The organism is Marinobacter antarcticus (genome assembly GCF_011049865.1).
GTDB classification, from domain to species: domain Bacteria; phylum Pseudomonadota; class Gammaproteobacteria; order Pseudomonadales; family Oleiphilaceae; genus Marinobacter; species Marinobacter antarcticus_A.
In genome coordinates this window covers 1-46,753 of record NZ_DRGY01000081.1, presented here as the reverse complement: position 1 = coordinate 46,753, position 46,753 = coordinate 1, and the positions used below count along the sequence as shown (strand labels likewise).

The following is a 46,753-nucleotide window of genomic DNA, read 5'->3' as shown; positions in this document are numbered from 1 at the left end:
GATCAGCCCATCATTACCGGCCGAACCTACCACGCCACGAACACACCGCCTTACGCGCTGCCGGAACACAAAACAAGAACCACCCTGAAAACCCAGACCCACAAGGGCGAGGGCAGTAACGAACTGCGCTTTGAAGACGAAGCCGACAAAGAACAGGTCTACGTTCACGCCCAGAAAGACCTGGACATACTCACCGAACACAACCGCACCGAAGTCATCAGCAACGACAGCCATCTGACCGTTGAGAATGACCGTTTCAGCCATGTAAAAGGCGCCAAGCATCAAACCACCGACGGCGAAAAACGTGAACAGACCGGCAAAGATCACAGTTTCAACGTAACCGGCACCCTGCACCTGAAAGCCGGCGCCGCCTGGCTCAGCGACTCCGGCACCGAGTTGCACATCAAGGCCGGCCAGAAAGCCGTCATCGAAGCGGGTGCCGAAATCACCCTGAAAGCCGGCGGCAGCTTCGTGAAGATTGATCCCAGCGGTGTTTCCTTGGGTGGGGCCTCTATCAAAATGAACGCCGGTGGTGGCGCTGGCAAGGGGCGCGGTCAGAAGGTTCAGTTGCCGAGGATGCCGGGATTGGTGGAGAAGAACGGTGGGGCCGTGGCGCCGGTTAAGTTGGCGGATGTTGGGCATAGAGAAAATGCTGGACCAAAGCCGATTGTGGCCCACCGGCTTATACAGGCACGAAAAAACAGGACAGCTGTTGTCGAACAGTGTCAAGAACAGCCCGACGGCACTTGCCCATTGAGCGACTGTCCCTGCGGGCGAACGGCAATGTCATAGAGGAAGCGTTATGAACCATGATCCGGATCTGCAGCAACAGCAAAATCAACAGACTTACCTGCTTCTGGAAAAAAGTAATGTTGTCGACGTACGCCAAACTCTCTACCAGCATGAAAATGCTCCTCAGTGGGTTCCACTTTTTGCTGGCACTCAATGGGCAGTCTATATGGGTGAGAGCCCTACATTGATTCAGGCACACCCTAAGTCGTCAATTTTCAAATGGGCGATCGGTGCCATGGCCAACTCGGACAGTTTGCGCGGACTGATTGTTGAGTCTCCTGGTGAATTGGACGTTGTCGCTGACTGGTCACGACAGCGGCTGACCGTTAATTTTGATGAGAGCAGAACGGGCCTGTTGCGCTTTTACGACCCCTTGGTTTGGGAGGCTCTGGCGCCTCAATGTCTGGATAACCCAGCGGCGGTGACCCGTGTGCACTATTGGCAAGAACATGCCGGGAATGGTGGTTGGGCGTTTAGTGACAATCCTGAATTCGTGATACCGGGCAATCCTGCCAAGCTTGATAAAGCACGGGCTAACGCCATCAGACGTGTTCGTGCATAAATCAGAAAAATCGAAAGACGACAGCAAGGATGACAGGGATGTCTGAGCATCAATCAAACTCAAACAATACGAGCAATGGCCTGGCCTGTGAAGGCGAAAAGCTGATTATCGAGGTGATGGGGACAGCGAACCCGGATCCGCATACATTTCGAATTTACGATAGAACCGATCAAATTCAACAGGAATGGCTCGAGAACAAGGCTGAGACCGAAAGCTTGGACGCACAGCAGCTTCATTGCTGGCCCTGGGACGGGAAAGATAAGAAAAATGTCTGGTTGGAGATTGCATCTGAGGAGGGTGCGCCTGTTCGTGTGCCTCTATTTAATGATGTCGAAGCAACACCACGCCAGTCAGAGTTGCAGTGGAATCGCATTTGGCCTGTTGTGCCACTCACTCTACTCCGCGACCAAAACCCTGCCCCTGGGCTCCCGGTATATCACCCTGTTCCGGTCCGGTCTGGCTTCGTTTATATCTTCCGTGAAGGAACTCTGTGGCGCGAGTTGGAAGTAACAAATACGGATTCTGGGCAGCTAGCCTTTAGCGATGTGCGCCTGACAGACTATCGAAATGCGCCCGGCCAACCACTCAATGCGGATCATCGCCCTCCCGTGGGTTCTCAACTTGAATCGGTCTGGTTGCCTGTTCGCGGCATGGCACAACCTGTAATCGATGCATTCGAACTGGCCTTTTCTGAGGTTCAGTGGTCGGCTGATCGCGTGATTTATCTGGAGCAAAACGCCAGTGCCCGATCACAGCGCTGTGCGAAACCTGGGAATCCGGATCGCGCTCAGATACCGGATGCGGCAGGTCAGTGGGCACGTGTTAGTGATTTGCCTGAAATGCGGACACGAGAATCCTATCTGGAGCAGCACCTGCCCAAACCCTGGAAAAGCATTCACGACCTGAGTGGGTCCTACTCCAACAACTTGTTTGGGCAAGCGGTGGAGGAGCAGGAGGCATTTGCAACAGGCAGCAACTCCGCAAAATCTGCTTATGAAACCGCCAACTATCGGGACGCTTCGTTGCGAGGTGCACCTTCATTGCGTGTGGCAGCCCTTGAGGTTGCGAGAACGCAAGCGTGTGATGGCCTTGATGACCAAGCAATGTGGCAACCTCTCGGGAGAGCCTCAGATGCGCTGGCATCGATTCGTGAGCGCGGCTGGCATGCATTGGTGCTCGACGACCCGCTATTTCAAATTCGCCACCGCTTGGCTCAGGCGATGGATGCACAACGCTATCTCTCCACGCTGACAGAGACTGTCGGCGAACAACCCAATACTGACAGTGCCCAGCTGATTTACCGTGTCATGGGCCCGGCATATCTGGGCGGCAAGGAAAATCCGCTCCACAAGCACCTCGAGGAAATTGAAACAGATCTGTTCAGCAAGTTACACCTCACACTTCGCACCGCCCAGCGGCAGTTGGCAATCGAAGAGCTGGCAGTGGGGCAGCAACATTTTGTCGAGATTATCGAGCGCCCTGAAAAGCAATGGGCACTGGCTGATCTGTTTAGCTTGCAAGGCGCCGATTACATCGAAGGATTTGCCCTTGCTCAACAGTTTGTTCAGGTTCTGGCGATGAATCCACGAACCGCAGACAAGTTGCGAATTAACGAAGCTAACGTTGAAAAAGCCTACACCGACCGCGCTCACAAATTACTGGTTGATATCCTTTCTGATGGTAGCAGTCAGCCCTTGCATGCCATGCTCTTCCCGGCGGGTGACGGCGACGAAATGACGGATAAGGGAGAAACAGATGAGAATTGTGGTGACGGTCGCTGCCGTCCGCGGGACATTGAGGCCATCGCCAAAAATACTCCGGACACAGAAAGCCTTCAGACGCTATCTGCCGTAGCTCTTGCGGGTATCGCAAGACACGAATCACTGAACCTGACAACACAACTCAAACGTTGGGCTGCGGCGGTCAGTACCATATTTGATGGCATTCAGAAATCATCTCAGGCTGCGCTGACCACGCTAAAATCTCACACATATCAAATCAACGCGCGCTTGTATGGGCCATTGCTACGAATGGCAAAAGCGCGTGACCCGAAGTTACTGGGGACTGTCAAATTAGTGTCTCGTTCGTCGGTACCGGCCGACTGGGTTATCCTTGGCGTCACTGACCCGAAGGGCGGCCTGACCTTCGGGCTCACTGAAGCAGAACGACAGGAACACATAAATCAACATGGACGCCGACGTTTTTACGGCGAATTCTATCAGCCGGACAGCAATACGCCGCTGGGCAGCACCAACCGCTCAAGGATGCCTAATCTGGGGGCCGCCGCTGAAGCGCGTGATGTGCATGTTTTTGCAGCTCCGGCTTCGGCGGAGGTCACTGGTGCGCATCGTAAACTGCGGCAATATAAACGATGGGATGAGATTGCAGACAACATTCGGCTGCCTTATTTTATTGTGGTGATTGAAGCTTTTAATATTTGGAATGAAACGCGACTGCTTGATAAAGTTTTGGCTAACCAAGGCCGGTCAAGAGCTGCCGTAGGGGCTATTAGCACGGGGTTTGATTTGCTTCTCGCTTCAACATTGTCAGCTGAAAGGTTGCTTCTTGATGTTGGAAAATGGAGAGGATTAACTTCAGGTTTAAATGCCACGCATTTTTCGATAAATCGCAACTTGGTGGCTCGCTTTTCTCCAAATCTAGCGAAAGCGTTGCCGCGTGTTGTGAGTTATCGCTTACTCGGCGGCATAGTGTCGGGCGGTCTTACCGCAATCGTGTCGCTGATGGACATGGTGCACGAGATTGATACCGGCGACGGGGATGCAGCGCTTGCGCACGGTGCGTCGGCGGTAAGTGGTGGCATGATGTTGATGGGCGGCTTGATGTTTTCCAGTGCCGCCTCGACCAGTGCGTCTTTAATTCTTCTTGGCATGGGGCCAGCAGCTTGGCTAGCGATAGGGATTGCGCTGGCAATCGGTGGTGGAATTGCGGCGGTTATGCTTAATGATCCACCGTTGGTCGACTGGCTTAAACGTGGTCCCTTTGGTACCGAACAAGACGACATGTACGGCCATTTAGCCAATGACCCGGCTGAAGCCTACTATCGTCTCGTCGGCCTGCTTTCCCAGCCACGAATTCTAATGGAGAAGGTTCGTAATCTGCCGGTCAAATTACTGCAAAACGGTGTTGAACTGGATGCCCAACAGGAGAGGCGCTTGAGTCAAGTGAATTACAAAGTCCGCATTGAAAACAACGTCTCATCGTTTCTGGACGAAAGTAACCTGGTCAGCCATCTCAGGCTGGTCACCGAAAATAAGACGATAAGCAACAAGCCAAGCTCCAATGGCTTCCCGGTGACGCGCCGCCGTGTGCAAAAAACGTCGCCAGATGTGTTGTTAGAACAGCCGCTGGCCAACGGAAGAGCTTATTATATTGCCTTGCCAAAAGATCAAATCAGTAACAGTCTTTTCAAGACCACGATCACGGGTAGCTCAGTGGCCGTCCGAGCCCAGTGGCATTCGCGTTGGAGCGACGATGAAAGGCGCTATTTTCCAGCGCCGGAATTGGACGAAGCGCTGTCTTACTCTCCAGACGATTATAGTCAGCCGGATTTCGGTGAGGAAAATCAGCCATTTTGGGCCGACGAGCAAACACACCGGATGAAGGAAGAGGCTTAATGACAGCCGCTATGGATAGCCAGCAGCCATACGCAGACACCGCGTATCGTAGCAACCGCAAGCAGCCGGACTTGTCGGAGCCCAATCAACAAAGCGCGCTTTTTCAGAAGGGTTGGACCATGGGCCCGCCGCTTTCCAGAGAGCGCTTAAGCTATGTCTATCCCACGGTCTTTGTGGATATCTGGACACCAGAGGGGCTGCGAGACAATAAGGCTGAGGAGAAAAGAAAAGGCGTTACGGAGCTGGAGGAACGCCATACTTATCATGGCCGACTGGATGAAGAAGTGATTCGTTACGCGACCCTCCCAAAAACCAGCTGGGTTCTATTATGGATGCGCCATGGGGGGCGTGCGATATTTCTGATGCTGTTTCCTGCGTTTATCTTGGGGTGGGGCCTCGTGTGGAGCCAAGAGCCTCCTAGTGTTACTTTAAAGGAAATGTTCTGGGACGGTATGTTTCAAGTTTTTGCTTACATGTTTTTCCCGTTGCTTTTTTGCTGGGGATTCGGTGCTTTCCTTGAAAAGAAGTTTCCTCAAGTTATCTACAAAGAACCCAAAGGCCCCCTATGGGAACTTAGCCGCCGAACGGGCCAGGTCACTGTGTTCCATCATCCCGAAAAATCAGACAAGCCCGGTCAGATCGACGCCCAAGCGCCTTTCCACGAATGGAACGGCTACATGCTTAGCCTGCCGGATCATCAGGGTAATGTCTGGTATCGCTTGGTGTTGGTTCACAAAACCCAGGAATGGGCGCTGCCGTTAAATCAACTTGTTGCCGCGACCACCCTTCGCGAAGACGTGCTGGCCTATTGGGATCTGATTCGCCAATACATGGATGTGACCAAGCCACTACCAGACATCCCTTTGTTTGAAGCTTATCGTTATCTCGACCCCACAACGGCCGAACACGATGAAAAGAAAGGTCGCAATGCGCAGTACTGGCGCAATATGGACGATGAAAGTTACAAAACGTTTCAACAGGACAACATGACCAAACTGCACAAACACAAATGGAGCTAAATTACGTGCGCAGCATTTGATCGCAGACATCAATACGGCTGGGATCGTCTTTCTTGCCGAAGTGCCTTACTCTCATCCGCCCGCTTGATACGGCACTGCGCAAGCTGCGCAGGGAATGCCGGATACAGTTCGTCCACAAACACCGAAGAGCCCCTCCATCGTGATTCTCGGCGACCCGGATCAGCCCATCATTACCGGCCGAACCTACCACGCCACCAACACACCGCCTTACGCGCTGCCGGAACACAAAACAAGAACCACCCTGAAAACCCAGACCCACAAGGGCGAGGGCAGTAACGAACTGCGTTTTGAAGATGAGGCGGACAAAGAACAGGTCTACGTTCACGCGCAAAAAGACCTGGACCTGTTCACCGAACACAACCGCACCGAAGTCATCAGGAACGACAGCCACCTGACCGTTGAGAATGACCGTTTCAGCCATGTAAAAGGCGCAAAGCATCAAACCACCGACGGCGAAAAACGTGAACGGACCGGCAAAGATCACAGTTTCAACGTAACCGGCACCCTGCACCTGAAAGCCGGCACCGCCTGGCTCAGCGATTCCGGCACTGAGTTGCACATCAAGGCCGGCCAGAAAGCCGTCATCGAAGCGGGTGCCGAAATCACCCTGAATGCCGGCGGCAGCTTCGTGAAGATTGATCCCAGCGGTGTTTCCTTGGGTGGGGCCTCTATCAAAATGAACGCCGGTGGTGGCGCTGGCAAGGGGGGCGGCCAGAAGGTTCAGTTGCCGAGGATGCCGGGATTGGTGGAGAAGAACGGTGGGGCCGTGGCGCCCGTGGAGCTGGCAACTGTTGGGCAAAGGCCACTTGCCGAGCGAGTTGATCGCAACACGCTCCTGACGGCTGCCGCCGAGCGCGCGCCGGCGACTAAAATATGCCAGAAAAAACAGGACGGAAGCTGCAATGTCGACAATTGCCCCTGCGTTGCCTGATCGCGCCTGCCTGAACACATTTCAGGAGGCCACTCGCGAATGGCAGCTTCAGCCTGGCCAGCGTTGCCTTTTAATTGTGGATGCGGCCCAGTGCGACGAATACGAAGTTACCAAAGCTTTGTACTCGGAATGCGACGATCCGAACTGGTGCTGGCTGTTTGAGGATAGCCCTCTGGAAACCTTTGCAGATGCCGGCCCGATCATTGTTGATACCGTGGTTGGTAGCCAGTTCTGTCAGCATGCCCTGTCACAATGGGCTGACAAGGGGCTGTTGTTTGTGTTTACCGAAAGTGCTGTTGAAAAAGCCGTTGCCGGTTTGCGCGGCATGCTGTCTGTCGATCTGGAAACCGCTGGCCCCTGTCTGATCAGAGCTTATGACACTCGGTTTCTTCAGGTGCTATCAGCCTGTCAACCCGATCAAATGGCAGAATTGGCGGGTGTCGACAGCACTTGGATTTGGTCTGTCGATCTCCTGAGTCACGTGCAATGGTCAGGATTTCAGGCAACAGGCGTGGCTAAACAGATCAACACTCACAAAGGTCGTGATTTCGAGCGTTTGTTAGGTTGGGCATTTGGCTGGCCTTCTTGTTTGCCTTATGTAGACAGGGACCAATGGGCAGATGCCACGACACTCACTCGCTTTATCGTAAATCAATGGCGCTCAGGGACGGCCTGCGACAGTCGGTCCGTGGAGCTTGAAGCACAGTGGCAAGCGTTTCGAACGGGCGAAAGCGACGCAGTAGCAGAGCCCGGAAACGCTTCAAAATAGCGCCGTAGCGAGAATTATCATGAAAAGGATTTCATAGCATGTCAGCGGTTAAAGCACCTTCCTGCGCTCCCTCTAAAACGTTCTGGCTGGAACTGACGGGGCAGCAGTCACTTGCCGGCCATGAATACGTTCTGAGCGAAATCGGCGAAGACGGCCGTGAGGTCGTCACGCCCTTCGAGATTTGCGAAAAGCACCAAGGCCGTAAGGGGCCGATTTTTGCGGGCCACGTTGAGCAACCAAAAAAACGCTCCCTGGTTCTTCAGTTAAAAGGGGATGAGACAATAAACGTCCCTATTATTGACGAAGAATCTATTGGCCCCCATGTGCTGAAAGCGCCTCAGCGAAACTATCAGGACAATCTCATGGTGTCGGTTCACCCGACTCTGTTCTGTGACTCGGGAGAACTGACGCATCCGCGCCCCATGAGTGGCTATGAAGAAGTCATTGGCGCACCGCTCCGAACCGGCTGGATCTATGTGTTTTTCAGGGGTCGGCTCTGGCGAGAGCTCGCAGTTGTGACAAGTGAGAGCGCGGCGCCTGTTCTACGAGACACGGCTGTCGCACAAGCCCGCACGGCATCCGTCGAGGCTTGCAATGATCGCACAGCAACGGGACCTGAGTTAGACGTTATCCACATACCTGCTCGCCTGAACGGTACGGATGTTTATAGCAGTGTTTACCTCGCGTTCAGCGAAACGCAGTGGTCGTGGGAATACATCAGCGCGCTTGAGCTGAATACTGACTACGTGACAGCACGCTGCCGCTCAGCCAAGGCGATCCGGGCATTTCTTGGGGGTCAGCCGAGCCTGCGTGGCGGCTGGAAACATCTTGATGAAATGCCAGCTATGCGCGCCAGAGACAGTGCGATAGAAAGTGATGCCGCGCTCCCTGGCCACTGGCTACACGATGTCGACGGTGCAAAATCGCAGCAGGCGCAAGACGCGCTTGTTGCGCAGCGCGATGCGATTGAAGCAGATGAACGTGTCGTTGACGCTGACTACTTCATTGAGACACCGTCGCTTTATCCGCGTTGGCGCCAGCTCCATTTGCAAGGCGAGGCATTGCCGGCGATCAATGCAGGCACAGATGTTTTAAACACACTCCGGGGCCGGCACCTGGTCACGTTACACCTCAGAGATTCTCTGCAGGCCGCACGCCATCTGGCTCAGCAAATGAACGCGGCATTGGCGCTCATGCTGGCGCTGGTCGATAACGTGAAAAAACGCCCGTTTGGTGTCACCGCAGAACTGTTCCATAACAACTTCCGCCGTGAAACCTTACCCAATGGTTCAGCGAATCCTCTCTACATTGACGGTGGCTGGTTTGATAACCGGATCGACGACAGTGAAGACGGGCGACTCCAACGCACACTGTACGATGTAGAACGCGCCGTTCTCCGGGACTTCCTGAAAGAGGCCCAGGCCGCCCTGGTGCGCCTGCTGAAAGACGACCGCCCGGAAAACCTGACGGCCACCTTGCGGGATCTGTTTGCGCTGGAATCGGGCAACGCGGTCGCCGGATACCTCCAGGCCGGGCCGCTGCTGCAGGTGCTCTCGCTGCCCGCGCATCGCGCTGATCCATTAGTACTGCCGCAGGACACGGATGCAAACGATGATGACGAAGCGGCCGCAATGGCATTGGCGATTGCCAAAGGCGAGCATCCCCTGGGTGCAATGCTATTGCCGTTCCAAAACAGCTCAGATGCGCGCCAGATTGGCGATGCGACTCTGCCCAATCTGAAGTCCATGGCTGTAGCACTGGAAGACCGCAGCCAGACCATGCGCACTCTCGAGCCCAACATCCTGCGCGCGATCGCGGATCACCAGGGCAGCCAGAAAGCACCGGACGCCACTGCCCTGATGGGCGCCACCCGGATTGGCGCCCATGCCTTTTCCAGCGTGGCTGGTGAACTCTCCCAGTGGTGGCTCACCACCGTTCAGGCCGAACTAACAAAACGCGGCAAAGCGGTCACCGCCGACATCAACCGCATCAAAGGCGCCTTCGAAGGCTTCGCCCAGACCGCCGTTCCCGGAAAGACCACCGTTCAGTTCGAGGAGGCCAGCGACTCGCGGGTTTACATTGTGCTCGACGTGCTGGATCAGCAGGGCAATACGCTGACGTCGGGAGCGGCAATTGCGTCCGGGCTGAGGGTGGCTGATGCTGATGCGTTTAATGGGGTGGTGAAACACCAGACGGTCAAAAACCTGATGCATCAGGCGACGGTCAGACCGGGTGGGTTGCCGACTATGTTGGTGGTTTTTGACTTTTGGAACTTCACGAATGCCTCAAGCGCATTCCAGCTCAGAGATCCACGCAGTGTTTTAGGTGCGTTGAGTGCCTTTGCCGACTTGGGCATTAGTTCTGCGCATCTGGCATCATTGTTGCCCAAGCAGCCTGAATGGCTTGCTAAGGGACAGAAGAAGGCTGACTGGTTTTCGCGTCTGGCTAAGGGAGTCGGCTCGAAAAATGACGTTGGAAGGGCAGTTGTCAGAAATCAGTTGCAGGCTTTTGGTTGGGTCGCTGGAATGTTCACCACGGCGCTAATGGTCAACGATTCAGTTGTCTCCTTTGCCAATGGTCGTTTTGGTGCCGGATCAGCGCAGATTATTAAGGCGGGCGGTGTAGCTGCCATGACTAACGCCGACATTATTGCGGCCCGTATTTTTACTCCTGCCAGCGAACGTGCGCTCCAGCGCACATCGGTTCAGGCTGCACAATCGGCGTTGGCTCGCCTGATCCCTGCCGCTGCTCACTGGACAGGCACCGTGGCGTCAGGCTGGGTCACCGCCATTGGGTTTGCAATTTACGTCATCGGTGAAGCGGCCTATTACCGAATGATGGACGATGCGGTCAGCGAGTGGCTACGGGCAGGTCCATTCTCTGGCGATCAGGACGAACAAACAGCGAAGCTTAACTCCGAATCGGAAGCCTACATTGCATTGATTAAAGCGATGACGCCAGTGTCGTTCAAGCGTATCTCAGACAATGACATGATGAAGTGGCTCGATAGTCGCGGTCTAAAGAGCTGGAAGGATGAAGCCGAGAGCGTTCTCACATTCGCCAGCCCAGCGCTGGCGATCACAGGTGAGCCTTCGGTAACTAAACTGGAGCTTTCCTGGCGGCAGGCGCGTTATCGCGTGTTCGGACGGAACCCCGCAGGGGAGTTGCGAAAAGAGTTTATCGCTGCAAAGTCGGGAACCCTGCTTAGGGGAATTCAAGAAAATTTCGACGACAAGCGTCATGCTATCGACTTCATGATCGGCCGGTCACAGTTAGCGGAGATGATGCCCCAGGGTTTTAATGAGCTCGTGGAAACCCGCTACAAAGTCAAAAGTCTTTCTCTGACTTTCACCGTCGATGTCTGGAAGCGCGACACGCAAAGCTATGAGTCACAGAAAGTCGAACATAAAATGGAGGACCTGGACGTTGAGTGGTAACGCTAGTCAGTCAGAAACAATTAGCGAATATTCGAGCTCGGCTTATCGCTCGACGGATATCCCGCGTCAGAAGCCTCTGGAAGATCCGGGGGGCGCTATTAAAGCGCTGGAGGGTGGTGACCTTATTGAGCGGTTGTCATGGGCGGCTTACTCGGGGTTGAACATCAGCCTGAGCCCGAGCTCCGCAGAAACATTTAAGGAGCGCGCAGTTGGTGAAGGCCCCAGAAAACTGGCGGGTCCATCTTGGACGCATCGCGTCAGCCCTAAAGATCTAATAAAAACCCGTTGGCAACTGCTGCTTATGGTCGCTGGTGCATTTGCAGATTATTTTACTTTCGGCTTTTTTATGGCTTGTGGTTTTGGAACTTTTCTTGTGGGCGTGTTTAAAGAGGGCTTTTTTATGGCGCTGCAGTATGGAACATGGCCAATGGCAGCGATCGCAGCGCTCCACTTATTTTTTCGCTACCCGTTCACCTGGCTCCTAGAACGCAACCTAGACTTTATTATCAAAGACCTAGGCTGCGGTTTCTTCCGCCCCACCGGCATGGTCAAATTCCGTACCTGGCGCGAAGAAACCTTCGAGGCCCCGTTTATCGAGTTCGACCCGTACATTTCCTACCACGTCCAGCCAAAAGGGCCGGTCAGTTACAAGCTACAGCTTCGTCACCGGTACAGCGGGTGGCAAACGGCGGTTGCCGAGGTGCACAGCACACTAAAAGTGGAACTTTACGCCCACTGGGATGAACTGCAGCGCTATATGGACGTGACCCAGCCCCTGCCGGATATCCCAGCTCTCGAACCCTACCGCCATCTGGACCCGACAACAGCCGAGTTCGACGCCGCCGGAAAACGCGAGCGCCCCTCTGACTAATGGGCGACGTTGGATTTGGAGTGGTGGGAGAAAGAGGGCTACCCCGCCCACATGGAAAAAATTCGTAACTTCCCGTGGAGTTCATTGGAAGACCAAATGCAGTACAGCGTGCCGAATCTGAATGAAGCGACGATGGCTTGATCCAAAAATCGTCGGATGAGAAAGAAAACCAGAACTGCCCGGAATTTCCGCGTTGCAGGCCGCCAATTCACCACCAAGGAAATCCCCAGTGTCCACACGGATGTTACTCATTCTGGTACTTCTGACCCCCACCATCACCCAGGCCGGCGTATACCGCTGGGTCGATGAGCAAGGCAATACCCACTTCGGCGACCAGCCACCGGAAAAAGTGGCCCATCAGGAGATTAGTGTAACCGTAGCCCCCGCACACAGCGATACATCTGTTGATGAGCGTCGTCAGAATATAGAGAGTTTTCTGGAGCAGAGGCAGCAGCAGCGAGAGAAAGAACAGGCGGCAAATATGAAAGCGGCGAAGCAGGCTGCCAAGCATGAAGCACAGTGCCGTAAGCTTCGTGCTCGTCTCAAGCATATGGAGAGTATTTCTACGTTCTATAATCTGAACGATCAGGGCGAGCGGGTGTTTGTCAGTGAGTCAGAAAATGATCAGATCCGGCAACGTTTCCAGGGAAAAGTGCAAAAAACCTGTAATGGCTGACACCCAAAGCCAGTCTTAAAGTAAACGGACGGTAGGAAGCCCCCGGCTCCACCACCTATCCCCACCACGGCCGAGTTCGACGCGGCAGGCAAACGCGAACGCCCCGCCTGCTCCATTTTGGCGCGGCATAAAAAAGCAGCGGAGAGAATCCGCTGCTTTTCGTTTGCGCCACGGGCAATGCACTACTCGGTTATACGCGAGTCAATGTGACGTCAATGTTGCCGCGGGTGGCGTTGGAGTACGGGCACACTTTGTGGGCCTCGTTGATCAGCGTATCGGCTTGAGAGTCGTCCATCCCGGGCAATGAGATTTTCAATTCCACCTCAATGCCAAACCCGCCGGGAATCTGGCCGATACCGACTTCACCTTCGATCGATGCATCGTCGGGAATGGGCAGTTTGTCACGGCCTGCCACAAACTTCATCGCTCCGATAAAGCACGCAGAGTAGCCAGCGGCGAAAAGTTGCTCCGGGTTGGTGCCCTTGCCGCCCGCGCCGCCCATTGCCGTTGGCGTGGTCAGCTCAACGTCCAGCACGCCGTCAGAGGAAATAGCGCGCCCATCACGTCCGCCCGTTGCTTCAGCCGAGGCACGGTACAGAATTTCTTTAACAGCCATAATATAAACTCCTCAGGTTCGGTTTATTTGCTAGCAGCCGAACTGCCGGCACTCAGCGCGCTAAACATCTACGCACCGTTAGTAATAACTTAACGCACAAAATGTTAGCGCGCAATATAAATAGGTGTAATGCAGTAACGGCTCCATTGAAAATTTTGGCTAGATCGACGCTTTCAGGTTTTCGCGCAGCTTTAGTAGTTGACGTTTCAGCTCTATCAGGTCAGGCCAGGACTGACCGCTGGAATTGATGATGCAGCCGGGAACAGTCTGGGCCTGATCCTGCAGTTCTCGCCCTTTGTCAGTAAGATGAAGCTCAACCACCCGCTCATCGTCTGTGCTGCGTTTTCGCGTCAACAGCCCGTCGGCCTCAAGCCGTTTAAGCAGAGGCGAGAGTGAGCCCGGGTCCGTCAGCAGGCGTTTGCTTATGTGGCTAACGGTGATGCCATCTTCCTCCCAGAGCACCAACATGGCCAGGTACTGGGGATAGGTCAGGTTCAGTGCTTTCAGCAGTGGTTTGTAGGTTTTCGTCATCATCAAAGAGGTGGAATGAAGGGCAAAGCAGAGCTGGTTGTCGAGCAGAAGCTCGGAGCAAGATGAGTCTTTAGTCATGGCAATAAAAACCGTCGCGCTAAGTATCTGCGCACAAGTCTACGGCGATAGGCGGGTGTATTTCTAGCGAATTGCGCAGGCAGGGTCAGATTTCACGGGTTAAGGCAAGTGAGCGGGCCTCCCTCCCGGCACAAGTCGTTCTGTAATGCGGTAGTATCTTGCCAGACGTTACACTGTGAAGCCTGCACACTTGAGACGTACGGATTTTCTATGGAAGACGAACAACATTTGAATGATCAACACGCGCCCAAACCCGGCACGAGTCTGGCCGATCTTTCCACACCTATTTATGGTCTCTTTACTCTCGGTGTGCTTTACACTCTTTACCTTGCGCATGAAATCATTTTGCCCATGGTGCTGGCACTACTGACAAGCTTGCTGCTCGGCCCGTTAGCTTCGCGCATGTGCACCGGGTTGCGTATTCCCAGAGTGATCAGTTCACTTATTCTGGTATTGCTGGTGCTAGCCGCTATCGCCGGGGTTTCCCTGGCCGTTGCTACGCCGGCGCTGGAATGGGCAGGGAAGGCGCCCGAGGGTATTTCCCGTTTGCTGGTTGGGGAAAGTGAGCTGAAGCGCCAGATCAGTAAGGTTACTGAGTCGGCTCAGAAGGTAGAAGATTCGGTGAATAAATTCTCGGAGAGCGGCGGTAAAAAAACGGCACCCGAGCCAACAACCGTCGTTCTGCAAACTGAATCCTGGCGTGCGCAGCTTATGAGCAAAGCCCGTGACGGCATTGCGGGCCTTGCACTCGCCATGGCGCTCACATACTTTTTGCTCGTGAGCGGCGACAGGTTGGTGCTTAACTTTGTTCGACAGTTACCCAGAAGTCACCGTAGAACGGTGTTGCGTATTACCCGGGATTCTCAGCATCAGATAGCCCAGTACCTTGGGGTTCTGGGTATCAGCAATACCTCTGTTGGTGTGGCGACCGGGCTCATGGCCTGGGCTGTTGGGCTGCCAGACCCGGCAGTGTGGGGCCTGGTGGCCGGGCTCGCACGCTTCATACCCTATCTTGGCGTTATTCTTACCATTGTGTTGCTTGCCATTGTCTCAGCGGTAAGTCTCGATACGCTGTGGATGATGGCCATCGCGCCGGCCGGTTACCTGGCGCTCACCACCATGGTGGGCTTCTTCATAGAGCCGTGGATACACGGTTTCCGCATGGCGATTAATCCGGTGGTTATTTTTGTTTCCATCTTTTTCTGGGGGTGGCTCTGGGGCCCGGTGGGTGTTTTGCTGGCGGTGCCGCTGATGACCATTATCCAGGTTGTGCTGAAACAGATTCCCAAACTGCGACCGATATACAAAGTGATTGCCCGTTAGCTCGGTGCCTGCGCGGTAATGGATTCGCGTAATACTCCCTGACACCTGTGGGAATGTTACCTAAGCTAAGGGTGACATCACATTTCAGCAGGAACGGAGGGTTGTAAATTTATGATTCCGAATACGATGAAGGCCATGGTCCTCACGGGCTATGGCGATCTGGACAAGCTTGAATATAAAGAGATGCCCACGCCGTCGCCCGCGCAGGGTGAGGTTCTGGTCCAGGTAACCGCTACCGCCAAGAACAATACCGACCGTAAAGCCAGGGAAGGGCTGTACCCCACCAAAAAGGGCGAAACCACCTCGTTTCAGATGGGTGGCAAGCCCACGCTGATTTTTCCCCGTATTCAGGGCGCTGATATTGCCGGCCGTGTTGTGGCGGTAGGTGATGGTGTTGATAGCCGGCGTATTGGCGAGCGCGGCCTGCTGGATTTCAACATCTACGGGACTAACCGCCGCGATATCAACCTGACTCCGGACTATTTCGGCCATGGCGCAGATGGCGGCTATGCGGAATACGTCGCCGTTCCGTCAGATCAGTTCCACGCGGTAGCAAATGAGACACTGACAGATGCCGAGCTTGCCGCAATGGGCATGTGCTCTTACCAGACCGCCATGCACATGCTCACGTCCGCGCACGTCAAAGCCGAAGAACGGGTTCTGGTGACGGGTGCCAGCGGCGGTGTTGGTACGGCTCTTATCCAGCTCTGCCGGATTTTGGGCGCTATCCCTTATGCCTTGAGTACGTCGGATAAAACTGCCGCGCTCAAGGAGTTGGGGGCGGAGTCCGTTATTGATCGATCCGACATGGATAGCTTCGTAGACCGCGTAAAGGCGGCAACCGGTGGCAAACCCTTTGATGCGGTTATGGATTTGGTGGGCGGCGATATGACAGATCGCTTCATCGACGCCATGATTTTTGACATGGACGCCCGTGAAACCTGTCCACGTTTGAGTATTGCCGGTGCCAGTGGTGGAAACATCAGTGAGATTCTCTGGACAAGAATTTATCTTTACCAGGTGCAGATCTTCGGGGTTTCCCATGGCACCCGGGAGGAGGCAGAGCAGCTTGTTGAGTGGATTCGTAATGGGCAGCTCAAGCCGGTGCTTCATGGCGCTTTTCGGCTTTCCGAATTGCATCAGGCGGAGCACTATTTTATGAATCGTGACAGCCATTATCTCGGCAAAATTGTCATTGTTCCGGATTCGCGTTGGGAAGAGCACGGCAAACAATGGTCACGGGAGAGCAAGGCATGAAGCAGGAACTGACGATTCAGCTTGTCGACACCCACGCAGGAGGCGACGTCAGCCGCATAGTGACCGGGGGGATCAACCCCTTACCGGGGAGCAGCGTGCGCGCCCAAATGGAGTATTTGCGGGATGACGCCGACGGTCTCAGAACGCTGCTGCTTGAGGAACCTTACGGTATTCCTGAGATGTCCGTGGATTTGCTGGTGCCGCCATCCGATCCCCGTGCGGTGGCCGGGTACATCATCATGGAGGTGATGGGTTATCCGATATACTCCGGTTCTAACACGATCTGTACGGCGACGGCGGTGCTTGAAGCCGGAATAGTGCCCAAGAAAGAGGGCAAACAGAGCTTTCTTCTGGAATCTCCGGCAGGCCTGGTACGCATTGAAGCGCGGGTTGAAAACGGAGTGGTTGAGGCGATCACCTGCGAAGGCCTGCCAAGCTACATCCATACTCATCGCGCCAGCATTGAAGTGCCATCGCTCGGCACGGTCACATACAGCGTGGCTTACAGTGGCGGGTTCTATGCGTTGGTGGATGCGGAATCTCTGGGCTTCAGCCTGACGCTCGACGAGGAGCGCAAACTTGCGAGCGCGGCGCAATCCATTGTTGAGGCAATTCAGGCAGAAAAGAGCTTTTCCCACTATGCTTTAGGTGACGTAGGGCCTCTGCCGTTTTTGCACTTTATGGGCCCTGTTGATCCTGTGGCTGAGGGTTATTATCGCTCCCGCTCGGCCACCTATGTTCATCCCGGTGTCATTTGCCGGAGCACCACGGGCACAGGCACATCGGCGCGGCTGGCTTTGATGCAATATGAAGGTCTTGTTGGCGCCGGCGACAAGCTTGAAACCGTGTCGCTTCGGAAGACAAGTTTCGTTGGCGAAATTTCTGCCATAGAGCAAGAGGGCGAGTATCAGGTGGTGAAAAACAACATAACCGGAAAAGCTTACGTGATCGCTCGGTCCGATATTGTTTTGAATTGCGAGGACTCGTTGGTGGACTGCGACGGACTGCGCCATATTTTGAGCAATAGCGCCCTGCCTTCCGGGTAGTGGTGCTCGGCATTTTGAGCCGGTGTTCGAGGAGTCGTTCGGTTGGCCGTTCGCCTAAAGTTTACCTTTACGTAAAGTGAAGGCTGTGCTAAATCTTCATCCATGCATTCAATGATAAAAATTGCAGGAGTTGATAATGGGTCTTCAGAATTACGCCGACGTCTATAGCAACTTCGATCCTGCCGCTCTGGAAGCGGAGATTCTGGATGGAAGTCTGGATGGTGGGCTGAACGTCTGTCATGAAATTTGTGATAAGTGGGCGACGGATCCAAAACGAGTCGCACTTTATTACGAAAGAGATGACGGTGGCGATGGTGTGCTCACCTTTGCTGAACTGAAAGACAAGTCCGCTCGTTTTGCGAATTATCTGACCTCTCAAGGAATCGGCAAAGGTGATCGGGTTGCGGCCATGTTGCCAAGGGGCCCCGAGTTGCTGGTGGTTATTGCGGGCACATTGCGCGCGGGCGCGGTTTACCAACCCCTGTTCACGGCATTTGGTTCCGGCGCCATTGAATACCGCCTTGAGCGTGCGGGCACAAAGCTGGTGGTTACCGATCCGACAAACTACCCCAAGCTTACAGAGGTGAAGAACTGTTCGCCGGTGCTGTGCATAGATGCCAGCCGTATTAACGCAGAGAAAGCCGGCGCGAATGTTCCGGATTTTCAGCACGTTCTCGCGGACCAGAAGCCTGATTTTGCGCCAGTCATGATCACGGGCAACGACCCCTTCTTGCAGATGTTCACATCCGGAACCGTGGGCAAATCCAAAGGCGTGGCTGTGCCGGCCCGTGCGTTGATGGCCTTCTATGTATACATGAAGTACGCCATTGATCTGCGGGATGATGATGTGTTCTGGAACGTTGCGGATCCGGGCTGGGCCTATGGCCTTTATTACGCCGTTGTCGGGCCGTTGTTGATGGGGCACGCTACCCACTTCAATCCGGGCGCGTTTACCCCCGAATCCACCTACGACATGATCCGCAAGTACAAGATTACGAACCTCGCCGCCGCGCCTACCGCCTATCGCTTGCTGAAAGCCAATGATCATGTTCTTCCCGAAGGTGAGAACCTCGGGCTGCGAGTTGCCAGCAGTGCCGGCGAGCCCTTGAATCCGGAAGTGGTGAACTGGATCAAGAATCGCCACTACTGTCCGGTTACGGATCACTATGGCCAGACCGAGACGGGTATGACCTGTTGTAACTTTCTGGCGCTTGAGCACCCGCAACGCCCGGGTTCAATGGGCTATTCTTCCCCGGGCCATAGAGTGGTTGCCCTGAACGAAAAAAATGAAGAAGTGGGCGAGGGCGAAGTGGGGCAAATTTCTGTGGACGTCAAGGCGTCACCGTTGTTTCACTTTGACGGCTACACCTGGGGCGAAAAAGACCCGTTTGTAAATGGCTATTATCTCACCGGTGACATGGCACTCTGTCACGGTGACGGCAGTTTCTCATTCAGCGGTCGTGACGATGACATCATTACTACGGCCGGTTACCGGGTTGGTCCTGCCGATGTGGAGAGCACGTTGCTGGAGCATGCAGCGGTTGCCGAGTCGGGCGTGGTTGCGAAGCCCGACGAGAAGCGTGGTTCTATCATAAAGGCCTACGTGGTGATCAAAGGAGATCAGCAGCCTGCGGATGATCAGTCACTACGAGATGAGCTGCAGGATCTGGTTCGCCGGCGCCTGTCGACTCATGCGTATCCCCGTGAAATTGAATTTGTGCACGAACTGCCGAAAACCCCAAGCGGCAAAATTCAGCGCTTCGTGCTGCGTGATCGAGCCCAGGGCGAGCCTGTTTCATGATGGTGACGTTTGAGGAACTCGACAGCTTTCTCCACGAGCAGTTTCCCCAGGGGGCGGCCTATGGCAGCCTGAGAAAACTTGGGGATGGCTGGGCGGAGATGAGTCTGGATGTTGACAACGGTCACCTCAGGCCAGGTGGAACTGTGTCCGGCCCCGTTATGATGGGCCTGGCCGACTTGGCGCTCTACGCCGCATTGCTCAGTCGAATTGGGTTGGTGCCGCTGGCGGTAACCACGAACCTGAACATTAACTTTCTGCGCAAGCCTGCAGCCCATACGCCACTCTGGGCGAGGGCGACTATGATTAAAGTGGGGCGCTCCATGGGAGTGGGGGAGGTGTTTGTCTATTCTGAAGGTGACGAGGAGCCCGTTGCTCATTCCACGATGACGTATTCGATACCACCGAAAAAACGAGAATTAGATTGACGTCTACGTAAACGTCAATCTAATCTGTAGGCAAGTAACATGCACAACAAAAACAAAAGGTAGATTGGCCCATGAGTGACCAGTACGTGCTGGAGACCCAGAACCTTGTCAAAGAGTTCAAAGGCTTTGTAGCGGTCGACGACGTGAATCTGAAGATTCAGAAAGGCCATATACACGCTCTGATCGGCCCAAATGGTGCAGGTAAGACAACCGTGTTCAATCTGCTCACCAAATTCCTCATTCCAACCCGCGGACAGATTCTCTTGAAGGGCGAAGACATAACGCCCCTGAAATCGGCTGCCATCGCCCGCAAAGGCATGGTTCGCTCGTTTCAGATTTCCGCAGTATTTCCGCACATGACCGCGCTGGAAAACATTCGTGTGGCGTTGCAAAGCTTCGAGGGCAACTCTTTCAGCTTCTGGAAATCCGGTGCGTCTTTGAACCGGCTGAACGCGCGCTCCATGGAGCTTCTGGAGTCTGTGGGCCTGACCGAGTTTGCCAACACCACAACCGTTGAGTTGGCATACGGCCGCAAACGGGCGCTTGAGTTGGCAACCACGTTGGCTATGGAGCCGGAAATACTGTTGCTCGACGAACCAACCCAGGGCATGGGCACCGAAGACGTTGATCGCGTTGTGGAGCTGGTGCGCAAAGCGGCTCAAGGCCGGACCGTTCTGATGGTTGAGCACAATCTTGGCGTGGTTTCCAAGCTGTGTGATCGCATAACCGTGTTGGCCCAGGGAGCAGTGCTCACAGAAGGCGACTATGAAACCGTTTCCGCCGATCCTCGCGTGCGCGAGGTCTATATGGGAGCTGGGTCTAGCGGCGAGCGGGGAACCGACGCCGAAGTGGAGGCTGCCCAATGAGTGCAAACGGCACAAAGGATTACGAGCAGTTGCGTATTTCCGGGCTGCATGCATTTTATGGTGAGTCCCATATCTTGCACGGCATTGAAATGGTCGTTAACCGGGGTGAGCTGGTCACACTGCTCGGCCGAAATGGCGCCGGGCGAAGTACCACCCTCAAGGCAATTATGAACATGGTGGGGCGGCGTACCGGCTCCATCATGATCAACGGGGAGGAGACCATGTCTTGCGCCCCGCACAACATTGCGAGGCTGGGTGTTGGATATTGCCCCGAGCATCGGGGCATTTTTTCGTCACTCAGCGTTCAGGAAAACCTCGTGTTGCCGCCTGTGGTGCGCAGCGGGGGTATGAGCCTGGAAGAAATCTACACGATGTTCCCCAATCTGTATGAGCGCCGCTTTTTTCAGGGCACCAAGCTCTCAGGGGGAGAGCAGCAAATGCTTGCTCTGGCGCGCATTCTTCGCACCGGCGCCAACATGCTTTTGCTGGATGAAATCACCGAGGGCCTGGCTCCCGTCATTGTGGAGAAGCTTGGCGAGGTTCTTTTGGCTCTCAAAAAGAAAGGCCTGACCATTATTCTGGTCGAGCAGAATTTCCACTTTGCGGCGCCATTGGCTGATCGCCATTATGTGGTTGAGCATGGCCGGATTGTGGAAGAAGTCAGCGCCAGCGAACTGCACGCAAAGCAGTCAGTGCTGAATGGTTATTTGGGTGTCTGAGCCCGGATATGTACGTGTGAAAAGAAAAAAATAGCAACAAAAACCGAACCAACGCAAAACAGTCGCGGAGATTATAATAATGACAATGATGAAAAAGCTTCTGACCTCAGCCGTTGCATCCGCCTTGATGGTGGGTGGTGCCCAAGCGGAAATCAGCGACAATGTCGTTAAAATTGGCTATCTGGCGGACATGTCCGGCACCTATCGTGATCTGGCCGGCCCTAACGGCCTAACGGCCCTGGAAATGGCCGTCAAGGATTTTGGCGGCAAGGTTGACGGCGCAAAAATTGAAATCGTAACCGCCGACGATCGTAACAGCCCGGACGTAGCCTCAAGCACCGTGCGTCGCTGGGTAGAAAACGACAAGGTCGATATGGTGGCGGGCCTTGTTGCCTCCTCTGTAACCATCGCCGCAACCAAGGTTTTGGAAGAGGCCGATAAGCTGGGTCTGGTTAACGGTTCTGCGGCGTCCAGTATCACCAACGAGTACTGCACTCCGAACCACATTCACTATGCTTATGACACCTACGCATTATCTATCGGCACACCCACTGCGATCGTTAAGGAAGGCGGCAAGACCTGGTATATCCTGACTGCCGACTATGCCTTTGGCCACGCAATGGAAAAGGACGTGACCCGTGTTGTGGAGGCCAATGGCGGTGAAATCATAGGCAGCATTCGCCATCCGTTCCCGACACCGGACTTCTCCTCGTTCATTTTGCAGGCACAGGCTTCTGGTGCTGACGTTATCGCCTTGGCAAACGCGGGTGCAGATACCACTAACGCGATTACCACAGCCGCTGAATTTGGTGTAACCCAGTCTGGCCAGACCATTGCGGGCCTCGTGGTTTTCCTGAGTGATGTGCACGCGCTGGGAACCGAAGTTGCCCAGGGCCTTCAGCTGACTACAGGCTGGTACTGGGATATGAACGACGAGACCCGTGCCTGGTCTGACCGTTTCATGGAAGAAACCGGCGCAAGGCCAACCATGGTTCATGCCGGTATCTACTCCAGCACACTGCAGTATCTGAACGCCATTAAAGCAACAGGCTCAGATGATGCGCAAACCGTGCGTAAGCAGATGATGGATACGCCTATCAACGACATGTTCGCCAAGAATGGCCGCATTCGTGAAGATGGCCGTATGGTGCACGACATGTATCTGGCGGAGGTGAAAACGCCTGAAGAGTCCACGGGTGAGTGGGATCTGTACAAAATCATCAGCACCATACCAGCTGATGAAGCTTTCCGTCCGCTCGCCGAAAGCGACTGCAAGCTGGTCACTGGCAAATAAGACGTAGGTAAACGAGCTCTCCGGCGCTGTCCGGAGAGCTCAAAAACGACAAAAATTTAAAAACGGATCCAACGTCTGTGCTGCTTTTGGAGTTAGCAACATGTCCATGATATTCGGCGTGCCCATGGCGGTGCTTTACGGCCAGCTTTTGATCGGGGTTATCAACGGTGCGTTTTACGCGCTGCTGAGCCTGGGGCTGGCGGTTATTTTCGGCCTTCTTAAAATTATCAATTTTGCCCACGGTGCCATGTACATGCTGGGTGCCATGGCAACGGTTATCCTGTTTGATAATCTTGGTGTGAACTACTGGGTGGCCCTTTTTCTGGCACCGGTACTGGTTGGCATCGTCGGGGTGCTTGTTGAATATTTTCTTCTTCGCCGCATTGCCGGGCAGGATCATATTTACAGCCTGCTTCTGACCTTCGGTGTTGCGCTGATTATGCAGGGTATTCTTACCAATATTTACGGTGTGTCTGGCCTTCGTTATTCCATACCGGATGTCTTCAAAGGCGGCGTAAACCTTGGGTTCATGTTCCTGCCTTTTTATCGGGCCTGGGTTATTGTGGCCGCGCTTCTTCTGTGTTTCGTTACCTGGTTCATGATTGAGAAAACCAAGCTGGGTGCATACTTGCGAGCCGGTACAGAAGACTCCCAATTGATGCAGGGCTTTGGTATCAACGTGCCTTTGCTGGTCAGCCTCACCTACGGCTTCGGGGTTATGCTGGCCGCGTTTGCGGGTGTGCTGGCCGCGCCCATCTATTCGGTAACCCCGGTCATGGGCTCGCACATTCTTATTGTTGTTTTTGCCGTTGTGGTTATCGGGGGGCTGGGCTCCATCGGTGGCGCCATTATCACCGGTATTCTCATGGGCGTTGTTGAGGGCCTTACCAAAACCTTCTACCCACCCGCATCGTCTGCTGTGATCTTTCTGGTCATGGTGATCGTGCTGATGATCCGACCCAATGGTCTGTTCGGCAAGGAGGCATAATCATGAGTCAGATCGATATTCAGTCGGACATCCAGCAAACGATTCTCAAACAGCAGAAAATCGACAGTCGCAGGAAGTGGATTCTGAACGGCGTATTGCTGGTGCTGTTGTTGCTGGCACCGTTTGTCATGTATCCCGTATTTTTGATGAAAATCCTGTGTTTCGCGCTGTTTGCAGTGGCCTTTAACCTGCTGTTCGGGTTTACCGGCCTGTTGTCTTTCGGCCATGCGGCTTTTTTGGCAACAGGTGGATACACCACAGGTTATTTGCTCAGTAATTTTAGCGGACTCACAACGGAGATGGGTGTAATCGCGGGCACACTGATGGCGACTGTGCTTGGGCTGGGCTTCGCTCTGCTTTCCATTCGCCGGCAAGGTATCTACTTTGCCATGGTGACCCTCGCCCTGGCTCAGTTGGTCTTTTTCTTCTTCGTTCAGGCATCCTTTACCGGCGGTGAAGATGGTATGCATGGCGTACCCAGAGGCGAGCTGTTCGGGTTGATCAACCTTGAGGATAACCTGAACTTGTATTACGTCGTGCTGACGGTCTTCCTCGGTTGTTACCTGTTGGTTCAACGTATTGTCAGCAGTCCCTACGGTCATGTGTTGAAGGCCATCAAACAGAACGAGCCTCGCGCGATCTCTTTGGGCTACAAGGTAGATCGGTACAAGATACTGGCGTTCGTGATGTCTGCTGCTCTTGCAGGCCTGGCGGGGTCAATGAAATCGGTCGTGTTTGAATTGGCGTCTCTGAACGATGCGCACTGGCACATGTCGGGTGAAGTTATCCTGATGACGCTTATAGGGGGCATGGGTACGTTGCTCGGCCCGGTGTTAGGCGCCACCCTGGTAGTAAACATAGAGTACCAACTGGGTCAGGGACCACTCCGAGACTGGGTAGATCCCATTCTGGGGGGTATTTTTGTTATTACGGTGCTCGCGTTTCGTAGCGGCATTGTGGGCGAGGTTCAGAAGTTCGTGCGCAAGAATATGGGTTAGCGAACAGAAGTGCCAGCCAACCTGGCTAGCAAAGAAAAAGGGCCACGTTTGCCGTGGCCCTTTTTTATACCGACTGCTTTTAAAATTACATGGACTGCGCTTCGAGCATTTTCTGGGTGCTCATAGCAGCCGATTTCGCCTCATCGTAGTCATCCGTATCCAGCCCGCTGTTTACTTTGGCAACCGCCTTTTTCAACTGTCCCTTCATCATGTCATCTTTGGTGTCGGGAATGGCGCCTTTGCCCATGTCGCCACATGGGTTCAATTCGTTACTGTCAAAGCCGTCGCCATCTGGTCCGACAAGGCAATTCAGTGCGTGATGCAAATGCGTTTGCACACCTTTAACATTGTCTGCTTTGGCTGCAAGGCCTGCGTGGACTGCGGCTGTCTTCACTTCAGACGGTGCGTCTGCGGCCAGGGCAGAAGAAGAGATAATTAGTGCCAGAGCTGTTCCAGACACTGTAGAGATGAGCCGTACAACAAAACCGGGGCGAAAGGTAAAGCCAGAATGAACGTTCATTTACGCTTCTCCTTGACGTGATAAACCTGAAATCGCCGGTCAGCATTTTTACTACCCGGACCCTAAGCGTAGCAGTATTTTTCAAGTTCGCTGTTCACTCCGAATATGAGCATGCTTATAATGCTCCAGCTCATGAAAACCTGATGAGCCTTTAATGCGTCGTATTTTCAGGAACCAGAACACTATGCGCGATACAACGAAACGCTTACCCGACAGCCAATCCGGTGTGGTCAGTGGCCGATTCCTGCTGCTAACAGTGGTGCCGCTGATTATCATTCTTATCGCCGCCGTTGTGTATCTTCTGGGCGGTCGTTATGTGGAAACCGAGAATGCCTATGTACGTGCGGATGTGGTGTCTGTGGTTCCTGAGGTCTCCGGCACCGTTGTGAATGTTGCCGTTAAAGAAAACCAGAAAGTGAAAGCTGGCGATCCGCTTTTTGAGATAGACCCTGAGCGCTATCGGATTGCCCTTGATACCGCCCGATCTGAGCGGGCAGAGGTGAAAACCCAGATTGAAACGATGAAAGCCAGTTACCGAGAGAAGCAACAAGAGCTGTCGGCAGCCAAGAGCAATCAGGCATTTGCCGCGCGTGAATACGAACGACAAGGTGAACTGGCAAAAAAACGCGCCGTGTCCGACTCAATACTGGATAGCTACCGCCACAAAATGGAGCTTGCCGAGGAGCAGGTTCAGCAGGTTCGCACGGGCCTTGAGCGCATCAAAGCAGGCCTTGGTGGCGATCCCGATATTGCTGTGGAGAAACATCCGCTGTACCGGAAAGCGCAGTCAGCTCTGGATGCAGCGCAGATGAACCGTGAAGACACTCGGGTGGCAGCGCGCTTTGACGGGATTGCCTCCCAAATACCGGTGGAAGGGCAATATGCCAGCCCGAGCCGCGCCGCCATGAGCCTGGTATCCGTTAAGAATGTTTGGGTAGACGCCAACTTGAAAGAGACCCAACTGACCCATATTCAGCCGGGCCAGAACGTCGAAATTAAAGTGGATGCCTACCCTGACGATGTCTGGGAAGGTCACGTGGGCAGTATTGCCGGCGCAGCTGGCTCCGAGTTTTCGATTTTGCCCGCCCAAAACGCGACGGGCAACTGGGTGAAGGTTGTACAACGTATTCCTGTGCGGATCGAACTGGAAAATACGATCGACGGGCCGAGTTTGCTCTCGGGTATGAGCGTTGCCGTCTCGATTGATATTGGTCATCAGAATCGCGGCCCTGCTTTTATACAACCTCTTACGTCCTGGCTCCAGGGCGTTTTTTTCACGACTTCAGAACCCGCCGGGGATTCTGAGTGAGTGAACAGGCCACCGGCACCGGTGTTGCTCATCGAGGGCTGATTACCGTTTCAATCATGCTTGCGACAATCATGCAGGCAGTCGATACCACCATTGCCAATGTGGCCTTGCCTAATATGCAAGGCAGTATGTCAGCCACCTCGGAGCAGATTGCCTGGGTACTGACGTCCTATATTGTGGCCGCAGCGATCATGACACCCATGACCGGCTTTCTGGCGGCTCGAATGGGTCGAAAAAAACTGTTTGTAACGGCGGTAGTTGGGTTTACCTTAACGTCGATGCTTTGCGGCATTGCGACGTCTCTGGAAGGGATAGTGTTGTTCCGCCTGTTACAAGGCGTGTTTGGCGCGGGGCTAGTGCCATTGTCCCAGTCGGTTCTGCTGGACACGTATCCGAAAGAAAAGCATGGCTCTGCCATGGCCATGTGGGGTGTGGGCGTTATGGTTGGCCCGATCCTTGGTCCCACCCTGGGCGGCTACCTGACGGAGTATTACAACTGGCGGTGGGTGTTTCTGATCAACCTGCCGTTCGGCGTCCTCGCGCTGATTGGCATTCTTATGTTTGTGGAAGAAACCGAGAAGGTGTCGCGGCGTTTTGACCTGTTTGGCTTTGGGCTGCTTGCCTTGGCTATCGGTTCCTTGCAGTTAATGCTGGATCGGGGACAAGGCCTGGACTGGTTTTCTTCAACGGAAATCATTATTGAATCGTTGGTCGCTGGGGTGTGTCTGTATATGTTTGTGGCACACATGATGACCGCAAAGGCGCCCTTTCTGGAGCCGGGTTTATTCAAGGACCGCAACTTGGCTTTAGGTTTGGTGTTTATTTTTATTGTTGGCGTGGTGCTGCTGGCGACTCTCGCGCTGTTGCCGCCCTTTCTTCAGAGTTTGATGGGCTTTTCGGTGATCACTACCGGTGAGGTTTTGGCCCCCAGAGGCATAGGTAGCATGGTTGCCATGCTTGTTGTCGGGCGTCTGGTGAACGTGGTGGACGTTCGTTTTCTGATCGGTACCGGCTTTATGTTGGTGTCACTGTCGCTGTTCCAGATGGCGGAGTTTAATCTGAATATCAGCCCTTGGGCTCTGGTTCAGACTGGCCTGATTCAGGGCGCCGGTCTTGGCCTTGTGTTCGTGCCCCTGAGCACCATTACCTTCTCCACAATCGCGGTCCGTTACCGCACCGATGGCACGTCTATGTTCAGCCTGATGAGAAATATAGGCAGCAGCATTGGCATCTCAGTGATGGTCGCCCTCGCGGCGCGCAGCACCCAGATCAATCATGCGGTTATGGGGGAGCAGCTCACGCCTTTCCGTGAACCCGTGCAGAGGATGCTGGAGCAGGGAGGTTTGGGTTCAACGGATCAGGCACTAGCCATTCTCAATGGTGAGCTTAGCCGGCAAGCGGCTGCCATAGGTTACCTCAACGATTTTCAACTTATGGCGTGGATGACGCTGTTAGCGGTGCCTTTGCTGCTTCTGTTCCGGAAACAGCACGGGCCAACTCATTCCCCTGATTAATCCTACGCCTTGTTGTACCGACTCAATGACCGGAAGGCCTGCTCGGTTTTCTAGCCCACAAACATCTTCTTCGCAAGCGGCAGTCCCTTGAAGCCACTCACGGCCACGGTGGTCAGCAGGCCGCCGAGCATGGCCCCTACAATGCCGCAGGTCATGATGTCCTGGCCGGTGAGATACAGGCCGGGAATGCGGGTTTTGGGCTTCAGCCAGTCCAGCTCGAAGCGGTCCGGTGTGTGATCCAGACCGTAGATTTCTCCTTTGCTGTAGCGGCAGAAGTAGTTCGTGGAAAGTGGGGTGGATAATTCGTAGTAATCCACCTTCCCTTCCAGGTGCGGGAACTTCTCGTACAGCTTTTTCAGTAGGCGTTGGGCGTATTCCTCTTTTTTGGCCTCGTATTCGTCACCGCGTTTCCCCCAGGTTTTGTCAGCCCATTCCTCGTACCACTCAAACGGGCCGGGTGCCACTATCTCAATGGTGGCGCGGCCAGGGTAGCGCTCGGAAAAACTGGGATCCTTGGCGGAAGGGAATGAAATATAGGTCAGCGGAATGTCGCTGGCCTCAGGATCGTCCATGAAGTCCTGAATCTGTTTTTCGTAGTTCGGGCCGGGGTAAATCCAGTAGTTGGTTTTCGGCAGGCCCAGATTCTCGGCGGTATCCAGCAAGCCGATGTACAGGCAGTTGCTGGCCATGGAACGTTTTACGGTCGTCAGCTTGCCCTGATAATAGTCCCAGTGGGGCGCCTCTTTGGGCAGCAAGGTGTTGAACGTATTGAACACGCCTGCGTTGCTGATAACCAGCGGCGAACGGATCTCCGCGCCGTCTGCCATGCGCACGCCCACGGCCTTGCCCTTCTCGATCAGAATGCCGGTCACGTCGGCGTAGGTGAACACGTCACCGCCACCTTGCTGAACCACCGGGATGATGGTTTTTGCCATTTCGGAAGCGCCGCCGATAGGGTAGTAGCCACCGTGAAGGTAATGGCGCGCGATCAGTGAGTGAATGATAAAGCTGGATTCCGCCGGCGGCAGGCCGTTATCGCCCCATTGGCCGGTTAGCACGGCGATCAGTTCCTGGTTGCTGGTAATGCTCTCCAGCACCTCGCGGGTAGGCTTGTTGAGAAACGCCGGAGCCCGGCGTTTGGCGAGCATGCTCAGCGGTCCGGCGGCCAGATCTGGCAGTACTTTACCCAGAACAAGCGCCGGCATGGCCTTGGATACCTTTCGCAGATAACCCAGGTAGGTGTCGATGGCCTTTTCTTCTTCCGGGAACACTCTGACCAGTTCAGCACGGAATTCATCGGGGCCTGCAACCAGGTCCACGTGTTCATCACCCAGGAAAATGCGGTCGTAATGCGCATCCAGTGGCGCCCATTTCAACTGACCGTCAGTGATGTGGTCGAACAGCCGTTTGCCGAGGGTGTGGTCTGCACCCATATCGCCTATGTAGTGCACGCCCACATCCCACTCGTAGCCGTTACGGTCGTAGCTGTGGGTGAATCCACCGGCGGTATAGTGCTGTTCAAGCACCAGAACCTTTTTGCCCAGCTTGCTCATGCAGGCAGCGGTAGTCAGGCCGCCAATGCCGGAGCCGATGACAATGGCATCGTAGGGGCCGTCAAGACGGTTTTCGCGATAACGTCGGCCAACGCGAAGGGTGCTGGGTTTGGGGCTGTTCATGGGGTTAAATCCTGTTGGGACTGCTGTTGGTGGTCAGACCGGGCGCCGTCTAAAAACAAGCTCAGTACGCCTTCGGTCAACATGGGATCGGCCTTTGCACCCGGCAAGTGGCCATCAATTGTGAGCTGCGACAGCCCGTGCACCAGAGACCAGGCAGCGGCTGTTGTTAGCGAAACGGACGAGGGTTTCAGGTAGCCAAGCTGGCGGGCGCGGGCCACGGTGTTTTCCAGTACCTTAAATGCACTCTTGCCGGCAGCATCCAGTCGTGGATGCACTCCCATGGGCAGAACGCGGCCGCCGAACATCAGGCGGTAAAGATTGGGTTCTTCCTGTGCAAAATTTACGTATACCAGCCCTATCTCGATCAGCGCTTTGCGCGGGGTTTGTTGGTCTGCGGCGCGCAGGCGGTCAGTCAGTGCCTCAAACCCACCGATGGCCAGCTCAGCCAGCAAAGTGTCGCGATCTGAAAAATGCCGATATAGCGCAGGTGCGCTGACGCCGAGCTGCTTGGCGAGGGCGCGCAGACTTATGGCGGCATCCCCTTGGGCCCTGAGCGTTTCGAGGGCCAGACCCTGGGCTTGCAACGGTAAGTCGCCGTGATGGTAAGCCGGTTTTGTCATCGGGTTTTCGTGCTCGCTAAATGTTATCGGTGGTAACAATGTTAACTGTGATAACATCACGAATCGAAGTTTCAGTCAAATGGATTTTTCAAAGGCCAAAAAAAGCCCCGGGCTCAGTTAAGGAGAACCGGGGCTGTTCAGGCGCAGTTTTCTACGCCCGCTCAACGCATACTGAATGTGGTTAGAAGGTGTAATCAAATCCGATCCAGGCGACGCGGCCTAGCCTACCGTCGGTATTCACCGGCTGACCTTCAAGTGTGCTGCCAAAGTCTTTCTCGTCGGTGATGTTTTCGAGGCGTACCCTGGCTGATGCTTTCTTGGTAATTCGCCAGCCAGCCCCGATGTCCAGGCGCTGATAGGCTCTTTCCCTGGCGTCCTTGGTACCATCAGCGTTTTCACGCTCGAACGGGGTCCCGTACATCCCGGCAGCCCAGAGTGATAGCAGATCGTTCAGCTTCCAATCGATTTGTACAGTGACCTGGTCGGAAGCGACATTCACGCCGTTATTGCCATAGAAAATATTGCCGTTTGCGTCAGTGCCATCGTCGCGTGTGGCTTTGAGGCCGAACAAGTGGGTGTAACTGCCTTCAATGAAAATGGTGTCTGTCAGTGCCGATCTCACTGCGGCTTCAAGACCTGATTGTTCCACATCAACGTTTTGAATTGCTCCACCGTTGCGCCTGGGCACATTGTCCTGAGTAATCGTGTAAAGGCTGACATCGAGTGTTGCAGACTTCCACGACTGATTAACGCCGATTTCGTACGTCATTGATTCAAGAATTTCATCCTGGGCACCGTTTGGATTCAGGGCGTCGGTTCCGAAATTGCCGTAGATGCTATAAAAACGCGAGAACCCGGAGGCAACACTCGCCCTGAGGCGAGTTGCTGGCGCGATCGAGTGGGCAATGCCCGCCTCCCAACTGAACACGCTGTCTTTTGTCAGGTTGTCTGGTTGCTCTGCGCCGTCAAGGACAATGTCGTTATTAAACCATGTATTTCGCAGGCCAACGCTGAAGACGGTGTTGTCCATAAGTGTTAAGGCATTTCTCCATTTGAGGGCGTAGTCGTCAAAGGTGTTGTCCCAGCGATTGTCTCGGAGATTGTTCGTTTTGGCATACTCTGCGCCTACGCTCCCGCTGTAGGTAAGGTTCTTTGAAAGATCTTTTTTAAAGAAAATATCAGAGAAGAATGTGTCGATGATGATAGAGCGATCGCGATCGCGTGCAGGCCAGATGCTTGAACTATCAGACCGGAGATATCCAACCTTGACGCTGGCCTGATCATTCAGGTTATGTGATAACGTTCCTGCCAAAAAAAGACTTTCTGAAGAAACGTCGTTAGGTCGATCCTTTCTGAAGATGTCTGTTGAGGAGTCGCTATAAATGCCCGTGAACTCCAGCCGCGTTTTGTCGCTCAGGTTAATCCCCAGTTTCCCTGCCGTACTGCCCACTTTTTGTTGATCCAGATTGTCGGGGGGCTTTCTGCCATCGAAATCTCCGTATAGATAGCTTCCAGACAGGTACACGTCGTAGGCGTCTGTGCTGTCTGCGACCTCCGCCTGAAGGATAGATTCCCCGGCATCACTGAAGTCCGTTGAAACAGCGGCATGGTTATCGTAGTTCTGGCCCGACTTGAGGCGGGTCACGAAGATACCACCTTCAGAGTTATCACCGTATTCAACGGCCCTGCCACCTTTCAGCACATCGATACGATCGATCGCGATCGTTGGGATACGAAAGTTTGAATAGCCTCCACCTTCGGCTGCCTGGAACAGAACGCTGGGCAGCCCATCAATTGACGAGCCAGATTGAGTATTGCCGAAGACTCTGATTTTTGGTGGCCCGCTGAAGCGGTCGTTGCCCGGCGCATTGATCAGCCCCGGGGTCGTCAGTCTCAATGAGTCTCTTGTGTTCACCGGGTTGAGGTTTTGCAGCACAGCACCGCCCGTTGAAGAGCTGGAGCGGGAGCTGTTCTGGTCTTGGATGACTTCGTCCTCGAAGTTCTGTGTGGGATGCCTTGAATCGTCGGTTACCAAAAGCTCGGGCAGGGAGAATATCTCGGCATGGGTGCTGGTTGACAGAGCTATTGTGCCGAGCAAGCAGCACGCGCCGAGGGCGTGAAAGTGGCGGCAGTGAAACTTGGGAGTGGGGTCAACGTCATTATATTCAGCCATATACGAGCCTGTTTTATCTGGTTTTAGTTGCTATACGTAGTGGCCGCATATACTATATTTTCTTTAAAAATAACGCAATTCATTATCATTTGTATTTGCATTTAAGAGAAATTGGAGTCTGTTTTTGAGCGCACGGCGATGGTTTGATGTACACAGCTTTACCGGTGTATTCACAGGGATAATGCTGTTGATTATTTGTTGGGGTGGCACGGTTGCAACACTGTCTTTCGAGTTTGATTGGTTGATGACCCCCGAGATGCGGGTGCAACCGTTTGAGGGTGAAATCGACTGGGATGCTGTCGGCAGATCTGTGCTTGAAGAATTTCCTGGGGCCAAGGTTCAGATGTTCCTGGTTCCGCCTTACCAGAGATCAGCCATTGAGGTGGTGTTGGCCAGAAATGATAGGCCAAGAACACGGGTTTTTGTGGATCCATCGAACGCAGAGGTGTTGGGTGTTGGCAGCATGGCTAACGTACAGCGATTTTTTCGGAGTTTTCATCGGCGACTTTTTTTCCCGAATCCGATTGGCATTATTTTCGTTTCGTTGTTTGCGATCAGTCTCGCCGTTTCTATCACCTCCGCGTTGTTATTCTACAAGCGGTGGTGGTCAAAATTTCTCAGGTTCAAGCCCGGCAAGAAGAACGCGTGGGTGACAGAACTTCACAAGACTGGAGGGTTATGGGTTTTGGTGTTCGCGATTCTCATCGCTGTGACAGGCATCTGGTACGGCCTCGAGGCGACCGGGGTGCCTCATTCGCTTTTTGCAAAGCAACAAGTCAGTGAGCAAGCGATAACCGAACAGACGTCTGTGCTCACGGTTAATGAGCTGACGGCCATTGCCCAGCAGGCCAGGCCAGATCTTGAGATACGTCAGATTTTTCCGCCCGGCAGCTTCTTCGGAGATGCGCGCTTACGAGTTGCAGGCAAAGGCGATGACTGGTTTCTCAGGGACTGGGTTAACTCGGTGACGGTTAGCGATACCGGGGTGCTGATCAAACAGCAGTCGGGTGCGGATCTCACCTCGTTTGAGTACTGGGAAAACATGGCGGACCCGCTGCATTTTGGAAATTTTGCGGGCATTACTTCGAAGATTATCTGGTTTCTGTTCGGTTTAATGCTCAGTGGGCTGTGCCTCTCCGGGCTGTATCTCCATGCCAAGCGCCTGTTTCGGCAAGGAGGCTTCTCAGGGAGGGCTTATTGGCGGGGGACAGCATCTGCACTGGTTTGTACTATTTTGGTTGTGCTGATCTCTGTGTTCCCCGGTATTGACGAGATTGTTGGTTATCTGGGGGACAGCGATCCGACAGTAGCGGGTATCCCCATGGCGCCGGGCGTCAGGCGCTTTATTATCGGTTGGATCTTACTCACCTTGGCCGTGATCATATTGTGTTTTACGTGGATTTGGCGAGCTGGGACTGGCGGGCGTCGACCTGAAACGCCACCCCGGGTCCTTTGATAAACTAAAAGGGCCCGGGGTTACCGGGACCTGCAATAGCTCAGGGTTTTATTTTTGCCCCATGTCTTCAATGGAAATTTCCCGCATCTTGAACTTCTGGATCTTGCCGGTAACCGTCATCGGGAATGCATCCACGAATTTGTAGTTTCTGGGGATCTTGAAGTGGGCGATTTTGCCTTTGCAAAAGGCCATCAGATCGTCGGCGTTTACCGGGTCTGAGTCAGGGCGCAGTTTCACCCAGGCGACCAGCTCTTCGCCGTACTTATCATGGGGGATACCGGTTACCTGAACTTCCTCAATGGAAGGATGGGTATAAAGGAATTCCTCAACCTCTTTAGGGTAGATGTTTTCACCACCACGAATCACCATATCCTTGATGCGGCCAACAATCTGGATATAGCCTTCTTCGTCCATCGTGGCCAGATCCTCGGTATGCATCCAGCCAGCGTCGTCGATGGCTTCGCGGGTTTTTTCTTCGTTGTTCCAGTACTTCAGCATTACGCTGTAGCCGCGAGTGCACAGCTCACCAATCTCGCCTCGAGGCAGCACGTTGCCGGTGGCCGGATCAACGATTTTGATTTCCAGGTGGGGTTGAGTACGGCCTACGGTGGTGACCTGTTTCTCAAACGGGTCGAGGGAGCTGGTCTGGGTAGACACAGGGCTGGTTTCGGTCATGCCGTAGGCGATCTGAACTTCTTTCATGTTCATCTTTCCGTTGACTTTTCTCATCACCTCCGCCGGGCAGATGGAACCCGCCATGATACCGGTGCGCAGGGTTGAGAGATCGTAGGATTCAAACTCCGGCTCGGCCAGTTGTGCGATGAACATGGTGGGCACGCCGTACAGTGCCGTCGCTTTCTCCTGATGAACTGCCTGCAGCACGGCTTTGGGCTCAAAGCCTTCGCTTGGGTAGATCATGGTGGAGCCGTGGGTAATGCAACCCAGGTTGCCCATCACCATGCCAAAGCAGTGGTACAGGGGCACGGGAATAACCAGACGGTCTTTTTCCGTCAGAACCTGGCTTTCACCCACAAAGAACCCGTTGTTCAGAATATTGTGATGGGTGAGGGTGGCCCCTTTGGGGTTGCCGGTGGTGCCGGAGGTGAACTGTATGTTGATGGGGTCATCGAATTGGAGCTGGCTTTGAACCTTGTTTACGTCGTCCTGGCTGACGTCATTTGCGAAGCCGGTGAATTCGTTCCAGCTCCACATGCCGGCGTGTTTTTCGGTGTCCAGGTTGATGACCGCGCGCAGTTCAGAGAGCCGTTGGGCCTTGATCTTGCCCGGTGTACAGGTTTTCAGTTCGGGCGCCAGATCATAAAGTGTTTTGCGGTAGTCAGAGGCTTTAAAGCTGTCTGCGCTGACCAGAACGCTGATGCCCGACAGATTCATGGCGTATTCAAGCTCATGCATGCCGTAGGCCGGGTTGATATTGACCAGAATGGCGCCAATCTTGGCGGTGGCAAACTGGGTAACGGTCCACTCATAACGATTGGGAGCCCAGATGCCCACGCGATCACCGCGCTTGACGCCAATAGCCAGAAAGGCCCGCGCCGCTTCATTTACCTTTGCAAGGAACTCTTTGTAGGTCCAGCGAATGTCCTGGTGCAGACACACCAACGCCTCGGTGTCGGGATACTTGGCGGCCGTACGGTCAAGCATTTCGCCGATGGTCATGCCCAGCAGTGGAGTGCTGGAGGTACCGCTGGTATAGCTTGGAAAGGTGCTTGGAAGAGTCTGATTCATTCTCTGCCTCCGGTTGTCTTTGTTGTCGAGGACTAACGGGCCAGGTGGGCCGTATTAGCGGCTCTGGCTGTGATATTCAGGGTTCGGGCGCATGTCACTGGCGATCGCGACGCGGTTAGACATGTTGTAGAAGCCGATGACGTTGCTCAGATCCCAGATTGCGCTGTCGCTGAAGCCGGCATCCCGAAGTGCCTGCACTTCGTCTTCTGCAACCGTTGCCGGAGAGCGCGTGAGATGGGATGTAAAATCCAGCATGGCACGCTGGCGCTTATCCAGTTTGGCCGACCGGTAATTCATCACCAGGTGCTCGCCCAGGGCCGGGTCGCCGCTTAGCACCCGCACCGCTGCGCCGTGGGCTACGAGGCAGTAAAAGCACTTGTTTTCTGAGGAAACCACCACCGCAACCATTTCCCGTTCCAGCTTGCTGAGTTCACTTTCACCCATCATCAGCTCGTTGTAGAAGCGGGTGAAGGCGTCCAGTTGCTTCAAATTCTGGCTGAAGGCCGTGAGCACGTTGGGAATCATCCCCAGCTTTTCCATGCAGATATCAAAGTACTTTTTGACATCCTCAGGTAGATCTTCTATCTCGGGGATAGGAAGGTCCAGGGCGACAACGTTTTTGTTCTTGGTCATGTCAAATCCTCAGGGATGAAGAGCCTGGCCCACTTTTGAACCGTTGTGACGATTAAGCTGGCCAGAGATCCACTCGCCGGTAGCCACCAGTTGGTTCAGGTCCACGCCTGTGCTGATACCCAGGCCGTTGAGCATGTAAAGCACGTCTTCGGTGGCGACATTGCCGGAAGCGCCGTTGGCATAGGGGCACCCCCCGAGGCCTGCAACCGACGCATCGATAACCGCCACGCCTTCTTCCACCACCGCGTAAAGGTTGGCCAGTGCCTGGCCGTAAGTGTCGTGAAAATGCGCGGCCAGGCGCTCCACGGGTACGTGTTTGGCCACGGCCTCAAGCATCCGCTTGGCTTTCAGCGGTGTGCCGGTACCAATGGTGTCGCCCAGCGAAATCTCATAGCAGCCCATGTCGGCAAGGTTTTTGGCGACCTTCGCTACCTGCTCCGGGGCAATGTCGCCCTCATAAGGGCATCCGAGCACGGTCGAGACATAGCCTCGTACCGGAATGTTGTGTTTCCTGGCCGCGTCCATCACGGGCTGAAAACGTTCCAGGCTTTCTGCGATGGAGCAATTGATGTTTTTCTGGCTGAAGGATTCAGAAGCCGCACCAAATACAGCTACTTCGCCTACGCCCGCTGCCAGGGCATTTTCGAAACCCCGGAGGTTGGGCGTAAGAACCGAGTAGCGCACGCCGGCTTTGCGCTTGATGCCCGCCATTACCTCAGCGGCATCGCCCATTTGTGGCACCCACTTGGGTGACACAAAGCTGGCGGATTCGATATGGATGAGCCCACAATCCGCAAGCCGTTCGATCAACTGGGTTTTGATGCGGGTGGCAATCACTGGCCCGGCCTCGTTTTGCAGGCCGTCCCGAGGGCTCATCTCAACCAATCGCACCTGTTTTGGAAAGGCCATTAACCTGGCTCCTCATTGCTCTGGTCGCTGTCCTGTTCGGCAATCTCAATGGCAATCAGTTCCGCGCCTTCAGAAACCTGCTCGCCTTCGGAAAAGAAAATCTCGGAGACAACGCCGTCGGCAGGTGCCTTGATGGCATGCTCCATTTTCATGGCTTCCATGATCACCAGCGTTTGGCCGGCCGTAACCTTGTCGCCTACCTTGGCCTGAACCGCCACAATAGCACCGTTCATTGGCGCACTCAGGCCACCTTCAGGTGCCATGTCTTCAGAAGTGTAGTTCTCCCGGTACAAAGTGCACTGGAAGGTGTCTCCCTGATAAAAGAGCACAAGCTGGTTGTTATGCAGGTTGCCATGGATGCTGATCCTGTGGCCATTGACCACTGCCTGAAGATAATCATCGTCAAGTTTTGCGGTGAGGTTGTATACGCTGCCATTAACAAACACCTGGTAGTGATCGTCTTTTTCCAGGATTTTCAGTTCGTGAATATCGTCACCCACCTGCAACTTCAGGGGTTGCGCGTATTCGGAGTTCAGGCGCCAGCTGTTGCGGCGGCCGAACGGCGACCAGGGATCGGTGCTCACGGATTCTGCAGATTTTCGCTCTTCCAACACAAAGCCCGCAGCCAGAACCAGCGCCTTGTGGGTGTCCAGTTTTGATTTCGGAAACAGTAATTCCCGGTGGTTGTCGATAAAACCGGTTGTCAGGTCGGCTTCACGAAACGGCTGGGAATCGGCCAGGGCGTGCAGGAAGCGGATGTTATTTTTCACACCGGCAATCCGGTAGTGCTCCAGTGCCTGAACCATGCGGTTGATGGCCTGTTCGCGGGTTTCGTCCCACACGATCAGTTTGGCAATCATCGGGTCGTAGTGAATGCTGATGTCATCGCCTTCGATCACGCCGGTATCGACCCGAACATGGGCGCTTTCATCAGGGGTGCTCAGATAGCGCAGATTGCCGGTGGCAGGCAGGAAATCCTGATCCGGGTCCTCGGCATAAATGCGGGCCTCCAGGGCATGGCCACGGGTTTTTACCTGAGACTGCGCAAGCGGCAGGGGCTCACCCCAAGCCACTTTTAACTGCCATTCCACCAAATCCTGACCGGTCACCATTTCAGTAACCGGGTGCTCTACCTGCAGGCGGGTGTTCATTTCCATGAAGAAGAATGAACCGTCGACATCGTAGAGGAACTCCACGGTGCCGGCGCCCACATAGTTGATGGCCTGTGCGGCTTTCACCGCAGCGTCGCCCATGGCCTTGCGGGTGTCGTCGCTCAGCCCGGGTGCCGGGGCTTCTTCCAGAACTTTCTGATGGCGGCGCTGAACCGAGCAGTCACGCTCCGCGAGATACACGCCGTTGCCATTCTGATCACAGAACACCTGAATCTCTACGTGGCGCGGCTGGGTCAGGTAGCGCTCAATCAGCATATCCGGGTTGCCGAATGCGTTTTTCGCTTCGCGCTTGGCGCCAGCGAGGGCATCGCCAAATTCGCCCATGTGCTCAACCACGCGCATGCCTTTGCCGCCGCCACCGGCGACCGCTTTGAGCAACAACGGGAAACCGCATTTTTCGGCTTCTACTCGCAGAGTTTCCGGAGACTGGTCGTCGCCATGATAGCCGGGCACCAAGGGCACGCCGGCTTTCTCCATGATGGCTTTGGCGGCGGATTTGGAGCCCATAGCCGCAATAGCGGAGGAGGGCGGTCCGATAAACACCAGATCGTTGGCTTCGCAGGCTTCTGCAAATTCTGTGTTCTCGGAAAGAAAACCATAGCCCGGGTGGATAGCCTGGGCGCCGCTGCGCTTGGCGATGTCGATGATTTTTTCGCCGCGCAGATAGCTTTCCGAGCTGGGCGCCGGGCCAATATGAAAGGCTTCATCTGCCAGGGCCACGTGGTGGGCGTTGGCGTCTGCATCGGAATACACCGCAACGCAACGAATACCCATGCGCTGTGCTGTCTGGATGATCCGGCAGGCAATTTCGCCCCGGTTGGCAATCAGGATTTTGCTGAACATATTATTTGCTCTCCGGAATCCAGTGGGCGCGACGTTTGTTCAGGAAGGCACTGAGCCCCTCCTGACCTTCTTCGCCTACGCGGATATCAGCGATGCGGTGCGCGGTGTCGTCAATCACGGTGCTGTTGATGGGTTTGTGGCTGACCGCAAACACCAGGCTTTTGGCTGCTTTCATGGCTTCCGGGCCGTTCACGGAAAGCTGTTGCAGCATTTCATCACAACGGGCATTCATGGCGTCAACATCGTCGCAGACAATGTGCACTAGGCCGAAGCACTCGGCGTCCCGGGCGGTGAATACTTCCGCTGAGAGGAAGTAGCGGCGGGCCTGGCGCTCACCCATGGCGCGCAGCACGTAGGGGCTGATGACGGCTGGAATAAGCCCGAGCTTTACTTCACTCAGGCAGAAGCTGGTTTTTTCTGTGGCTATGACGATGTCGCAGCAGGCTGCCAAACCAACAGCACCGCCGTAAGCTGCGCCCTGAACAAGGCCGATCACCGGTTTGCTGAGTTGGTTCAGGCACTCCATCAGGCGCGCAAGCTGACGGGAATCTTCCAGATTCTCCTGCTGACTGTTGTCTGCCATGCGGCGCATCCAGCCCAGATCCGCGCCGGCGGAGAAATGCTTGCCTTCGGAGCGCAGGATGACCACTTTTGTGTCGCTGTTGGCGTCTATCTCTGTGATCACGCGGATCAATTGTTGAATGATCACGTCATCAAAGGCGTTGCGTTTGTCCGGCCGGTTCAGAACAATTTCGGTTACGCCGTGGGCGCGCTGCCTGAGCAGAACCGCTGATTCCTGTTCTGCCTGTTCTGGTTTAGCGTTGGGGTCTGTCATGGTGAGTCTCCCGGATTACATCCGGAACACGCCGAAGCGCGTGGGCTTCGCCGGCCGGTTGAGGGTGGCAGAAAGGCTGAGCGCAACCACTTCCCGTGTCTGGGCCGGATCAATCACGCCGTCATCCCACAGGCGGGCGCTGGCGTAGTATGGGTGGCCCTGCTTCTCGTAGGTATCGGCAATCGGTTTCTTGAACGCGGCTTCTTCTTCGGCGCTCCATTCCTGGCCTTTGCGTTCCATGCCATCGCGACGAACCTGAGCCAACACGCCGGCGGCCTGCTCACCACCCATAACGGAGATGCGGGCATTGGGCCACATCCACAGGAAGTCAGGGCTGTAGGCCCGGCCACACATGCCGTAGTTGCCGGCGCCGTAGCTGCCACCGATCAGTATGGTAATCTTGGGTACGTTGGCACAGGCGACGGCCATCACCATTTTGGCACCGTGTTTGGCAATGCCTTCGGCTTCGTACTTCTGGCCGACCATGAAGCCGGTAATATTCTGCAGGAACAGCAGCGGAATGTTGCGCTGACAGCACAGTTCAATAAAGTGCGCGCCTTTCTGCGCCGACTCGCTGAACAATATGCCGTTGTTGGCAATGATGCCGACAGGGTAGCCGTGTATGTGGGCAAAACCGGTGACCAGAGTCTGGCCGTAATAACGTTTGAACTCGTCAAATTCGGAGCCGTCTACGGTGCGTGCAATGACGTCGCGCACGTCGAATTGTTTGCGCAGGTCGGTGCCGACGATGCCGTAGATTTCGGCGGGGTCGTACAGGGGAGCCTTGGGTTTGCGGATTTCGACGTCGACCGGTTTGCGGCGGTTGAGGTTGGAAACGCAGCTTCGGGCAATGTCGAGGGCGTGGCTGTCGTTTTCGGCGTAATGGTCGGCTACGCCAGAAATCTTGCAGTGCACGTCGGCACCTCCCAAATCTTCTGCGGTAACGACTTCGCCGGTGGCCGCTTTTACCAGCGGCGGGCCGGCCAGGAAGATGGTGCCCTGGTTGCGAACGATGATGGATTCGTCTGCCATGGCCGGCACGTAGGCGCCACCAGCGGTGCACAGGCCCATGACGACGGCAATCTGGGGGATGTCGTCGGCGGACATGCGGGCCTGGTTGAAGAAAATGCGGCCGAAGTGGTCACGATCCGGGAAAACTTCGTCTTGCAGGGGCAGGTTGGCGCCGCCGGAATCCACCAGGTAGATGCAGGGCAGGCGGTTTTCAAGGGCGATTTCCTGAGCGCGCAGGTGTTTTTTGACGGACAACGGGTAGTAGCTGCCGCCTTTTACCGTGGCGTCGTTGGCGATGATCATGCATTCGGTGCCCGAAACGCGGCCTACACCGGCGATAACACCGGCTGCGGGTACGGCTTCATCGTAAACGTTATAAGCGGCAAACTGACCGATTTCGAGAAACGGTGAGCCGTCGTCCAGCAAGCGGTTGATGCGTTCGCGGGGCAGGAGTTTGCCCCGGGCGATGTGGCGTTCCTGGTAGGAGGGGCCGCCGCCTTGCTGGATGGTGGATACTTTGTCCCGCAGGTCTGCGACGACGTCTGCCATGGAGGCTTGTTTGGCCTGAAACTCTTCAGACCGGGGGTTTATTTTGCTTTGCAATATCGTCATGTTTTCGGGCCTCGAGGTTCGGGGCGTCGGGGCTGGTGGAGTGACACCCCACCACTCCCTCGTCGTGCTTAGGTGTTGGCCGTCCAAAACTAACGCGCTTTGGCGGATGTCTGGCTCGAAGCCACTGCTTATTTATTCAGGAACAGCTCACGGCCAATCAGCATGCGCCGGATTTCGGATGTACCTGCACCGATTTCATAAAGCTTGGCATCGCGCAGCAGGCGGCCAGTGGGGTAGTCATTGATGTAGCCGTTGCCGCCGAGTAGCTGGATGGAGTCCAGGGCCAGTTTGGTGGCCATTTCAGCGGAGTAGAGAATCGCGCCGGCGGAGTCCTTGCGGGTGGTTTCGCCGCGGTCGGCGGATTGGGCCACCATGTAAACGTAGGACTTGGCCGTGTTCATGAAGGTGTACATGTCTGCCACTTTGCCTTGAACCAACTCGAACTCGCCGATGGCTTTGCCGAATTGTTTGCGCTCGCGGATGTAAGGAACCACCGCGTCCATTGCCGCTTGCATGATGCCCAGTGGGCCGCCGGCAAGAACGAGGCGTTCGTAGTCGAGGCCACTCATCAATACGCCGGCTCCGCCGCCGAGTTGGCCCAGTACGTTTTCCTTGGGCACTTTGCAGTCCTGGAATACCAGTTCGCAGGTGTTTGAGCCGCGCATGCCGAGTTTGTCGAGTTTCTGGTGTCGGCTGAAGCCTTCGGAGTCGCGCTCTACGATGAAGGCGGTGATGCCTTTAGAGCCGGCTTTTACGTCGGTTTTGGCGTAGATGACGTAAACGTGGGCGTCTGGGCCGTTGGTGATCCACATTTTGTTGCCGTTCAGCACGTAGTGATCACCGGCGTCTTTGGCGCTCAGTTTCATGGAGATGACGTCAGAGCCGGCGTTGGGCTCGGACATGGCCAGGGCGCCAATGTGCTCGCCGCTGACGAGTTTGGGCAGGTATTTCTGCTTTTGCTCTTCGGTTCCGTTCCGGTGAATCTGGTTTACGCAGAGGTTGGAATGAGCACCGTAGGACAGCCCGACAGAGGCGGATGCGCGGCTGATCTCTTCCACGGCAATCACGTGTGCCAGGTAACCCATGCCAGAACCGCCGTAGGCTTCGTCTACGGTAATACCCAGCAGGCCCATATCGCCGAACTTTTTCCACAGGTCTTCGGGGAACTCGTTGCTACGGTCGATTTCTTCAGCACGGGGGGCTATCTCGGCGGCGGCAAAGCCGTTGACTTGCTCGCGCAGCATATCGAGGGTTTCGCCGAGGCCGAAGTTGAGTTCTGAGTACTGTGATTTCATGATTGGTTGCCTTTTGTTCTGCCAGATAGATATTTAGAAGCGGTTTGCCGGGCCAGGCATCGAGTGGTGTCAGTTCTGTTCAGCAACACTTCCGGGTTCGTCATTCGCCGGAGCTTGTTGTTTTTTCTTTTTCTGAAGTTCAACAAGCGCTTCCCGGCAGCGGGTGTCAGCGGTCTCGATTTCCATTTCTGCCATGGCGATGTCGCTTTTCTGCTGATCCATGTGAGCGCGTTTGTTGCTCAGTATGGTCAGCATTTTCAACAACTGTTTTTCATTGCCAGTCGGGGTTTCGTCCCACAGATCGAAAAGTTCTTTGGTCTCAGCGAGGGAAAAGCCCATGCGTTTGCCCCGAAGGATCAGCTTCAGACGCACCTTGTCCTTGGTGCTGAAGATTCGCGTTTGCCCGCGCCTGGCCGGCTTTAGCAGGCCCTGATCTTCGTAGAAGCGTATGCTTCGGGTTGTGACATCAAACTCATTGGAGAGCTCGCTGATACTGAACGTTCTCTTTTCGATCATAGCGATATCCTTTTTAGAGTTAGGTTAGATAAAGTTTACGTAAACGTAAAGCAGTTTTAGAGGTAAAATTTTCGGCTATGCGCGTGGCGGAAAAAAATACACCACGCCTGCGCGTTGCGTTGAATTGTAGCAGAAGGCCTTTGTAGGCTGGCTTGGGCGCTCAGAGGCTTTTAGCTCAGGTCTTCTCTCAGTTTGCGTTTCAACAGTTTGCCAGCGGTATTCTTGGGCAGCTGTTCTGCAAAATGAATGTGTTTTGGCAATTTAAAGCTCGCCAGTCTGGAGCGTGCGTGGCTCATCAGGGCTTCTGCGTCTTCCGGGTAGCCTTCTTTGACCACCACCACAGCGCAGATGGCCTCGATCCATTTTTCATCCGCCACGCCAATGACGGCCACTTCTGCAACGGATTCGTGTTGGTAAAGTGCTTCTTCCACATCACGGCTAGCGACCAGTATACCGCCGGTGTTCACCACATCTTTGATGCGATCAACAATGTAGATGTAGCCCTCCTCGTCTTGATAGCCGAGGTCACCGGAATGGAACCAGCCGTCTTTGAACGCTTCCTTCGTCTCTTCAGGTTTGGCCCAGTAGCCCACCATCAGCTGAGGTGAGCGATGAACCAGCTCTCCCTGTTCCCCGGGTTTGCAGTCGGTGCCTGTTATCGGGTCCACAATCCGAGTCATGACGGTTTGCATGGGGCGGCCAGCAGAGGACGGTCGGTCGGCGTGCTCTTCCGGGCGCAAAACGGTCGCCAGGGGCGCGATCTCGCTCTGGCCGTAACAGTTATACAGGCCAGCGTCGGGAAGCAGTTCACGGAGTTCCTTAATGACCTGGCCTGGCATGATGGATGCGCCATAGTAGAGCTTGTTCATGTGCTCCAACTTCTTGGGGTCGAATCCCGGGTTGTTCAGCAGCGCAATCCACACCGTAGGCGGTGCAAAAAAAGCGTTAAGCTGATCACTGGTCAACCATTTGAGAATGGTATCGGGTGTCGGCGTGTTGATCATCCGGCTGTAACCCCCGCCCAACAGCATGGGCATCGTGAATACGTGCATCTGCGCCGAGTGGTATAGAGGTAAAGCGGCCAGTGAACGATCGCTTGCGCGGATGTCCAGGTGGTATTGGCAGGCGGCATAATGGGTCATGAGTGAACGATGCGTGTGCATGGCGCCTTTGGGGTCCGATGTGGTGCCCGAGGTGTACAGAATCTGTACGACATCTGAGTCGGAAAGCTCCCGTTCCGGTGCTGTGTTCTCGCCGGTTTCCAGCGCGCATTGCAGTGCATCCGGGCTTTCGCTGTCAGGGGTACGACCGCCATGAATGCTGCCGTGGATGGCAACGTCGATTGTATCGCGGACCGCTTCGAGCTGGGGCTTGAGCTCCGGATCCGCAAACAGCGCTTGGCAACCCGACTGATTGAGCGCGTAGGTGAGCTCGTGGCCAATCAAGGCATAGTTAAGTGGCACGTGAATCAGCCCGGCTTTGGCGCAGGCCAGCCAGAGCAGAACGTAGGCATCCGAGTTTTTTCCATAGGCGCCAACGCGGTCGCCTTTTTCGAGCCCTAACTCGATCAGGCGGTGAGCAAGCCGGTTCGAGGCCAGGTGAATCTCTGTGAGGGTCCAGGTGCGATCGTCAAACGTCAGCGCTGTTCGGTTTCCATGCGTGCTCGCGGAGCGGGCAAGGGCGTCTCCGATGGTGTTGCGCAGCGCCCGCTGTATACCCGCCGAGACGGAGGAAACAGTTGATGTATCCGAGTTGTTCATGCCCATACCCCTCTAATGTCGTTGTTTTTGGAATGTGTGGAGGCTCGCGCACAGATTATGGGTGTCGGGACCTCTGGTATAATGGGAAAAGTAATTGCCCGCTCTGTGCTTGGCAAATAAATTATCCGTTCTTCCGACTTTTACTGAACTGAACCTTGAGGAATTACGCAATGAAATTGAACGATGTAGTCATTCTCGACGGTGCACGCACAGCCATTGGCGGCTTTGGCGGCAGTCTGAGCGCACTGAGCCCGGCCGAGCTTGGCACCTGCGCGGCAAAAGAAGCGATCACACGCTCAGGCGTACCCGCCGAAGACATCGACCATTCCATTTTTGGCCACATTATTCCGACCGGCCCCGCAGATGCTTACGTCGCGCGTCATATTGGCCTTAATGCCGGGCTGCAGAAAGGTTCCGCTGCGCTCAACGTGAATCGTCTTTGCGGTTCTGGCGTGCAGTCAGTTATCAGTGCGGCGCAGATGATTGTCATGGGCGACAGCCAGATTGCGCTGGCCGGTGGCGCCGAAAGCATGAGTCAGGGCGCCTATATGCTGCCCAACGTTCGCAAGGGTTTGCGGATGGGTGACGGTAACGTGATTGATATGACGATGGGCACGCTCAGCGATCCGTTTGGCAGCGGTCACATGGGCATGACGGCGGAACGCATTGCACAAAAGTATGGCCTCAGCCGAGAAGACCTGGATGCGTTTTCGGCGGAAAGCCACCGCCGTGCCAGCCATGCTATCGAGAGTGGCTACTTTAAAGAGCAAATTGTGCCGGTAGCGGTAAAGCAAGGCCGCAAGGAGTTCGTTTTTGAGCAGGACGAGCATGTGCGCGCTGGAACCACCGCCCAGAGTCTTGCCGGGCTGAAGCCAGCGTTTACCAAAGACGGCATTGTAACGCCGGGCAACGCTTCGGGTATTAACGACGGTGCGGCCGCCATGATTCTTACCAGCGCTGCGGAGGCTGAAAAGCGCGGGCTTAAAGCTCGTGCACGCATTGTGGGTTACGCCTTTGCAGGGGTGGACCCCAGCGTAATGGGCCTGGGTCCGATCCCCGCAGTGCGAAGCGTGTTGGCGAGAACCGGCCTCAGCGTGGCAGATCTGGATGTGATCGAATCCAACGAGGCATTTGCGGCTCAGGCACTGGCGGTCAGCAAGGAACTCGGCTTGCCAGCAGGCAAGGTGAACCCGAACGGCGGCGCTGTTGCCTTGGGCCATCCGGTAGGGGCGACAGGCTCTATTCTCATTATCAAAGCACTTGCCGAACTTGAGCGCACGGGCGGTCGCTATGGTCTTGTCACCATGTGCATTGGCGGCGGTCAGGGCATAGCGCTGATTGTTGAAAGCATTCGCTAGGGAAACGCTGATTAATTCAGCTTGAGCCTTGGATTTGATAAAATCAAACTCCCGATAATCGAACCGACCAGGAACGATCATGAAGCAGACGAGTTTCGCCCAAGCCGAGTTCGCCGCCAAGAAAAAGAAGACCCGACGTG

37 protein-coding genes and 1 pseudogene are annotated in these 46,753 nt (G+C 54.9%); 23 read left to right on the top strand and 15 right to left on the bottom strand.

Annotation, left to right across the window (positions count from 1 at the left end; genetic code table 11):
- The 9 genes and pseudogenes from ENI00_RS10565 to ENI00_RS10525 all read left to right on the top strand — a co-directional run.
- The coding region (locus tag ENI00_RS10565; protein WP_414674244.1) for a bacteriophage T4 gp5 trimerisation domain-containing protein at positions 1-792 on the top strand (792 nt) is incomplete at its 5' end.
- Positions 793-802: 10 nt separating this feature from the next.
- Complete coding sequence (locus tag ENI00_RS10560) at positions 803-1,354, top strand: DUF4123 domain-containing protein (RefSeq protein ID WP_304101818.1); 552 nt, start codon at positions 803-805, stop codon at positions 1,352-1,354.
- A gap of 38 nt (positions 1,355-1,392) precedes the next feature.
- Positions 1,393-4,989: a hypothetical protein gene (locus ENI00_RS10555; protein ID WP_304101816.1), complete on the top strand. Its 3,597-nt coding sequence runs from the start codon at positions 1,393-1,395 to the stop codon at positions 4,987-4,989.
- A gap of 11 nt (positions 4,990-5,000) precedes the next feature.
- Positions 5,001-6,008: a hypothetical protein gene (locus ENI00_RS10550; RefSeq protein WP_304101814.1), complete on the top strand. Its 1,008-nt coding sequence runs from the start codon at positions 5,001-5,003 to the stop codon at positions 6,006-6,008.
- Between the two features lie 169 nt (positions 6,009-6,177).
- Positions 6,178-6,960, top strand: a pseudogene (locus tag ENI00_RS10545) (bacteriophage T4 gp5 trimerisation domain-containing protein); the annotation flags it as partial.
- On the top strand, positions 6,932-7,729 hold the full coding sequence (locus tag ENI00_RS10540; protein ID WP_304101813.1) for a DUF4123 domain-containing protein: 798 nt from the start codon (positions 6,932-6,934) through the stop codon (positions 7,727-7,729). The pseudogene ENI00_RS10545 and the gene ENI00_RS10540, both read left to right, overlap by 29 nt.
- A gap of 38 nt (positions 7,730-7,767) precedes the next feature.
- Positions 7,768-11,166 (top strand): hypothetical protein, encoded by a 3,399-nt coding sequence (locus tag ENI00_RS10535; RefSeq protein WP_304101811.1) that lies wholly within the window; start codon positions 7,768-7,770, stop codon positions 11,164-11,166.
- Positions 11,156-12,037, top strand: a complete 882-nt coding sequence (locus tag ENI00_RS10530; RefSeq protein ID WP_304101810.1) for a hypothetical protein — start codon at positions 11,156-11,158, stop codon at positions 12,035-12,037. Before ENI00_RS10535 ends, ENI00_RS10530 begins: the two co-directional genes overlap by 11 nt.
- A 229-nt stretch (positions 12,038-12,266) precedes the next feature.
- Entirely contained in the window at positions 12,267-12,713 is a 447-nt protein-coding gene (locus ENI00_RS10525; RefSeq protein WP_304101808.1) for a DUF4124 domain-containing protein, read from the top strand.
- Between the two features lie 190 nt (positions 12,714-12,903).
- Here ENI00_RS10525 and ENI00_RS10520 read toward each other — a convergent pair whose 3' ends face one another.
- Positions 12,904-13,329, bottom strand: a complete 426-nt coding sequence (locus ENI00_RS10520) for an organic hydroperoxide resistance protein (RefSeq protein ID WP_304101806.1) — start codon at positions 13,327-13,329, stop codon at positions 12,904-12,906.
- A gap of 159 nt (positions 13,330-13,488) precedes the next feature.
- Positions 13,489-13,938: a MarR family winged helix-turn-helix transcriptional regulator gene (locus ENI00_RS10515; protein WP_304101805.1), complete on the bottom strand. Its 450-nt coding sequence runs from the start codon at positions 13,936-13,938 to the stop codon at positions 13,489-13,491.
- 210 nt (positions 13,939-14,148) lie between these two features.
- Between ENI00_RS10515 and ENI00_RS10510 the strand changes: the two genes are divergently transcribed.
- The 10 genes from ENI00_RS10510 to ENI00_RS10465 all read left to right on the top strand — a co-directional run bounded on the left by ENI00_RS10510 (position 14,149) and on the right by ENI00_RS10465 (position 24,655).
- Positions 14,149-15,261: an AI-2E family transporter gene (locus tag ENI00_RS10510; protein WP_304101804.1), complete on the top strand. Its 1,113-nt coding sequence runs from the start codon at positions 14,149-14,151 to the stop codon at positions 15,259-15,261.
- 111 nt (positions 15,262-15,372) lie between these two features.
- A complete protein-coding gene (locus tag ENI00_RS10505; RefSeq protein ID WP_304101802.1) occupies positions 15,373-16,518 on the top strand; it encodes a zinc-binding dehydrogenase in 1,146 nt (381 codons plus the stop codon).
- A complete protein-coding gene (locus ENI00_RS10500) occupies positions 16,515-17,564 on the top strand; it encodes a proline racemase family protein (protein ID WP_304101800.1) in 1,050 nt (349 codons plus the stop codon). Before ENI00_RS10505 ends, ENI00_RS10500 begins: the two co-directional genes overlap by 4 nt.
- 136 nt (positions 17,565-17,700) lie before the next feature.
- The gene (locus tag ENI00_RS10495) at positions 17,701-19,365 is read left to right on the top strand and encodes an AMP-binding protein (protein WP_304101798.1); all 1,665 of its coding nucleotides are present in this window, start codon (positions 17,701-17,703) and stop codon (positions 19,363-19,365) included.
- Positions 19,362-19,790: a PaaI family thioesterase gene (locus ENI00_RS10490; RefSeq protein WP_304101796.1), complete on the top strand. Its 429-nt coding sequence runs from the start codon at positions 19,362-19,364 to the stop codon at positions 19,788-19,790. The genes ENI00_RS10495 and ENI00_RS10490 overlap by 4 nt, the downstream gene beginning before the upstream one ends.
- 71 nt (positions 19,791-19,861) lie before the next feature.
- Positions 19,862-20,656 (top strand): ABC transporter ATP-binding protein, encoded by a 795-nt coding sequence (locus ENI00_RS10485; RefSeq protein WP_304101794.1) that lies wholly within the window; start codon positions 19,862-19,864, stop codon positions 20,654-20,656.
- Entirely contained in the window at positions 20,653-21,375 is a 723-nt protein-coding gene (locus ENI00_RS10480; protein ID WP_304101792.1) for an ABC transporter ATP-binding protein, read from the top strand. Before ENI00_RS10485 ends, ENI00_RS10480 begins: the two co-directional genes overlap by 4 nt.
- Before the next feature lie 79 nt (positions 21,376-21,454).
- A complete protein-coding gene (locus ENI00_RS10475) occupies positions 21,455-22,669 on the top strand; it encodes an ABC transporter substrate-binding protein (protein WP_304101790.1) in 1,215 nt (404 codons plus the stop codon).
- Between the two features lie 100 nt (positions 22,670-22,769).
- Entirely contained in the window at positions 22,770-23,657 is an 888-nt protein-coding gene (locus tag ENI00_RS10470) for a branched-chain amino acid ABC transporter permease (protein WP_304101788.1), read from the top strand.
- Between the two features lie 2 nt (positions 23,658-23,659).
- On the top strand, positions 23,660-24,655 hold the full coding sequence (locus ENI00_RS10465; RefSeq protein WP_304101786.1) for a branched-chain amino acid ABC transporter permease: 996 nt from the start codon (positions 23,660-23,662) through the stop codon (positions 24,653-24,655).
- Positions 24,656-24,740: 85 nt separating this feature from the next.
- Here ENI00_RS10465 and ENI00_RS10460 read toward each other — a convergent pair whose 3' ends face one another.
- Positions 24,741-25,175 carry a hypothetical protein gene (locus tag ENI00_RS10460; protein ID WP_304101785.1) on the bottom strand — a complete coding sequence of 145 codons (435 nt, stop codon included), beginning with the start codon at positions 25,173-25,175 and terminating at the stop codon, positions 24,741-24,743.
- 184 nt (positions 25,176-25,359) lie between these two features.
- Here ENI00_RS10460 and ENI00_RS10455 point away from each other — a divergent pair, with 184 nt between their 5' ends.
- Both ENI00_RS10455 and ENI00_RS10450 read left to right on the top strand, forming a co-directional pair.
- On the top strand, positions 25,360-26,484 hold the full coding sequence (locus ENI00_RS10455; RefSeq protein ID WP_304101784.1) for an HlyD family secretion protein: 1,125 nt from the start codon (positions 25,360-25,362) through the stop codon (positions 26,482-26,484).
- A gap of 56 nt (positions 26,485-26,540) precedes the next feature.
- Positions 26,541-27,998: a DHA2 family efflux MFS transporter permease subunit gene (locus ENI00_RS10450; protein WP_414674245.1), complete on the top strand. Its 1,458-nt coding sequence runs from the start codon at positions 26,541-26,543 to the stop codon at positions 27,996-27,998.
- Positions 27,999-28,048: 50 nt separating this feature from the next.
- Here ENI00_RS10450 and ENI00_RS10445 read toward each other — a convergent pair whose 3' ends face one another.
- The 3 genes from ENI00_RS10445 to ENI00_RS10435 form a co-directional block, all read right to left on the bottom strand.
- A complete protein-coding gene (locus tag ENI00_RS10445) occupies positions 28,049-29,674 on the bottom strand; it encodes a phytoene desaturase family protein (RefSeq protein WP_304101780.1) in 1,626 nt (541 codons plus the stop codon).
- Entirely contained in the window at positions 29,671-30,294 is a 624-nt protein-coding gene (locus tag ENI00_RS10440; protein ID WP_304101778.1) for a TetR/AcrR family transcriptional regulator, read from the bottom strand. The genes ENI00_RS10445 and ENI00_RS10440 overlap by 4 nt, the downstream gene beginning before the upstream one ends.
- A gap of 181 nt (positions 30,295-30,475) precedes the next feature.
- Positions 30,476-32,467, bottom strand: a complete 1,992-nt coding sequence (locus tag ENI00_RS10435) for a TonB-dependent receptor plug domain-containing protein (RefSeq protein WP_304101776.1) — start codon at positions 32,465-32,467, stop codon at positions 30,476-30,478.
- Between the two features lie 124 nt (positions 32,468-32,591).
- On the opposite strand from ENI00_RS10435, the gene ENI00_RS10430 reads away from it, so the two are divergent.
- On the top strand, positions 32,592-33,923 hold the full coding sequence (locus tag ENI00_RS10430) for a PepSY-associated TM helix domain-containing protein (protein WP_304101774.1): 1,332 nt from the start codon (positions 32,592-32,594) through the stop codon (positions 33,921-33,923).
- Positions 33,924-33,971: 48 nt separating this feature from the next.
- Here ENI00_RS10430 and ENI00_RS10425 read toward each other — a convergent pair whose 3' ends face one another.
- From ENI00_RS10425 to ENI00_RS10385, 9 genes are all read right to left on the bottom strand, one after another.
- Positions 33,972-35,669: an AMP-binding protein gene (locus tag ENI00_RS10425; RefSeq protein WP_304101772.1), complete on the bottom strand. Its 1,698-nt coding sequence runs from the start codon at positions 35,667-35,669 to the stop codon at positions 33,972-33,974.
- A gap of 54 nt (positions 35,670-35,723) precedes the next feature.
- Positions 35,724-36,302 carry a peroxidase-related enzyme gene (locus tag ENI00_RS10420; RefSeq protein ID WP_304101771.1) on the bottom strand — a complete coding sequence of 193 codons (579 nt, stop codon included), beginning with the start codon at positions 36,300-36,302 and terminating at the stop codon, positions 35,724-35,726.
- 9 nt (positions 36,303-36,311) lie between these two features.
- Positions 36,312-37,211 (bottom strand): hydroxymethylglutaryl-CoA lyase, encoded by a 900-nt coding sequence (locus ENI00_RS10415; RefSeq protein ID WP_304101769.1) that lies wholly within the window; start codon positions 37,209-37,211, stop codon positions 36,312-36,314.
- Positions 37,211-39,226 (bottom strand): acetyl/propionyl/methylcrotonyl-CoA carboxylase subunit alpha, encoded by a 2,016-nt coding sequence (locus ENI00_RS10410; RefSeq protein WP_304101767.1) that lies wholly within the window; start codon positions 39,224-39,226, stop codon positions 37,211-37,213. The genes ENI00_RS10415 and ENI00_RS10410 overlap by 1 nt, the downstream gene beginning before the upstream one ends.
- Before the next feature lies 1 nt (position 39,227).
- The gene (locus tag ENI00_RS10405) at positions 39,228-40,061 is read right to left on the bottom strand and encodes an enoyl-CoA hydratase-related protein (RefSeq protein WP_304101765.1); all 834 of its coding nucleotides are present in this window, start codon (positions 40,059-40,061) and stop codon (positions 39,228-39,230) included.
- A 15-nt stretch (positions 40,062-40,076) separates the two neighbouring features.
- The gene (locus ENI00_RS10400) at positions 40,077-41,684 is read right to left on the bottom strand and encodes a carboxyl transferase domain-containing protein (protein ID WP_304101764.1); all 1,608 of its coding nucleotides are present in this window, start codon (positions 41,682-41,684) and stop codon (positions 40,077-40,079) included.
- A 128-nt stretch (positions 41,685-41,812) separates the two neighbouring features.
- On the bottom strand, positions 41,813-42,979 hold the full coding sequence (locus tag ENI00_RS10395; protein WP_304101762.1) for an isovaleryl-CoA dehydrogenase: 1,167 nt from the start codon (positions 42,977-42,979) through the stop codon (positions 41,813-41,815).
- Between the two features lie 69 nt (positions 42,980-43,048).
- Positions 43,049-43,495, bottom strand: a complete 447-nt coding sequence (locus ENI00_RS10390; protein ID WP_304101760.1) for a MerR family transcriptional regulator — start codon at positions 43,493-43,495, stop codon at positions 43,049-43,051.
- Positions 43,496-43,665: 170 nt separating this feature from the next.
- A complete protein-coding gene (locus ENI00_RS10385) occupies positions 43,666-45,255 on the bottom strand; it encodes a fatty acyl-CoA synthetase (RefSeq protein ID WP_304101758.1) in 1,590 nt (529 codons plus the stop codon).
- 170 nt (positions 45,256-45,425) lie between these two features.
- Here ENI00_RS10385 and bktB point away from each other — a divergent pair, with 170 nt between their 5' ends.
- Entirely contained in the window at positions 45,426-46,613 is a 1,188-nt protein-coding gene (gene bktB, locus ENI00_RS10380; RefSeq protein WP_304101756.1) for a beta-ketothiolase BktB, read from the top strand.
- Positions 46,614-46,753 lie beyond the last annotated feature (140 nt).

What these genes read in the sequence shown, in the direction of transcription:
- ENI00_RS10500 (WP_304101800.1), top strand. Translation starts at nt 16,515, where the DNA reads ATGAAGCAGGAACTGACGATTCAGCTTGTCGACACCCACGCAGGAGGC.
- bktB (WP_304101756.1), top strand. Translation starts at nt 45,426, where the DNA reads ATGAAATTGAACGATGTAGTCATTCTCGACGGTGCACGCACAGCCATT.
- ENI00_RS10450 (WP_414674245.1), top strand. Translation starts at nt 26,541, where the DNA reads ATGCTTGCGACAATCATGCAGGCAGTCGATACCACCATTGCCAATGTG.
- ENI00_RS10535 (WP_304101811.1), top strand. Translation starts at nt 7,768, where the DNA reads ATGTCAGCGGTTAAAGCACCTTCCTGCGCTCCCTCTAAAACGTTCTGG.
- ENI00_RS10390 (WP_304101760.1), bottom strand. Translation starts at nt 43,495, where the DNA reads ATGATCGAAAAGAGAACGTTCAGTATCAGCGAGCTCTCCAATGAGTTT.
- ENI00_RS10440 (WP_304101778.1), bottom strand. Translation starts at nt 30,294, where the DNA reads ATGACAAAACCGGCTTACCATCACGGCGACTTACCGTTGCAAGCCCAG.
- ENI00_RS10425 (WP_304101772.1), bottom strand. Translation starts at nt 35,669, where the DNA reads ATGAATCAGACTCTTCCAAGCACCTTTCCAAGCTATACCAGCGGTACC.
- ENI00_RS10495 (WP_304101798.1), top strand. Translation starts at nt 17,701, where the DNA reads ATGGGTCTTCAGAATTACGCCGACGTCTATAGCAACTTCGATCCTGCC.
- ENI00_RS10515 (WP_304101805.1), bottom strand. Translation starts at nt 13,938, where the DNA reads ATGACTAAAGACTCATCTTGCTCCGAGCTTCTGCTCGACAACCAGCTC.
- ENI00_RS10395 (WP_304101762.1), bottom strand. Translation starts at nt 42,979, where the DNA reads ATGAAATCACAGTACTCAGAACTCAACTTCGGCCTCGGCGAAACCCTC.
- ENI00_RS10485 (WP_304101794.1), top strand. Translation starts at nt 19,862, where the DNA reads ATGAGTGACCAGTACGTGCTGGAGACCCAGAACCTTGTCAAAGAGTTC.
- ENI00_RS10550 (WP_304101814.1), top strand. Translation starts at nt 5,001, where the DNA reads ATGGATAGCCAGCAGCCATACGCAGACACCGCGTATCGTAGCAACCGC.
- ENI00_RS10470 (WP_304101788.1), top strand. Translation starts at nt 22,770, where the DNA reads ATGTCCATGATATTCGGCGTGCCCATGGCGGTGCTTTACGGCCAGCTT.
- ENI00_RS10480 (WP_304101792.1), top strand. Translation starts at nt 20,653, where the DNA reads ATGAGTGCAAACGGCACAAAGGATTACGAGCAGTTGCGTATTTCCGGG.
- ENI00_RS10420 (WP_304101771.1), bottom strand. Translation starts at nt 36,302, where the DNA reads ATGACCAAGAACAAAAACGTTGTCGCCCTGGACCTTCCTATCCCCGAG.
- ENI00_RS10400 (WP_304101764.1), bottom strand. Translation starts at nt 41,684, where the DNA reads ATGACGATATTGCAAAGCAAAATAAACCCCCGGTCTGAAGAGTTTCAG.
- ENI00_RS10410 (WP_304101767.1), bottom strand. Translation starts at nt 39,226, where the DNA reads ATGTTCAGCAAAATCCTGATTGCCAACCGGGGCGAAATTGCCTGCCGG.
- ENI00_RS10465 (WP_304101786.1), top strand. Translation starts at nt 23,660, where the DNA reads ATGAGTCAGATCGATATTCAGTCGGACATCCAGCAAACGATTCTCAAA.
- ENI00_RS10490 (WP_304101796.1), top strand. Translation starts at nt 19,362, where the DNA reads ATGATGGTGACGTTTGAGGAACTCGACAGCTTTCTCCACGAGCAGTTT.
- ENI00_RS10510 (WP_304101804.1), top strand. Translation starts at nt 14,149, where the DNA reads ATGGAAGACGAACAACATTTGAATGATCAACACGCGCCCAAACCCGGC.
- ENI00_RS10415 (WP_304101769.1), bottom strand. Translation starts at nt 37,211, where the DNA reads ATGGCCTTTCCAAAACAGGTGCGATTGGTTGAGATGAGCCCTCGGGAC.
- ENI00_RS10385 (WP_304101758.1), bottom strand. Translation starts at nt 45,255, where the DNA reads ATGAACAACTCGGATACATCAACTGTTTCCTCCGTCTCGGCGGGTATA.
- ENI00_RS10460 (WP_304101785.1), bottom strand. Translation starts at nt 25,175, where the DNA reads ATGAACGTTCATTCTGGCTTTACCTTTCGCCCCGGTTTTGTTGTACGG.
- ENI00_RS10560 (WP_304101818.1), top strand. Translation starts at nt 803, where the DNA reads ATGAACCATGATCCGGATCTGCAGCAACAGCAAAATCAACAGACTTAC.
- ENI00_RS10540 (WP_304101813.1), top strand. Translation starts at nt 6,932, where the DNA reads ATGTCGACAATTGCCCCTGCGTTGCCTGATCGCGCCTGCCTGAACACA.
- ENI00_RS10435 (WP_304101776.1), bottom strand. Translation starts at nt 32,467, where the DNA reads ATGGCTGAATATAATGACGTTGACCCCACTCCCAAGTTTCACTGCCGC.
- ENI00_RS10455 (WP_304101784.1), top strand. Translation starts at nt 25,360, where the DNA reads ATGCGCGATACAACGAAACGCTTACCCGACAGCCAATCCGGTGTGGTC.
- ENI00_RS10520 (WP_304101806.1), bottom strand. Translation starts at nt 13,329, where the DNA reads ATGGCTGTTAAAGAAATTCTGTACCGTGCCTCGGCTGAAGCAACGGGC.
- ENI00_RS10505 (WP_304101802.1), top strand. Translation starts at nt 15,373, where the DNA reads ATGATTCCGAATACGATGAAGGCCATGGTCCTCACGGGCTATGGCGAT.
- ENI00_RS10475 (WP_304101790.1), top strand. Translation starts at nt 21,455, where the DNA reads ATGACAATGATGAAAAAGCTTCTGACCTCAGCCGTTGCATCCGCCTTG.
- ENI00_RS10405 (WP_304101765.1), bottom strand. Translation starts at nt 40,061, where the DNA reads ATGACAGACCCCAACGCTAAACCAGAACAGGCAGAACAGGAATCAGCG.
- ENI00_RS10445 (WP_304101780.1), bottom strand. Translation starts at nt 29,674, where the DNA reads ATGAACAGCCCCAAACCCAGCACCCTTCGCGTTGGCCGACGTTATCGC.
- ENI00_RS10555 (WP_304101816.1), top strand. Translation starts at nt 1,393, where the DNA reads ATGTCTGAGCATCAATCAAACTCAAACAATACGAGCAATGGCCTGGCC.